Below are 41569 nucleotides of genomic sequence, written 5' to 3'. Positions count from 1 at the left end.
GAAGCCGAGCCGCAATTCACCTTGTACGCAGGGATGACTATTCGATAAATGGTCTGGCCTTCCCTCAGACCGATGCCCCCCGCCCACCCCAGAGCGCCCTCTCTTGCAGCCGAGCTGCAATTCACCTTGTACGCGGGGATGACAAAGCCGTGCTTGTGTCGTGGTCCTGGCCACAGGTGGATCCCCCCCCCTCCGTCCTTCCCGCGAAGGCGGGAATCTATTGGGCCTACAGGCCCCACACCGCCATTCATCATAGCTATGATGCCGGATCAACAACTGGCCGGTTCACACTCCCCTGCCACCGCGGCCTTGGCCTGCTCGTACCCACCCACATTGGTAACATTGGTGTAGCCCAACTTCTCCAGGGCCTCTTTCGCCACCCCGGCGCGACGGCCGCTGCGGCAGTAGAGGTAGATGGGGGCGTCCTTATCCGCGGTAATGTCGGCAATACGGTCACCAATCTCCGTGTGCGGCACATGCAGCGCCTGCTCCAGGTGGCCGGACTGCCACTCCCCTGCGGAGCGCACATCAATCCAGATGGGATCGGCGGCCAGCGCCAGAACCGGTAGTAACAACAGCCCCGCCAGCAGGCTGCGCCAGGTAGATTTCAGACGAACTTGCATCACTCACCTCTCGTTTTTGCTGTTCCCGCGCCGTCTCTACGGCACCCCAACAGGCGGATAAGATCTGCCATTTATAGCCCTGCAGGCCCTGCCCGGCCACCCGCCAGATCAAATACCGGCTTATTAATTGACACCAGCAGCAGTGCCTGTGTTCTCTGCAGGCAAAAAAAGAGGCGCCGAAGCGCCTCTTTTATAATCCCGACCGATTTACCGATCAGCGTGGCTGCATGCGGATGGCACCGTCCAGACGAATGGTCTCACCGTTCAGGTAGCCATTGCGCACCATCTCCAGCGCCATGCTGGCGTACTCGTCAGGCGAGCCCAGACGGGAGGGGTTAGGCACCATGGCACCCAGCGCATCGATCAGCTTCTGCGGCGCACCCAGCAGGGCCGGGGTGGCGAAGATACCGGGCTGGATGGTGTTGATACGGATGTTTTCACGGGCCAGGTCGCGGGCGATGGTGAGGGTCATACCGACGATGGCCGCCTTGGCGGCGGAGTACGCTGCCTGGCCCATCTGACCTTCGGTAGCGGCGGCGGAAGCAGTGTTGATACAAACGCCACGCTCACCATCGATGGGGTCCAGGGTCATCATGCCGGCCGCGGCGCGGGTGATGCAGCGGAAGGTGCCAACGGTATTGAGCTTCAGTACCCACTCGAACTTGTCGGACGGGAAGATGTTGATCTCGCCGGTCTCCTTGTCGCGACGGGCGGTAGGGATGGCGTTACCACCACCGGCGCAGCACACCAGTACACGCTCCTGGCCATTGGCCGCACGGGCCTTGGCGAAAGCAGCGTCAACACTCTCGTCAGACAGTACGTCTACCTGGCAGAAAATCGCTCCGGTCTCCTCAGCCGCCTTCTCCCCGGTCTCCGGGTTGAGGTCAAAAATGGCAACTTTGGCGCCCGCTGCACGCAGTGCTTTCACGGTCGCAAGGCCCAGTCCGGAGGCGCCTCCGGTAACCACAGCGGCGAGTGAGGAATCGATCTTCATGTGCTACTCTCCTGATCTTTTATTAACCACACGGTAGAGGACAAAAGGGGTTTTGACCCCTGACAGGTCCTATATAGGTAAGACGCGATTTAACCCTAATTGCCAGTTATATACAACAATACTGTTGAATAGTATAATCCGCCGCCTAACTAGAATACGGAGGAGCGCGCATGGCTCAAGTGATGAAAGGGGTTCGAGTCCTCGAAGTAGCCCAATTTACCTTTGTACCCGCCGCCGGAGCCATCCTGGCCGACTGGGGCGCTGACGTCATCAAGATCGAGCACCCTGTGCGCGGTGATACCCAGCGTGGTTTCGTCAAGCTGGGCGGTATTGAAACCGACCCCAACCGCTGCCCCTTCGTTGAGCACCCCAACCGCGGCAAGCGCAGCGTGGGTGTGGATATCTCCACCCCTGAAGGCATGGAAGTCATTTACGAGCTGGCCAAGACCGCCGACGTATTCCTGACCAACTACCTGCCCAACCAGCGCCAGAAAATGAAGTTCGACATCGAACACATCCGCGCGGTTAACCCCAACATTATTTACGCCCGTGGCTCCGCCTTTGGTGATAAAGGCCCGGATCGTGACGTGGGTGGCTTTGACGGTACCGCCTTCTGGAACCGCGGCGGCCTGGCCGATGCCTTCTCCCCGAAAGAGCTGGGCGGCCCTATCTCCCAGGGTGTACCTGCCTTTGGTGACTCCATCGGCGGCATGAACATCGCCGGCGGTATTGCCGCGGCCCTGTTCCACCGCGCCCAGACCGGCGAAGCCACCGAACTGGATGTCTCCCTGCTGAGCACCGCCTGGTGGGCGGCCGGTACCTCCATCGACATGGGTATCGAGACCAACCAGATCATGGGCAACCGTATGCCCCAGTCCGGTGGTAACCCAGGCAACCCGCTGATGGGTAACTACTACTGCTCCGACGGTGGTGTGATCAACATGTGTACCCTGACTCCAGGCCCACACATCAAGAGCTTCTTCACCCACATCGGCAAGCCCGAGCTGGCCGACGACGAGCGTTTCTCCGAAGTGAAAGCCCTGATGCAAAACTGGGAAGCCGCTTCCGAGATCATCGTAGCTGCGTTTGCCGAGAAAGATTTCAAATACTGGCGCGAGCACCTGAAGACCTACTCCGGTCAGTGGGCGCCGGTACAGAGCCTGCTGGACATCACCTCCGACGAGCAGGCACTGGCCAACGACATGCTGTTTGAAGTGGAATCCGCCAGTGGTGGCGACCCCATCAAACTGGTGCGCGGCCCTGTGCAGTTTAACCACGAGCCGGTAAAAACCGAGCGCGCTCCGCTGGCCTCCGAGCACACCGAACTGGTGCTGATGGAGATGGGCATGGAGTGGGACAAGATCGAAGAACTGAAAGAAAAAGGCGCAATTGCCTGATCAAGGCGCGCCTGATTTGTATAACGCCTGATTAAAGAACGAGAGCATTATGAAGCCAGGAACTAAACTGAAAAGCACTGTGTGCAACACCGAAGTCATGGTCATTAAAGGCACCGGTCTGGTGGTTGAGTGCGGTGGCGCACCCATGACTGCCGAAGGCGCGGCCGACAAGGGCGCCATCAACCCCGACTTCGCCGGCGGTACCCTGATGGGCAAGCGCTACGTAAACGAAGAAGGCACCGTTGAGCTGCTGTGCGTTAAAGCCGGCGAAGGCGCTCTGGCCATCGATGGCAAGGTTCTGCCTACCAAAGATGCCAAGCCACTGCCATCTTCTGACTAATCGCACGGTTGCTGCCTGAGTTATGAATATCGTACTGATTTTGCAAATGGCTGCCGAAGCTGGCGCGGACCGGGTTGGTCTGGTCTGTGACGGCCGCCGCTGGACCTACGGCCAGCTGCTGGAAGCGGCCAAGGGAGCGGCAGAGATTTTCGTCAGCAGCGGCTGCCAGCACGTTGCCCTGCTGGACGAAAGCTCCGAAGCTGCCCCGATTGCCCTGTTCGGCGCTGCCATGGCCGGCATCCCCTACGTGCCGCTCAACTACCGCTTGGCGGATGAGCAGCTGGGTGCCCTGCTGGATCGCATCAAGCCCGCCTATGTGATTGGTGACGTTGAGCGCACCAACCGCCTGAGCGCCGGCCACACCGTGGCCACCCGCGACGACTTCGTCAAAGCCGCCGAAGAAGCCGCTGCTTCCGCCAGCGGTGAAGAGCGCGAAGGCGAAGGCATTGCCGCCCAGATCTTTACCAGTGGTACTACCGCTGCGCCGAAAGCGGCGCTGCTGCGTCACACCAACCTGCTGGGTTACATCCTCGGTGCTTATGAGTTCATGACCGCCGAAGAGACCGACGCCCAGCTGGTGTGTGTACCGCCGTACCACATTGCCGGTATCTCGGCGATGCTGAGCTCTTTCTACTCCATGCGCCGCATGGTCATGCTGCCCGCCTTTGACCCGGACACCTGGCTCAAGCTGGCAGAAGACGAGCAAGTCACCAACGCCTTCCTGGTACCCACCATGCTGGCGCGCGTGATTTCCCGTATGGAAGAGAAAGGCGATACCACCCTGCCCTGTGTGCGCGCTATCGCCTACGGCGGTGGACGTATGCCGCCGGAGTTGATCGCCAAGGCACTGGACCTGTTCCCGAACTGTAACTTCACCAACGCCTACGGCCTGACTGAAACCAGTTCTACCATTGCGCTGCTGACGCCGGAAGATCACCGCACGGCCCATCAGTCCGATGACCCTGCCGTAAAAGCGCGCCTGGGTTCCGTGGGCAAACCACTGCCGACCATCGAACTGGAAATCCGTGACGATGAAGGCAAGGTGCTGGCGGCTGGCGAGCGTGGTGAAATCTACGTGCGCGGCGAGCAGGTCTCCGGTGAATACCGCGAGAAGAGCGCGCTGGATGCCGACGGCTGGTTCCCGACCCGCGACGCCGGCTACCTGGACGAGGAAGGCTACCTGTTCCTGGCCGGTCGTGCCGATGACGTTATCGTCCGCGGTGGCGAGAACATCTCCCCCGGCGAGATCGAAGATGTACTGGCGCTGCACCCGGCGATTGCCGACGCCGTTGCCATCGGTGCACCTTCGCTTGAGTGGGGTGAGGCTGTGGCCATCGCCGTGGTGGTGAAACCGGACCATGACACGCCCAGCGAAGACGAGCTGCGCGCGCTGATCAAACAGCACCTGCGCTCCTCACGGGTACCCGAACAGATCAAAGTTGTCGACGAACTGCCCTACAACGAAATGGGCAAACTGTTGCGGCGTGAAGTTCGCACCTGGTTCCAGTAATCAGGCACCCACACAAAAAGGCCGCACCGGAAGATGCGGCCTTTTTGTTGATACCCACCTGCTTGCGGGGAAAAGCGCACTCCTCCTGACTTAGTCACCCCCGCGCAGGCGGGGGTCCACTGAAGTCCGCAGGGAGTGGATTCCCGCCTGCGCGGGAATGACAGCAATCGGAGTTTCTTAAAACGTCACGGGAATACGTGAATCAGAGTTTCCCAAAACGTTGCAGGAAGCTACGATGTAAATGTCGCACTCTTCCACAACACCCTTCGCTGCTACAGCACACCTTCTCTCAGACGCCTGAAAGGATTTAGCGGCGAGCCAGATGTAACCAGATTGCCATTGGGGGATCAATTTCATGAAGAAGTTCAGTCAGTGGGTCAACTCTATCGCCGACGCCGGTAAAGAGCTGTTGTCCGGCAAGGCCCGCCAGGATAAATCGCAGTCCCTTGCCAGCCTCTGCAACGAGCTGTGCACCAGCAAAGGCGAAGCCATGGGCACCGCCATTGCACACGAAGTGGTCAAAGCCTACAGCGCCCTTGATGCTGAAAGACGACTGGCTTTTTTCCAGATGTTGCACAAGGACTTCGGAGCGGACCCCAAAGAGATCGTCAAGTGCGCCGAAGCATTCAAGCAGGCTCCGGGGCGCGACACCTACCGCGCCCTCTACCATGCTGTGGAAACCCGCCGCCAGATCCTCTTCAGCCGCATCAACATGGCCCCCGACGGTACCGAGACCCTGATCCAGTTGCGCAGCGACCTGCTGGACCTGCTGGGACAGTACCCCGAACTCGGCGGGGTGGATTACGACCTCCGCAACCTGATGATCTCCTGGTTTAACCGTGGCTTCCTGACACTGGAGCAGATCTCCTGGGAAACACCGGCCCACATCCTGGAAAAACTGATCGCTTACGAGGCGGTGCACGAGATGACCGGCTGGGGCGACTTGCGCCGACGTCTGGCAGATGACCGTCGCTGCTTTGCCTTCTTCCACCCGGCACTGGAAGACGAACCACTGATCTTTGTGCAGGTGGCGCTGGTGAAAGGCTACGCCGGCAATGTGCAGGAGCTGCTGGCCGACCCCACCGAAGGCAAAACCGACTCCCGCGGTCACAAGCCGGATATCGAACTGCAGGATGGTTTCGACACCGCCATCTTCTACAGCATCAGTAACTGCCAGGAGGGCCTGAAGAGCATCTCCTTTGGTAACTTCCTCATCAAGCAGGTGGTGCTTGAGCTGCGCCAGGAGTTCCCACAGCTGAAGCAGTTCGCCACCCTGTCACCCATTCCCGGCTTCCGCAGCTGGCTCAGTAAGGAACTGGCCAACCGCGACAGTACCGTACTTGATGTGAAAACCCGCGACCTGCTGAAGCTGCTGGACAGCAACGACTGGGTCAAAAACGCCGAGAGCAAGGAGAAGCTGCAACCGGTTCTCACCAAACTGTGCGCCCACTATCTCTACAACGCCAAACGCGGTATCCAGCCACTGGACCCGGTGGCCCGCTTCCACCTGGGCAACGGCGCCCAGATCGCACGCCTCAACTGGCTGGGCGACACCTCCGCCAACGGCATCAAGCAATCGGCTGGCCTGCTGGTGAACTACGCCTACGACCTGAAGTCGGTGGAGACCAACCACGAAGCCTTCGTCAACGAAGGTCGTGTCGCCATCAGCGCCGAGTTCCAGAAGCTGGTCAAGAACACCGCCGTACCGGTGGCCACCAAAAAGCCTGCATAACGCAGGCTTTGGCAAATCGCGGATCGCAACACCGCTAATCCAGGGGACTGACAACCCCCTGGCCACCCCGCTGCAGCACATGGGTATAGATTTCCGTAGTACGCACATCGCTATGCCCCAGCTGCACCTGCACCGTGCGAATATCGGAGCCCCGCTCCAACAGATGAGTCGCAAAGGAGTGGCGCAAGGTATGACTGGTAACCGGTTTGTTAATACCAGCATTGCGGGCCGCCGATTTCACCAACCGGTTCACAGTAGACTCATCATAGTGATGCCGCCGAATGGCACCGCAGCGCGGATCAACCCCCAACTTGCTCGCCGGAAACAGGTACTGCCACAGTACATGCTTGCAAGCCTGCGGATGCTTACGCCCCAGCGCGTTAGGCATATGAACCCCGGCAAAATGCGGGTTCAACAAGTCCTCTTGCAGCAACAACTCCACCCGGGTGATCTGTTGCTTTAATAATGGCAACAACGAACTCGCCAACGTCACCAATCGGTGCTTACCGCCCTTACCGTCAAACACACGGATCTGGCGGTAGTCGAAATCGACGTCCTTTACCCTCAGCCGAACCAACTCCAGACGGCGCAACCCCGAGCCGTACATCAACGCCGCCATCAGGTAATGCATCCCCTCCAACTGCTGCAGTAACAGCTTCACTTCATCATGGGTCAGAACCACTGGCAGCTTCGGTTGGCGGGATGATTTTCGAAAATTGGCAAGGCCCTCCAGCTTCTCCCCCAGATATTTGGTCTTGAGAAACACCACCGCATTCAATGCCACCTTCTGGGTACTGGCAGACACACCCCGATTAACTGCCAAATGGGTCAAAAAACGCTCAACCTCTGCTGAACCAAGTTTACTCGGATGTTGTTTGCCAGAAAAAAGTATGAAATATTTAATCCAATACAAATAGTTGTCTATCGTTCGAATGCTGTAATTCCGAACAAGCATATACTCGCGCACTGAAGCCAGGAACGGTGAATTCGCCATGGACGGGATCCCTCCCAAGTCAGAATGAATTTTACGACCAAATTTTTCGGGGCAAATAAGCGTAATAAAAGGGCAAAGCCCTTTTAACCCGGCGCAAAGGAATTTTCGTGAATTTTTTTTGTGGAATATCAGGATCTTAAAACTAAGGACTGACGAAGCCCTGGATTAAAGGGGCTCCCTTTTAATAATTATTATGAGGGCTATGCCCTCATTAACAGACTGTTATGCTCCTTTAATCCAACGATGAAAATGAATTCAGAAAATTACGATATTGAAGAAGGTAATACGATCGAAATCGTTGTAGATTTTGTCGTAGCGCTTTCTGTCGTCGTTTTGTGTTTTTTAGTCTCTGGCGGAATTCTTGGCATCATTAAAGTAGTGCTTATCGCAGGGGTAGCCTTCTATCTGCTTAATTTTATGATGTACGGCTTCAAACTCAGTAAAGTTACAAGAGCAATTTGTGCGTTAATATTTTGGCCTGCAATCTTGGGTAGTGTGTATGTTTTCATGTCATAAGCATAACAAGGCGGTGTTGTCGCCTTCGGCTGGGACTGCCATTCCGCTGGCGCTCCATGTCCGCCCCAAACCGCGGCGTTATGCGTTCGTTCGCGGTATTGAATAGGCTTCAGCCTTAAAATAATTCCTGCCGGTGCATGTTGCTCGTCGTCAGCACCGGTGTATAAGTCAGCAACCTGCCAAGCGAAGTATCCTTCGGAGGTTTGGTTGCCTCTTCCCAAATGTGCCGCCCATAGGTGTGCCATGGAGGGTAAATTTGGTTTTACCGAAACGTGCCGGCCAGGGTGTTCGGCCTGCGGTTTGGTAGCCATAAATTACAGGGTGCCGGTGCTGGCAATACAATCAGTATCGGCAGTAGTTATTAGTAAGGTGGCGGCAGTCCACAATGCGCATAACCAGTTGCTGTTGGTCGCCGTGCAAAAGACGCACGGCTGGGACGGCTACGCTGCGCTTCGCCGCCCCAAAGCAATGCGTTATACGTTTCTGAGAGTCAACTATGCAAAACTTTTTGGTTTCTAATATTGCCGACAGAAGGCATAAGGCTATCTACAAAGACTTAGGCGAAGGAGCTATTTTTGACCTTTCGCCGTCCCAGCATGGATGGAACGAATTTTCTTCAGTAGTAGTTAATGATTCAATCTACGTTATAAATAAAAACCTCAATGTAGTATTGCACTATAAAGTCACGAAGGTGATGGATGGCATTAAGCTAGATGAATCAACTGAATTAGCTGACAAGGTGCTTTCACCTAAAGGTGGTGATGTTCGAGTCGTTTTTGGTCTTCCGGTTAATCGCGTTGACATGAAATACCCTACATTCGTTCGTAAAAACGGAGTCAGAAGCACAAAAATAAATCCGGATACATCACAGATGCTTCAAGGCTTTAACTGTGCCAAATTTTAAAATACGTATAACAAGTCAAAGCACGCGGACTTGGTAAAGCTGTCACATTTTTTGTTTCAAAAAATCCGCCAGCTTCACCAAGCCGGTGTTTGAGTCGTTATGAGAAAGCTATGAATCGATTACTTGCCATACTTTTAATTCCTGTAGCAATGTCTTCATTTGCTTCTCCAGGTATTACTGAGCACGAAATTACGTATGAAAATGCAAGGGATTTAGGATTCTCCGTAACAATTGAGGTTACCTCTGAAGCAACATCAATTCAGTTGGTAGGCCCCAAAAGCATCAATGGTAACTGCGCCCCCGCTCGCAGTGGTAGTGCCCTTATCTCTGAAACAAGCGAAGAGCTAATGGTGTATCAAACCAACTTAGAGTCTGGGTCGTCAGCACCAGTGGCATACGGGTACTTTACCCAAAAAAACAACAGCATGAGTGTCTGGCTAGACTACTTCTGCCCACCTGGGCATGAGCTTGAGAGCCGTAGGTTCGTCATCCCATCAGTGGCAAAATATCTCATAACAAGTCAATCAACTTCGCGCCTATCGGCGCCGGACAGCCTACGCTACGCTTCGGCTGCCGGTTATTGAGGCGTTATGCGTAAAAGCGAATTGAGCTCCTGATGGCAAATAATTGGAATATACCAGCATGGCTGGAACAGGAAGTAAGAGAGCGAGACAGGTCTTGTGTGTATTGTGGCAATCATTTTCTTTCCCACAAAGAATCAACAAAGGCATCGGCCAGTTGGGAACACATCATTAATGATGCCTCCATAGTCACAAGAGAAAATATCTGCTTATGTTGCTGCGGTTGCAACGCAAGTAAGGGGCAAAAGCCATTATCTGTATGGCTAAAGTCAAAATACTGTATTGAGCGTGGTATTACGTCAGAATCAGTAGCCCCAATAATAAAACAGGCAATTGCAAATGGGTGGTAACGGCACGCATAACAAGGTGGTCTTGTTTGCCCCGCAAAATGCGCGGGGCGGGACGGCTACGCTGTCGCTTCGCCGCCCCAAACCACGGCGTTAGATTTCACAAGGGGAGATTGGTGGAGCACTTCAAGTACAAATACGACGACTTGTTCAACCCTGTTCTACAGGCGTTGCACAAGCTAGGTGGTTCTGGAACGAATACTGAAATTGAGGAACAGGTGATCCTACTCCTCAATTTGTCTGATCTTGAAGTCGAAGATATTCACCGAGGCAACACGACAAAACTTGCCTACCGGCTTGCTTGGGCACGTAACTACCTAAAGCGCCTTGGGCTTCTTGAGAATTCGGGGAGAGCAATCTGGGCTCTGACGGCCCAAGGGCAAAAAACGACCTCGATTGACCAGAAAGAGGCAAAGAAAATTGTAAAGGAACTATCTGGAGTTAAGAAGCCCAGCGAATCCCCAAAAGAAGTAGTAGAAGAATCAGAGGAGCTTGAGGATTTCTCTTGGGAGGAAGAACTTATCGACCTTCTTAAATCCATCGAGCCGGATGCATTTGAGCGCTTGAGTCAGAGGCTACTGCGAGAGCTTGGATTCATAAACGTCGAAGTTACTGGTAAATCAGGCGACGGAGGTATCGATGGTGTTGGGGTCATCAAAATTGGTGGCGTTCTTTCATTTCACGTCGTGTTTCAGTGCAAACGGTATACTGGGTCTGTTTCATCGGCAGCAATCCGAGACTTTCGCGGTGCGATGATTGGTCGGGCTGATAAAGGATTGTTCATTACAACCGGAACATTTACTCGGGATGCAAGACAAGAGGCTCAAAGGGATGGCGCTCCGCCTATTGATCTCATTGACGGCAACGCGTTTGCAGAGCACCTGAAGGACCTGCGACTAGGTGTAACGGTTAAGCTTCGAGAAGAGGTCGCGATTAAACGTGGGTGGTTTGATGAAATCTAACCATCCGTGGCAGTTCGCGCCTGACGGCGCCGGACTCGCTACGCTCGCCGCTGCACAGGGGCGTTAGGTGTCCGAGTTACCCACGAACAGTAGACACCCTTTATAGTTAGATAACCTACAGAGAGGTGACCGCCATGAAACGGACCAGACGATCAGCGTATACCGGGGATTTTTGAAACTTCCCCTCCTAACAATTAAACATGGGTGCCTCTGAAAATAATGAAATCAAAGGATTTAATTGTGTCTACACCAGACGAATTCAGTTACCACGAGGCCCTGGACCGGGCTCACATCGCACTGTCCAATCTGGAGAATGCATTGGGGGATCATCCAGTCATACTTGCCCATGCCGAAGCAAGGGCATTGTATGAACAAGCAACAGATACTTTGGGGTCTTTGTACCAGGCACTTGGAAATTTGGCTTTCAGCAGAGATCACTCCTGATAAAGGGTCCGTTCGCTACGCCCGTTAATTGGCACCACTCTTAAGGCATCCCCCCCGAGATAGCACATGCGTATTACAAGGACGACACTAAACCGGGCAGTCACTGAGCAGATCATCAGCTCCGCACAGGCGGACGCGCTGTTCGAGCTGTTCCAGGCTGAACACCAGAACACACCCAGCTTCAGTTTTACCCATGTTCTCTATTACTGCGGCGGCCTTATTGCCATTGGCGCCATGACGCTGTTTATGAACCTTGGCTGGGAAGCCTTTGGTGGAGCCGGTATTACACTGATCACCATGGTTTATGCCATCGCCGGCTTGATGCTTACCAACCGTTTCCGGGCGAAGGCGCTGGCCATCCCCGCCGGGATTTGTGCGACGTTTGTGGTTTGCTTAACGCCGCTTGGCATCTACGGCGCACAGCTGTGGCTTGGCATCTGGCCCGATGACAGCACCTATCGCGACTACCATCGTTATATCGAATGGCATTGGCTGTATATGGAGCTGGGAACCCTCGCCGTGGGCACCACCATTGCCTGGCGTTACAAGTACCCGTTTCTGGTGATGCCCATCGCGGTCACCCTTTGGTATATGACCATGGACATTACCGCCATGCTCAGTGAAGGGGATATCACCTGGGAGCTGAGAAAACTGGTTTCGCTCTACAGTGGACTGTTAATGACCGGACTTGCCTTCTGGATCGACGTCAGGTCCCGGCACAAAGCGGATTATGCCTTCTGGGTTTACCTGTTCGGCGTTATGGCATTCTGGGGCGGCTTGTCCTCCCAGTATTCCGACAGCGAGCTCTCCAAGTTTATTTACCTCTGCATCAATCTGTTGATGATAGGTGTGGGAGTTTTACTGACCCGTCGGGTGTTTGTGGTTTTCGGGGCTATTGGCAGCTGTGGTTACCTGGGCCACCTGGCCTCCAGCGTATTCCGGGACAGCTGGCTGTTCCCGATCTCGCTGACGGCCATCGGCATCGGCATCATCTGGCTTGGTGTTCTCTGGCAGATGCATGAGCAACGCCTCACCAGAAAATTTCGTGGGTATCTACCTTTGCCGCTGCGGGAACTGCTGGAATCCAAAGCCGGTTAACATCTGGTGCGGCAGGCTTGCGCCGCCAACCTGTCGTTTCAGCCCAGGAGAGACCATGTCCGGATTTGCCCGGCTCACCATGATCATGCTGTTGCTGTCGCTGGCAGCAAGCGTGATCCAGGCTCACGAATGCACCGCAGAGCGGGATGAGTTCAGTCTCCATTTTCAAAGCCTGCCGCTGGTGACCGCGTTCGAACTTATTGCCGAATACGCCGGCCGGGAGCTGGTCGTGAATAGCGACCGCAATCCTGCCGTGCCGCTGCATTACAACTGCCTGGTGTGGCAGTTTATCGGTCTTGATCTGTCGGAGAAGCATGGCGTCAGCATTAAGATCACCAGAGACAAGATAGTAGTTAGCGACCCATGACGACACGCAACTTGTCGCCAGGAAGCCGGGAAGCCTGTGTGGCAGCGATCCCGGGGGCAACATCTCCGCCCCACATTGACACACAGCAGCCAGCCATTGCTTGCCCCGCGCCCAGTGCGCAGGCTATAACACCCAACACCCGACCAGGCCCAGGATCGGGCCGCAGGGAGCCGCAGGGAAGCGATACGCGGGATGGAATCTAACAACAGGTGCGACAGCGCATCGCGGAACGCTTTAACAACAAAATGGAGCTTATATGAACGCTAAACTCATTGGACTGATACTGATCATTATTGGCGCAGCCCTGGCGATTTGGGGCTATAACCAGTACGACGCTGCCGGCGCCCAGCTCTCCCGCGCCATCGGTGGCGACTCCCCCATCGAAGCCTGGGCCGCAATGGTGGGCGGTGCAATCTGCATTGTGATTGGTGTTTTCCGGCTCAAATAGACTGGCACCGGCTCAGTGCCCCCCCGATCCCCGCCGCTACGGGGATCTGTGCTGCTTGCCGTTGCCGCCAGCGTTGTGACGGTAGCTGCTATAGCCCACGCCCCCGTGCCCGAACGCACTCCCGACCGCCGGCAGGAAAGACCCTGCAACCCGGTTATTCGATAGATACCCGAGCGTGGGCTATTCTTTCCCCATTGGCCGCAACGGCCTGCATACCACAGGAGGAACTGCACATGACCCCTTGGGAAATCAACGCTCTCGCCTTTACCAACTGCAACTGCGCCTACGGCTGCCCCTGCCAGTTCAATGCCCTGCCCACCCATGGGCACTGCGAAGCCATCCATTCAATGGAGATCAGCAGCGGTTTTTTCGCTGATACCGATCTCAGCGGCGCGCGGGTGGTGACGGTACTGAAATGGCCCGGGGCCATCCACGAAGGCGGCGGCAAGGCCTTTATCACCATCGACGACAGCACCTCGGAGGCCCAGCGCATGGCCCTGCTGACTATCCTCAGCGGCGCCGAAACCGAGCCCGGCGCCACCATCTGGAACGTGTTTGCCGCCACCCTGGACGAGGTGCTGGAGCCTGCCTTCCGCCCCATCGAATTCCACGTGGATATGGCCAGCCTCACCAGTGAAATACGGGTTGGCGACGACATTCATGTACAGGCGACACCAATCTACAATCCGGTGACCGGTGCCGAGCACCGGGTACAGATCCACCTGAACCAGGGCTTCGAATACGCCATCGCGGAGATGGGCAGTGGCACCAGCCGGGTGGGCGGCCCCATTCCCCTGTCGTTAAAGGACAGCTATGGCCAGTTCAATGAGATCCACCTCAACAACCAGGGTGTAATGACCCATTGACGCCGGAGGGTAACCGGTTACCGCCATCGCCGGTGTCCCTGCCGGAGGCGTGGGCCGGCCGCGAGCCGTGGATCACCAGCGCGCTGCTGTGCCTGACGGCTGTAGCCAGCTGGACCTGGCTGCTGCAAGGCGCCGGCACCGGCATGGATTCCTGGGCCATGAGCGTCTGGCGATTGCCCACCGGTAACGGGGAGCAGGCCGGCGGCGGAGGCTGGAGCCTCCACTACAGCCTGATCATGCTGGCCATGTGGTGGGTGATGATGATCGCCATGATGCTGCCCAGTGCGTCCCCCATGATCCTGCTGTACGCCAGGGTCTACCGCTTCAACTACCCAACCCATACCGACAGCACTGCCAGTGACCAATCGGCACCGGCCACGGCCATCTCACTGTTCACTCTCGGCTACCTGTTGATGTGGCTGCTGTTCAGTATCGCCGCCGCCAGTGCCCATGGCCTGCTGGAGTGGGCAGCCATCGTTCACCCCATGATGATGTGGATTAATGTGCCGCAATTGTCAGCATTGCTGCTGTTGATTGCCGGTGTCTACCAACTGACGCCACTCAAGGAGAGCTGCCTGCGCCACTGCCAGCAGCCGGCACAGTACCTGACCAGCCACTGGCGTCGGGGGCGTTGGGGCCCCTTGCGGATGGGCCTTGATCACGGTCTCTACTGCCTGGGCTGCTGTTGGGCACTGATGCTGCTGCTGTTTGTTGGCGGCGCCATGAACCTCATCTGGATTGTGGGTCTTAGCGTGTGGGTGCTGCTGGAGAAATTTTCGCCTCGCTGGCCCTGGGTGCAACGGCTGTCTGCGCTGGCGTTAATTATTGGCGGCATACTACTCTGGTATCAGGCCGCAGTGATCGGGTGAAGGATTTGTAACCGCAGAGGGTATTGCCATGAAGTCTATTAAATCCAGGCACTGCTGGCTCTCTATCTTCGGAGCATGCGCTATGCTCGGCGCGTACATGGCTGGTGCCGTCGCCGAATCCCCTGGCCCGTCACACAACATCAGTTACCCCACAGGATGGCAGAACTGGTCCACCATCGCGGTGTCGCACCGCACTGACAATCACACCATACGCACCATTCTCGGGAACGATATCGCGGTTAATGCCGCCCGCACCGGCAACACCAACCCCTGGCCCGATGGCGCCATCCTCGGCAAGGTGGTTTGGAAAGACACCCAGCTGCCGGACTGGAACAGCGCCACCGGACCCGGGGTTTTTGTGCACGCGGAGTTTATGTTCCGCGACTCTGGCAAATACCCAGACTCCCACGGCTGGGGCTGGGCGCGCTGGGTTGGTACTGACCAGCAACCGTTCAATGAGGGAATGCAGGTGTGTATTGCCTGCCACACCCCGGTGAAGGATCGTAACTGGGTATTTACCCACCCGGCCACATTTCCCGCCGATTTGAAATAGTGCTTTTGACACTTACCGGATCAGCCTGGTGCCGGAGCCACCCTGCCAAACCAGCCAAACAAAAGCCAACTCCCACGGCTTGATGAAGCCTTGAATATCCACCGGCATGCCCGCAGGCAAGAGATGGCCAGGACCGCGAAAAGATGAAACCATGCTGGCACCATAGTCCGTGTGCAAACAATCACCGACCCACTGTTCTGTCCGACTCACGAAGGCGTCGCTGCATGAAAAAGACGTTTCACTGGTATCCCCGTCATTGGACTGCGCCAACCGCAGCCGCTCCGTTTTACTCAGGAGTCCTGCTGCGTGCCGGCTCTCGTGGTTTTCGATTTTTACTGCCAGTCATTAGACGCAGCTGCGCTTGCCTGGTCGTCGCTGCATGGCTGGCGTTTGTGTGGGTAGCCACGGCCACTGCCGCGACATCAACAAGCCCCTACCGGATGCCATCGGACGCGGTAACCCAACTGCTGACAGCACCGGCACCGGCGCAACCGTTAATTCACGCCCGCTCCGGCAACGTTGCCCTGCTGGAGACGGACAAGGTCATCAGCATGGATCGCCTGCTGGCACCCCGCGTCGGCCTGGCCGGAGTGCGACTGGATCCGGTGACAGGCATTACGGATATTGAACCCATGGTGCGCCAGATCACCGTGGTTCACGCCAATGCCCACGCTGACGAACACACGACCGGCTCCTCACACGCCCAACCCGCCACCTGGACGGCAGAAGGCGACAGCCGCTTTACCTTCGTGCAGTTCTCCCCCGATGGCGACAAGCTTTCGGCGCTGCAGGTGAAAACGGGTAAACCTTCGGAGCTGTGGATCTACGACCTGGCGACCCGTCGTGCGCGGAAACTCAGCAGCCACGTGAGTCCGGTGTGGGGCAACCCCTGTGAATGGGCCGATGCCAGCTCACTGCTGTGCCGCATGCGACCCAAGCGGCTGCCAGCCTTACCGGCACCTGCCAGTGACGGCCCGGTGGCGGTCGCTCATCCCGGTGGCGCCTTACCGACACGCACCTACACCATGCTGCTGGAAAACGGTTACGACGATGCCCGGTTTGAACACTATTTCACGGTCGAACTGGCGCGCATCAGTACCAAAGGCAAAGTGGAGCGGTACGGCGTAGCACCGGGACTGATCAGGCAATTTGAAGTCGCGCCGGGAGGGCAGTATGTGCTGTTGCGCCGTCTGCAACCGCCCTACCCGCGGCTGGTGACTGCGCCGCGCTTTCCCGCAACGGTGGAGGTTTGGGAGCTGGCGGCTGGCAAGCGTATCTATCAGTCGGAGCCGGTCGGGTTTGGTCTTGACGATAGCGACGAGTACGGTGCCGAGCTGGACAGTATCCAATGGCAACCCGATCGGCCTGCCACCGCCGGCTACCTCTATCGTCAGCCGCTCAGGGACGGTGCGGTGGAATACCAGTGGCGTACGCTGGAGGCTTCTCTTGCCTCCCCAGCCGTCGTGCTGGCTCGCAGCCCGACGCGTATTCTCTCCTTCGGCTGGAGCAGTGCAGGCACGCCCTGGCATTTAAGTCGTGGCGCAGCGGGCGACACCGTGCTCACAGCCCTACTGCCGGAAGGTGATAAAACACTCTGGCGTGGTGATCGCACGGATCCCGACGCGAACCCCGGCCGGGTGCTGCGGGTGGACGGCCAGCAGGGTCCCGTGCTGGAGCACAACGGCCACATCTTTCTCGCCGGTGATGGCCTCAGCGATGACGGCCCGCGCCCGTTCCTCAACAGCGTCGATATCCACAGCGGCGAGACGCGGCAGCTGTGGCTGGCCGCCCGGGGGGTGTATGAACCGGTACTGGCCATACTGGACCCGGAGAAGGCGGTCTGGCTCACCCGTCGGGAAACCGAAACCCGTCCACCGCAACTGAATCGAGTGCAGCAGGGCACAGTCACCACCCTGCATTCCTCCGTGGATCCCTATCCCGCATTGCAGCGAGTGGAACGACGGTTGATCCAATACCCCCGCGCCGATGGCGTCACCCTGCGGGCCACACTCTATCTGCCCGAAAATAACGACACGCCCAAACCACTGCCCACCCTGATCTGGATCTATCCGCGGGAGTACGACGACCCCGAACAGGCGCAACAGCTGGACAGCAAAGCCTTTCGTTTTCATAACATCGTGGGGCCATCGGCCATCGCCGCGACGCTGGCCGGCTACGCCGTGGTAGTCAGCCCGACGGTACCCATCCTGAGTACCGAGGACGGCAACGGTTATCTGCCGCAGCTGGTGTCCAGCACCGATGCACTGGTGGATTTCCTGGTCGACAACAACATCAGTCACCCCGCCCGCATCGCCATTGGCGGCCGCAGCTACGGGGCCTTTTCCGCCGCCAACCTGTTGATCCATTCCGACAAGTTTGCCAGTGGCATTGCCATGAGTGGTGCCTACAACCGCACCCTGACGCCGTTTGGTTTCCAGCATGAAAAGCGTAACTTCTGGGAGGCCACCGATTACTACAGCAGCATCTCGCCCTTCTTCCACGCCAACAAGGTGAAGAAGCCGCTGTTACTGGTTCACGGTGGCGAAGACCCCAATCCCGGCACACCCAAAGCGCAGGCCCGGCGTTTCTTCCATGCGCTGGTGGGTGAAGGCGCCGTGTGCCGCTACGTGGAACTTCCCGGTGAGGCCCATCACTACCGCGGCCGGGAAACCGTGCTGTATGCCACCTGGGAGATGATCAACTGGCTCGACATTACCATCGGGCCAAAAGCCGGGTTAGCAGATTGAGATCTTGTCTGCCGGGCATCCGTGCTCTTCCAGCCGATGCCACCGCAGGGCAACAGTCCGCGTATGGGCAAAATCGCCCTGTAACCCGGCACACGGGTTCTGTCGCCAGCAGGGTTATACTCGTGACCAACACAATAATAATCACGGGCGGCAGATCCCTGAACGCCCCAAGGAGCGACGCTCTATGCAAGAACTCTCAGGACGCACCGCCGTAGTCACCGGCGCTGGCAGCGGCATCGGCCGTGCACTGGCGCTGGCACTGGCCGGGGAAGGTGTGGCGGTGGCCGTCGCCGATATTATCCCCGCCAATGCGCAACAGGTTACTGACGAGATCACCGCCGCCGGAGGCAAAGCCATAGCTGTGGAATGCGATGTCTGCTGCCGCGACAGTGTCGCCACCATGAAGTCCCGGGTACTGCGCGAGCTGGGGGCGGTTTCACTGCTGTTTGCCAATGCCGGGGCCACCTCGTTTGAATACCTGCCCGATATGGACCAGAGCGATGTGGACTGGATGATCCAGGTGAACCTGATGGGAGTCACCCACTGCCTGGAGGCCTTCTACCCGGATATGGCCCGCGCCGGTGATGGCCACGTCATGGCCACTGCCTCGGCCGCCGGTCTGCTGCCGGGCTGGGTGCCCTATCACGCCCCCTATGCGGCGGCGAAAATGGGCATTATCGGCATGATGCTGAACCTGCGCATTGAAGCGGCAGAAGCCGGTGTGGGCTGCACGGTACTCTGCCCCGGCGGCGTGGAGAGCGGCATGAAAGACAATAACGCCCGTTACCGGCCCGATCGCTTTGGGGGCCCGCAGGAGGGCGGGGTCAAAATCCCCGAGGGGTTTTTCCAGCAGGCCGACCTGCATTTCCGTCCCGCCAGCGAGGTGGCCAGCCTGTGCCTGGAGGCCGTGCGCCACAACCGGCCCATGGTGCTCACCGACAGCAGCCTGCGCCAAACTTACCTGGACAGCTATCATCAGACAGTGATGTCCGCCTTTGATGAGTTGGAAGCCTTTGACGGGCAGCCCGGCTAACGCAAACACCGGAGTCCTTTTTATAAGAATCAAACCAGAGCCTTTTCACAGGCCCATAATCAGAGAGCCCTTAGCGGCCCAAAACCAGAGAGCCCTTAGCGGCCAAAACCAGAGAGCCCTGCCATGAAACCCAGAATCAGCATGATCACCCTTGGCGTCGAGGACATGCAGCGTGCCATTGAGTTCTACGAAACCGGCCTCGGTTTTCCCCGTATGGAATCCCCTCCATCAGTGGCCTTCTTTACCCTCAACGGCACCTGGCTGGGGCTCTATGGCCGTGAAGCCCTGGCCCAGGACGCCCATGTTCCCGCCGCCGGTGAAGGATTCCCCGGCGTCGCCCTGGCCCATAACGTCAGCAGCGAACGGGAGGTGGATGAGGTGATCCGGCAGGCAGCGGAAGCTGGCGCCGAGGTGGTGAAACAACCGCAGCCGGTATTCTGGGGAGGCTACAGCGGCTATTTCAAAGACCCTGATGGTCACCTGTGGGAGGTGGCCCATAACCCCTTTATGTGGGTAGGGCCGGAGGACAACTGACGCCTGCAACACTGCCAGCGTGGTTACGGCTCCAGAAAGCCGTTACCCGCGCCGGAAAAAAAGCGTCCCAGCGCCTCGCCCATCTCCCCACAGTTGGTGCCCTCAACATCAGGAGACCAGCCAACCGGAATCAGGGGTATGATGACAAATCCCGTCTGCATCCAAAACGCGTGATCGGTCAGCTTCGCCGTCAACTCGGCGGCCAATAAACCACTCTTGGCCGAATAAATCCGAGCTTCAAGAAAAGCTGTCTTTTCCCAGGCTTGCCCCAATCCCCATACAAATACACCGTCTTCGCCTTCCGCAAAACCAGCCAATTCACTGTCGCCTATGTGGGTGGTAGCCCTGACACTGACCACATAATCCAGCGCTGTATCCGCGAGCCGGGCCTGAATGTCCTCCGTCCTGATTTCCCCATGCCGGGTGAACTCTTCAATTAACGGATTAAGAGTTGGGTAGTACACCTGATCATCATGCCTCACGAGAGCAACATGATTTGCAGTTCGTCGCATGCCTCGTGCGACACAATTTTCATATTTCTTCTGAAGATTCTGTTTCTGACTGTCAAAATTATGGCACTCTTGTTCAGTCCCTTTGCAGGAGATATAGCCAGACAATATCAACGTCACTGTTTTCGACGCAGCTGGTTCCGGAACCGCGATAAACTGTCTGCCATCAATCCTAGTCTTTTTTGACGTGCAAGCGACCAACAGCAAGATTATCAGGAGAAGCAACAGAGACCTCCCGCCACTCATCGGTAAACACACTCTTCCGCAAACGGATTCCTGGGGGAAAGAACCGTATAAAAATATCTGCCTGGCGCTGAATACATAGCCAAACCACTGCTCAACTTGCGACGAAAATACCAGGGCTTCTCCGGCATAGACGGGTACATGTGATAAGCACCAGCCCATTCAGTCTGGCGTGGTGACCCGTTCAGTTCAAACAGTGCCCGTACTGTCCACATCAGCTGTCGGCAAAGAGGTAGCTTTTCAGTCAACGTATAAACGGGCTCGGCAACCTCCGCCTCCACAGAAAAGTCTGCAAAGTCAAAAGAGAAGCCGGCGCTTAGTTGACGATCAAAGATATTGAAATTCGTAGCGAGCTCTCGTGCGGTAGCGAGGCGAAACTCATAGCGCACCTGCTGAAAGTCAGACGCATGCAATCCAGAAGACAGGTCCCAGTCGCGCGGAAATTGTTCCCAGGTAAAGGTCGGCAGCCACGACTCCAGCTGAAACCAGGCTTGATGGCCCATGTTCATGTTTGCATTATTCGTGGCCACGAGTTTGACAAATCCGTCCCTGCCCACCTCATAGAATTCGGGCTTCAACACATAGGCAGGCACATGGGACTCGCTTTTACGATGTGTCACCGGCGGGTGCCAAAGCAGCAACATCTCATCAATCATCAGCACAGCGTTCGACTCCCGAGCACCACGTATCACCAACTCATCAACAAGGCGGTTATGGCGATACAGGGTCGCACGCAAGGAGCTGTCTTCTGATACCGCTACTGAGATCAGGGAGTCCGGCTGTGACAGCTCTGCCGGCTTCTTGACATTGATACCTCGGGATTCTGCGTAGTCGCCAGCCCAACTCAGAAACTCGTCAACCCCCTCCTCGCGGGCTGCCGCGCCCTCAGCCTGTAGCCCCAGAGCCCCATAGTTTTCCGATGAACGATAGCGCTCCAGTACCGGCTTCTCAACCATGGCCGGTGCGCTGCTGCAGCCTTCCAACAGGACAGAGATCAATAACAGTACCGGCATACGGGACCGCAATAGTGGCTCCCTCATCAGTCAGACCCTTTGTGCGCTCGCCATCAAGTGCTGCCAAGCTGCGAGCTATCTGCCAACTTGACTATCAGAATAGATGAGCAATGAGCTCCACGCCAAAGCCCGACCGAACAGGTGGATTGCCGTGCGAGAGTACAAACCACTAGAATAGCCCCATATCACCTGGAAAATATTTGTTTTATATACTGAATGACGGTCCAAGCTATGAAGTTTCAAGGTACTGACTCCTACATCGCCACCCGCGAGCTGCAACTGGCGGTCAACGCCGCCGCCACCCTGGAACGCCCCCTGCTGATCAAGGGCGAGCCTGGCACCGGCAAAACCCTGCTGGCAGAGCAGGTAGCCAACTCCGCCGGTACCCGCCTGATCCAGTGGCACATCAAATCCACCACCAAGGCGCAGCAGGGCCTCTACGAATACGACGCGGTCTCGCGCCTGCGGGATTCGCAGCTGGGTAACGAGCGGGTGCATGACATCGCCAACTACATCAAGAAGGGCAAATTGTGGGAGGCCTTTGCCTCCGACGAGCAGGTGGTGCTGCTGATCGACGAGATCGACAAGGCCGACATCGAGTTCCCCAACGACTTGCTGGTGGAGCTCGATAAGATGGAGTTCTTCGTTTACGAAACCGGCGAGACCATCAAGGCCAAACACCGCCCCATCATTATCATCACCAGCAACAACGAGAAAGAGCTGCCCGACGCCTTCCTGCGCCGCTGCTTTTTCCACTTCATCAGCTTCCCTGACCGCGACACCCTGCAGCAGATTGTGGACGTACACTACCCGGACATTCGCCAACAGCTGGTGCAGGAAGCGCTGGATATTTTTCTCGACGTGCGCGGCGTACCCGCACTGAAGAAAAAGCCCTCCACTTCCGAGCTGATCGACTGGCTGAAACTGCTGATGGCTGACGATGTGGCCGAAGACGTACTCACCAACCACGACCGCAGCAACCCGATTCCGCCCTTTGCCGGTGCCCTGCTGAAAAACGAGCAGGATGTCACCACCCTGCAGACGTTGGCGTTTATGAATCGTCGCAATCCACAAAGCTGAAGCCCGCGCCCGCGATCAGGTTGTTATAGTGTTTATCCGTTTCTTTTTGTTATTGCGCGAGATCGGCATACCGGTCACGGTGCGTGAGCTGCTGGACCTGTTGCAGGCCCTGCAAAACCATCTCGCTTTTGCGGACATTGAAGACTTCTACCACGTCAGTCGCATGGTAATGGTGAAGGACGAAAAATATTTCGATCGTTTTGATCGCGCTTTCGGTGCCTACTTCGAAGGTCTGGAAGAGATCGACGATGTTATCAAGGCGATGATCCCGGAGGAGTGGCTGGAGAAGGGCGACCTGCGTGATCTCACCGATGAAGAAAAAGCCCGGGTAGAAGCCATCGGTGATTTCGACAAACTGATGGAGCTGTTCAAACAGCGCCTCAAGGAGCAGAAAGGGCGTCACGCTGGCGGCCCCAAATGGATTGGCACCGGTGGCATGTCGGCGTTTGGCAACAGCGGTTACAACCCCGAAGGTATTCGCGTTGGCGGAGAAGGCGGTGGCGGTGCCGCCGTCAAAGTGTGGGACAAGCGCGAGTTCAAAAACCTGGATGACAATAACGAACTCAGTTCAAGGGACATGCAGGTCGCACTGCGACGGCTGCGCAAGTTTGCCCGCACCGGCGCCGCCGATCAGCTGGACCTGGACGACACCATCCGCGCTACGGCGCGGGATGCGGGCCTGCTCAACATCCGTATGGTGCCGGAACGCCACAACGCGGTAAAAGTGCTGCTGTTTTTCGATATCGGCGGCTCCATGGATCGTCATATCAAAGCCTGCGAGGAGATGTTCTCCGCCGCCCGCGCCGAGTTCAAACACCTGGAGTATTTCTACTTTCACAACTGCATCTACGAAACCGTATGGAAAGACAACAGTCGTCGCTTTAACGATCGCATTCCGCTGTACGACATTTTTCACAAGTACAACCGCGACTATAAGGTGATCTTTATTGGCGACGCCGCCATGTCCGAGTACGAGATCATGAAACGGGGCGGCAGTGTGGAGCACCAGAACAAGGAGCCTGGTGCAGTGTGGATGAAGCGGGTGGCCGACAATTACAACAAGGTGGCGTGGATCAACCCTCTGGCGGAATCACGCTGGGACAACACCAAAACCGTCGGCATCATGCGCGAGTTTGTGCAGGGGCACATGTACCCGCTGACGGTACACGGCCTTGAAGAGGCGATGAGCTACCTCTCAAAATAAGCGTGGGCAACCAGTGGTCGTAATGTCAGATCTGTTTCTCCACCGGCAGCAGCGACAGCACCCACACTTTGAAACGCTGCCAGGCGCTGGTCTCCGGATCCTTGTGTTCGACTATGGGGTTGCCTTCATCATCGGTGGCCTGCCACCGCAGGTTACTGTCGTCATCCAGCGTCACCCGCCAGGCGGATTCCGGTGAGGTCCAGCGCGCGAACGTCTCTGCCAGCTGCCGGTTGATCTCCGGGTTCTCCACATATACGCCTATCTCCGTGTTCTGCAGCACCGAACGACCATCCAGGTTAACGGAACCGATTACCGCACGATCATCATCAATCACAAATGACTTGGCGTGCAGGCTGGCGCGGGAGCTGCCCTTGAACCATTTCAGGCGGGTATTTCTGCCGGCCTGGCTGCGCAGCTCCCAAAGCTCTATACCGTTTTGCAAAAGGTCGTCGCGGTATTTGCTGTAACCGCTGTGCACCACGCCAACATCGGTGGTGCTGAGGGCGTTGGTCAACACCGACACCTCCACGCCCCGGCGCTCCAGTGCGGTGAGGAACTCCACGCCCATGTCACCGGGAATAAAGTAGGCCGAGCTCATTTGCAGGCGTTGCTCAGAGCGGGCCAGCACCGGCAACAGGTGTTCGATCAGGTACTCACTGCGATCCACCTCGTCGTGACGGGCGGCCTTGTCCGGCGGGTCGGCGTAGAGTTGTGCCCGCCCCCAGGCAAAGCTCAGTTCGCCACTCTGGATACGGTGCAGTAGCGGTGTTTCCCGCAGGGCTTCGGCAAAGACACTGTGCCGGGTCTGCTCAATAAATTCCGCTGACTTTTGCCGCAGGCGCTGCAAGCCTTCAGCGCCCTCTTTCGGGGGCAACAGGATATCCAGCGGTACCGCTACCGGATGATTCCAGTAGGCATCAAAACTGGCCGTAGCCTGCTGCACCACGGGACCCGCGCAGATGATATCCACATCGTGAAACAGGGTTTCGTCGTTGGAGAAGTAGGCGTCGGCGATATTGCGTCCACCGGTGATAATGACCTGCCCGTCAGCCACCAGCAGTTTGTTGTGCATGCGGTGATTGACCCGCTCAAACTCGCTGAGCCCCTGCATCACACGGCTCATGCCGGCCCGCGCCGCTACCGGATTAAACACCCGGATCTCGATATTGGGGTGATACTGCAACAGCGACACCCAACTGTCGGTGATCAATGTGCCCACATCGTCCACTAGCAGGCGCACCCGCACACCGCGGTCCGCTGCCTGCAGGGCCTTGGCAAGAATGATCAGGCCGGAGGTATCATCGGCGAAGATGTAGTACTGCAGGTCCAGCGAGACATCCGCCTCGTCCATCAGCGTCACCCGCGCCACAAACGCTTCCAGGCCATCCTGCAACAGGTAGAGCGCGCTCTGGTCACTCTCATGCCCTGCCATCTTCGGTTCAATAAAATCCCGCAGGCGGGTACCCGCTCCCCCACTCAGGGTATAGCTCTGTTGGCGCTCCTCCGGGTGGTATTCCGGCGTGGACTGGCACGCTGACAACAGCAGCCCGAGAGACAATGACAGCAGCCAGCGGCTGGTGCGCAAGGCGCGAGGGAGAACTGGAACCATGCTTGACCCGATCCGGTGTTAGTGGGTTCAACCCGAACATCAATCCCTTCAGCGGTTCGGGCGGCAGCAAAAAGTGTAAACCACTATAGCCCTAACAGCCCAATCAGGCGCCACTTTGTTTCCCATTGCACCTCGCTGCCAGTTTGGTAATCATCGTGTTCGACCCGGGCCACGACTATAGTTGTGAGGATTTGTGACGCTTACCGGCGATCACACCCCGGGCCACAATAACGGTTCACTCAGAGGAGCAGCTTATGACCTACCCAATCAATGGTTCATGTCAGTGCGGCGGCGTACGTTACACACTCAAGGCGGCACCACTGGCGGTGATCGCCTGTCACTGCAAGGCCTGCCAGAAGCTATCCACCAGTGCCTTCAGCATTACCGCCGTGGTCAACAGTGAGGATGTGGAGTTTGAAGGCGAGATGGCGGAGTGGAGCCGGCTGGCGGACAGCGGCAATACCAACGCCGCCCGCTTCTGCCCCACCTGTGGCAATCGTATTTACCACTACAACCCCGCAGAACCGGGCAAGATCAAGCTCAAGCCCGCCAGTCTCGACGACACCTCCATCCTGCGGCCCACCGCCCACATCTGGCTGAGCCAGAAGCAGGCCTGGTTTGAGGTCCCGGAAGGGGTCGCCACACACGACGGCCAACCCTGACACGCAACTCGCATGAACACGACATCCGCGGCTGCAGGCCCGCTCTGCCTGGTTCTGGACCAGGGTGGCAGCAGCAGTCGCGCCATGGTGTTCGACAGCGCCGGACGGGTCGTCAGCAGCGCCCAACAGCCAGTCGCTACCCTACGACCACAACCCGGGCATGTGGAACAGGATCCTGCTGAGGTAGTCCTCTCTCTGCAGGCCACGGTAAGTAACGCCGTAAGCGCCTTAACCGACCACCAGCGCCGACAGCTGCGCGTGGCGGGCCTGGTTTGCCAGCGTTCCAGCCTTGTGGCCTGGGAGCCCGACACCGGTACCACACTCACCCCCATTATCAGCTGGCAGGATACTCGTGCTGCCCGCTGGCTGGCGGCGCAGGCGCTGGACAACGATCAGGTCCAGCGCCTCACCGGCCTCTGGCCCAACGCCCACTTCGGCGCCAGCAAGATGCGCTGGTGCCTGGATTACCTGCCGGCACTGCAACAGAGCCACAGCGCGGTGCTGGCACCGCTGGCCAGCTACCTGGCCTACGCCCTGTTACGCGAACAACCCGTCCGGGTCGATCCCGCCAACGCCTCCCGCACACTGCTGATGGAACTGGCCAGCCATCAATGGTCGCCACAACTGTTGTCACTGTTCGGTATTGAGCGGCAGCGACTGCCGGACATAGTGCCATCGGATTCTGAATTCGGGACGCTGGTGGTGGACGGACTCACACTGCCGCTGCGACTGCTGAACGGCGATCAGTCAGCGGCGGCCTTTGCCGACGGCAACCCGCAACCGGATTGCGTCTACATCAACCTGGGCACCGGCGCTTTTATCTACCGGCCATTGCCCCGACCGCCGGCACCGGAGCGGCAACTCTGCAGTGTGATTTATGCGTCCGGCGAACAGGCGCTTTACGCCGCCGAGGGTACCGTCAATGGTGCCGGCTCCGCCCTGCAATGGCTGACGGACAACAGTCAGGGCGCAGAGCAGCAGGATATTGACTGGGCGCTGCGGCTCAGCCCCGGCGACTTCAGCCTGCAACAATCCGGGCTGCCCCTGTTTCTCAACGGCGTCGGCGGGCTCGGCTCCCCGGATTGGCGGGCTGATTTCCGCAGCCGTTTCAGTGGCACTGGCAGCGGCCGGCAGCAGGCACTGGCGGTGCTGGAGAGCATCGCGTTTTTGCTGCGGCGCAACTTCGACAGGCTCTGCCAGTACCGGTCGCCACCGCACCGAATCATCGTCAGCGGCGGCCTCTCCGGCTGCAACCTGCTGTGTCAGCTGCTGGCGGATCTCACTGGCATTGAGGTGGCGAGGGTGGAGGAGCGGGAGGCCTCCGCTCGGGGGGCCGCGTGGCTGTTACTGTGGGGTGCGTCGCGGAAGGCTGAAGCCGCTGACGGGGAGCAATGGCAAATGGCGGAGACAGAATCCTTTCAGCCCGCCAATGCCACCCTGCCGGAGCAGCGCTACCGGCAGTGGAGCGGCTTACTGCAAGCCGAACTGGATCGACACCCGCAGAGCGGCGATTAAACCTGCAGTGGCAGCTTGTCGGTGGCTGCCCGCACCGCACGCGGGCCCAGTTGCTGGCGAATGTGCTGAAGTACTTTATCGGCGGTTTTGCGATAGGTGGTGAGCTTGCCCCCATAGAGACTCAACAGGGCTGGATGCTGCGGGTCGAGGTGCAATACACAGTCCCGCGGCCGCTCAAAGGCACGATTGTCCCCCGACGGCAGTACCCGCAGGCCGGCAAACTCGTCGATCACGGTAAAGTTGCTGGTGGGAAAATAGTGATGCGCGGTCTCCAGCAGGTAGGTACGCTCCTGCGGCGACACCGCCACAGCCTGCGGGTCGTCGCCACGGAAGGGTTGCTCGGTGGTACCCAGCAGGCTGTGCTCACCCCACGGCAACAGGAAGATGGCGCGGCCGTCGGCAGGGGCCTCCAGGTAGAAAGCCTCGCTGGAGATCTTCTCCCGGATCACCAGGTGACTGCCCTTCACCAGCTCGCAGTTACGCTGTTGCGGCAGTGGCTCAACCAGGCCCAGCACCTGGTTGATCCAGGGGCCGCTGCAATTCACCAGGTAGTCGGTCTGTAACTGACGGATCGGAAGGGATTCCTGGGTACCCTCTTCCCCCCGGCCCTCCTCCACCGTCAGCTGATAACCATCCGGCTGCTGGCTGGCCTGCAGCAGTCTTGCCGGGCATAGCAGCTCGGCACCGTTCTCCTGCGCCGAGCGGATCACCGCCCGGGTCAGCTGCACATCGTCGGTCTGCCCATCCCAGTAGCGGAATACCTTCTGTAATCCCTGGGTGCGCAGGGCAGCGTGGGCACTGCGGGAAATACTGAAGCGCGACAGGGAGGAGAGCCCGGAGAGCAAGGCATAAAGGCTGAGCCCCACCACCAGCTGCCAGGGGCGGCGGCGCATATCGCGGTAGACCGGGATATTGAAACGCAAGGGGTGCGCCAGGTCAGGTGCCAGCTGCAGCAGCAGGTTGCGCTCCCGCAGGCTTTCACGCACCAGCCCGAACTGTGCTGTCTCCAGATAGCGCAGGCCACCGTGCAGGAGTTTGCTGGAACGGCTGGAGGTCTCCGCGGCCCAGTCCCGCTGCTCGATAATCAGTGTACGGTAGCCGGCTGCCGCAGCCGCCTGGGCAACACCCGCGCCGTGAATACCGCCGCCGATCACGGTGACTTCATAGTGCTCATCAGCCATCGTCACCTGCCCGCAGATCGTTGATCAGCTGACCTACCTTGAAGGTCTCCACCAGTGCCACTCCCTGTTTAAACCAGTATTGTGCCGACTCTGCCGAATCCACCTCGTAGACCGCCACCGGCCAGCCCAGGCCCTGCACCGCGCCAGCAGCGGAGAGCAGGTCGGTATCGCAGAACAGCATGTCCGGCTGCAGTCGCTGAAACTCCTCCGACCGTGCCTGTTCCAGTGTAGTCAGTACCGGCGCAATGTTTTTCCAGCCCCGCAGACGGGCGCTGGCCAGCACCGGCACATCAAAACTGATCAGGAAACTGCGATCCCTGAGAGTCTGTAACAGCGGCAGTACGGCCTCCAGCATCTTCCTGGCACCGAAGTGATAGAGGGATTTGCGCTTGATCTCCACATAGAGGCTAACGCCGCTGTAGCGTTGCAACAGTGTCACACACTGCTGCAGGGTGGTGAAGGGGTTGCCGCGATAACGGCCGCCGAGGCGGTCAGGTTCATAGGCGCTGTAGTCCTGCAGTTGTTGCAGTGTCAGTTCAGTGATGGTGCCACTGCTGCCGCTAAGCCGCTCCAGGGTGAGGTCGTGACACAGCACCGGTACGTGATCAGCCGTCAGGTGCACATCGATCTCGATATGGCAGGCGCCGGCGTTAAGGGCCGCCTGTATGCCAATGAGGGTGTTTTCCGGATAGCGCTGCTGCCAGCCGCGATGGGCCACCAGGCGTTGATCCAGTGAGGGGGTAAAAGCCATAGTGCTACTCGTGCCGGGGAGTTAGCAGTTAGATTACAACGCCCACTGTCGTCATCGCGAGCGCAGCGTGGCGATCCACGTTTACCGCGGGCCAGCCGATACGGTGCCAAACATAGGTTGCTTCGTCGCTGCAAAACACGCCTCGCAACGACCACTACCGTCATCGCGAGCGCAGCGTGGCGATCCATGTTTACCGCGGGCCAGCCGATACGGTGCCAAACATGGGTTGCTTCGGCGCTGCAAAACACGCCTCGCAACGACCACTACCGTCATCGCGAGCGCAGCGCGGCGATCCACGTCTACCGTGGACCAGTCGATACGGTGCCACACATGGATTGCTTCGGCGCTGCAAAACACGCCTCGCAAAGACGGGGCAGGATTTGCCATCAAATATGAGAGCGATCTTTTCATTCTGTCTGCAGATTGAAAAGCCTTTTTGCGCGCTATGCTTTCAACGCGGCCAATTTGTCCCGGCCGCGCGGCGTTCAACCCTTAATAAGGAGACGGCCTCTCTTCCGTCGTCATCCCCGCGCAGGCGGGGATCCATAGAATCCGATACCACCCTGGATTCCCGCCTGCGCGGGAATGACGGCATGATATTAACCACCATCTCGCTGGAGAAATGGATTCCCGCCTACGCGGGAATGACATTGATCTGCGAGAATGACATTGATCTGCGGGAATGACGGCTCTGCCAAACCGAATGCATTGGTATTCAGCGGGATTGCCGACGCCCCATGGCCCACCAGTTGCCGGCCAGTACCAGCGCCAGCCCGGCAAACGCCGACAGGCTCCACTGGTAGCCCTCAAAGAAGGACGAGAGTGTAAGGGCAATAATGGGCACCAGCATGCTCATGTAGGCGGCCTTGTCCGGGCCCAGCACGGTGATCAGCCGCAGGTAACCGGCAAAGGTAAGAATCGAGCCAAACACCACCAGGTAGCCCAGTGACAGCAGGTAGGAAGGCCGGGTATCGAAGGTGAAAGGCACCCCCAACAACAGCGCAATGATCAGCACGGTCACCGTTCCGTAGAGCATGCCCCAGGCATTGATGGCCATTACCGAGCGACCACCGGAGGTGTTATAGGCGGCGGTGATATTGCCCAGTGAAGCCATCAGGGTCGACAGCAGCGCCCACCCCAGCCCCACCGCCACCGGTCCGGTGAGGCTCAGGCCCTGCAGCTCGTGACTGAACAGCAGCGCCACCCCGGCAATACCCGCCACCCCACCCTGCAGCACTTCCGGCTTGATGGGCATCTGCAGCCACAGGCGGGCGTTAAAGGCGTTGAGGAAAACGATGGTGGCAAAGGTGGCAGCAATCAGGCCGCTGGTAACGTGCTGTGCCGCCAGGTAGAGAATCCAGTAGTTGAGGCCGAACAGGAAACTGCCCTGCAACAGCATAAAAGCGTGTTGCCGCAAGGTCAGCCGCAACGGGATACGTCGCAGCAGGCACCAGAGAAACAGCAGTGCCGCAGCCAGCCCAAAGCGGTAGATCACCGACACCAGCGGGTCTACCACCCCCAGCTGGAAAGTAATCGCCAGCCAGGTGGAGCCCCATACCAGGGAGACGCCGAGATAGAGCAACAGAACCGGCATGGGGTGTTTACTCCGCTCCGCTGTCAGACGGGGTCATTAAGTTGCAGGTAGCGCTGCCGCAGCAGTTGGTAACTGCCACTGTCCGACAGCGCATGGCTGTCCGGCGGCAGCGAACGCTGTTCATCCGCTGGCGGGGGTGTGTTCCCGGCCAGAGGCCCTGACGCCCAGCCTCGCGGGACGACAAGTGCAATTCCAATGGTCAGCAAAAACGATCGCCGGCTGCAGGCAGTGGGCATGTTCATGGATCCGGGCTTATGGGGTCAGAGTTCTGTTGCGGTAGCGCTGCAGTGTAGCCGAGGCCCGCGCTGCTAATCCAATCGGGCCCACCCCGGGGCGGGCCCGATTCACTCACATCAGGTGCCGGTCGATATAACCGGCGCGGCGTCATCGCTGGCCGGCGTCGACTTGCCGGTTTTGAGTGCCTGTAATTCCGCAGGCGCCTGCATGGCGCGCAGGCGCAGGTAATGGCGGATATCTTCCAGCGCCGCGTCATCGATCCACGGCGTTGGTGGCATGCCCCGCGGCTTCAGCACACCATCTTTCACCACAGTCTTAAAGGCAGCCGCGTCGAGAATCATGGGGGAAAAACGCAGGTCCGGGGCCGCGCCACCGCCGATGGCATTCATACCGTGACACACCAGGCAGGCGTTACCGGCAAATGCCATGGCTCCGCTCATCACCCGATCCTTCTGCGGCACAAAGTCCGGGTCCTGCAGCGGAACCTGCGCAGGCATCACAAACTCCGGCCGCCTGGCGGTGCCATCGAGGGCAAAGGTCAGCAGTCGTCGCGGCAGCGCATAGTCGGTGCGGAACGCCGCGTTGCCGGTGGCCATAATGCCGCCACCCTGGGAGCCGCTGCCGGTGAGCACACTGATGTACTGCTTGCCAGCCACGCTGTAGGCGATGGGCGCCGCCACCACCGGAGCCACAGTTTTATAGGACCAAACCTCTGCCCCGGTCCGGGCGTTGTAGGCCACCAGGTAACCGTCCATGCGCCCCTGGAACACCAGGTCGCCGCCCGTGGCCAGCACCCCGCCCGGCCAATCACCGGGCAGCTCCAGTGACCAGGCTTCGGTCTGGGTGGCCGGGTTCCAGGCGCGCAGGAAACTGCGACGGCTGTCGGGCAGTTCGGCGTCGGGGATCATGGTCACCCCCATGCCGGCGCTGATGGCTGGCATATTGGGATTGGGTGGGCCGATCAGGGCACCCATCTCAATAATCGGGACATAGACCAGACCGGTACTCTGGCTGAAGGCCTGCGGCAGCCAGCTGTGGGCCCCCTGCGGGCCGGGCCAGAGCTCAAACAGTTCAGTGTTGTTCTGGTAGCGGATTCCTGGGTTCTCCACCGGGCGTCCGCTGTCGGGATCGATCTTTTCGGCCCAGGTGACTTTGGCGATCTTCTCGGCCGAAATAAATTCGCCACTGGCGGCATCCAGCACGTAAAAGAAACCGTTCTTCGGCGCGTGCATGATCACCTTGCGCGGCTGGCCGTCGAGGGTGATGTTGCCAATGGTCATATCCTGCACCGCCGTGCAGTCCCACTGCTCCGCCGGACACACCTGGTAGTGCCAGACGTACTCGCCGGTATCGGCCTTCACCGCCACGATGGAGGCGAGAAACAGGTTGTCACCACCACCGGGACTGCGCATCTGGTGGTTGTAGGGAAAACCGTTGCCAACCCCCAGGTAGATCAGGTCCAGCTCCTGGTCGTAACTGAAGGCGTTCCAGGCGGTGCCGCCACCACCCTTGCCGTACCAGTCACCCTTCCAGGTAGGCTGCATCACCTCCTCGGCCTTGTTAGCCGGAGGCTCGGCGGGGTTGCCTGGAGTGGTATAGAAGCGCCACAGCTGCTCGCCGGTCATGGCGTCGTAGGCAGTGACGTAGCCGCGGATCGGGCTGATATCGGCACCGCCGTGGCCGATAATCACCTTGCCATCGAATACCCGTGGTGCGCCGTTGCTGTTACGGAGTTCGTTCAGTTCAAACTGACGCTGCTCCCACAGCGGCTGGCCGCTGCTGTCGTCCAGCGCGATCACGCGGCCGTCGGTGGTGGCGAGAAACACGCGGTTGTTCCACCAGGCGATACCCTTGTTGCCCCAGCTCATGTGCAGTGGGCTCTGGGCAATGTCGCGGGTTTTGGCGTCGAACTCCCACAACAGCTCACCGCTGGCGGCATCGAACGCACGAATAAAACTGTTGCCGGTAGTGGTAAAGAGTTTGTTGCCGCCCGTCACCGGGCTGGAGACGGAGAAGCCCGGTTCCAGGTCGTAGTACCAGGCCAGGTCCAGTTGACCGATATTGGCCAGCGACACCTGATCCAGTTCGCTGTAGTGCTGCTCGCGACCGTCGCCGCCATAGTTCGGCCAATCAGTATCAGGCACGACAATCTGACTCTCTGGCGCAGCGGGTGTCGGCTTATCAGCCGATACCGCTGTATCCGGGGCCTCCTGCTGGCATCCGGTCAGGGTGAGCAGCGCCGACAGCGCCAGTAAGGGCAGTTTCTTCATCACAGGGAGTCCCCCGGCAGATTGTTATTGTTGTTGTGTCTGTTGTGGTTCTTGCGCCACTTCTTGCGTCACCTGCCGCTGGCCGGTGACATCGGAGGTGCCGAACCAGCCCATCTTGCAGCGACCATTTATCTGATCACCATCGACCTGCAAATGGTATTTGAGCGTTATGCGGATCGGCTTGCGCACCGGTACGGAGAAGATCAACTGATTGCCCTGCACCTCGCCGGTAAAATCGGTGCGCCCCTCGTCACTCTCGAGATAGCCGCTGAGCATTGCGCCCTGCACCTCGAAATGCCCGAGCATCTCCCGCGGGTCGCCAGGGGCGTGCAGCACCAGCTGCCAGTCGCCGGCCGCTGTGTCTGTCGCCTCCGCTTTCGCCAGCGAGTAAACCCCAACCGCCAGCGCCACGCTGATGATCACCGGCACAATCCGGCGACACAGCCGCGCTGATCGGCTGGGCAGACCGGTGCCCACGCTCAGAGCCTCTCGCCCGTGAGCTTGGCGCTACCGAAGATTCCCATCTTGCACTTGCCGCTGATCTTGTCGCCGTCGATCAGCAGGTTGTACTTGAGGGTGATCTTCATGGGCTTGGTGACCTTGAGGTCGAACACCAGGTTATTGCCATTGACCACGCTGCCGGTGAACTCCATCTGCCCTTCCGGGCTGCTGAGGTAACCGCTCAGGTTGTCGCCGCTGGTCTCGAAGTGACCCTGCATCTCCTGCGGCCCCATAGGCGTGGAGAGAATCATCTTCCAGTCGCCGTCGATCACTACCGGTCCGGCAGGCGTGGCGTCAGCCGCAGGCACAGGTTCGGCCACGGGGGCCGGCGCCACAGGTTCAACGGCAACCGGTGCGACGACTTTCGGCGGCGTCAGGTCGCGGCCTTCCATCACGCTCAGCAGCTTGGCCGGTGTCAGCGGCAGATTCACCTCCACCTCGCCGAAGGGCGCCAGGGCGTCGGCAATGGCGTTCACCAGCGTCGGCGCACCGATGATGGCGCCGCCCTCACCCACACCGCGCATGCCACCCACCGACTGCGACGGGGTGTTGGCGTGTACGAATTCGAAGGTGGGGATGTCGGAGATAGCCGGCATCATGTAGTCCTTGTAGGTGGCCGCCGTGGGGTTGCCACGCTCGTCAAAGCCCACCTCTTCCAGCAGCACCATGCCGATGGCCTGCGCCAGGCCGCCGGAGACCTGCCCTTCCACCACCGCCGGATTGAGCGGCGTGCCGCAATCCTCGGAGGAGATCCAACGCTGAATCTTCACAAAGCCGGTATCGCGATCCACCTCCACCACACAGGCATTGGCGGCACTGGCGAAGGTCATGGGCGGCGGCTGGTAGCGGTGCTGGGCTTCCAGCCCCGACTCCATGCCCGGCGGCAGGCGGTCCGGCTCGCCGTAAGCGATGTTGGCCAGTTCACCCAGCGAGATGGATTTGTCGGGATTGCCGGCGACACTGATCTGGCCGGCATCGATGGCAATGGCGGCGGCTTCCACCTGCAGCAGATGGGCCGCCAGGGTGCGCACTTTTTCCGCCAGCTTGTCGGCGGCGAGGATAGCCGCACCACCGGCGATCACACCCTGACGGCTGCCGGCAGCGCCGGGGGAGAAGCCACCGCGGGAGCTGTCGCCCTCAAACACCGATACATCTTCGTAGGACACACCCAGCCGATCGGCAAAAATTTGCGCCATGGTGGTCTGGGTACCGTGGCCCTGGGAGTGGGTGCTCATGGTGGCCGTCACCTTGCCGGTGGGCTCTATGCGCACCTGCGCCAACTCACCGGTCATGGTGGCAATGGCACCGGCGGAACCGGTGGGTTCGATGTAGGCAGCGATACCCAAACCCAGGTAGCGGCCCTGCTCGCGGGCCTCGGCCTGCTCGCGGCGGAAGGCGTCCACATCGAAGTAGCCCAGCAGCTTCTCCAGGCACTCCGCCGGGGTCACATCCTCCAGCGGGATCTGCATGCAGGACTCCGTGGGTTGCTCGCTGAGTGTCACCAGATTCTTGCGACGGATCTCAATGGGGTCGATACCGAGGCGACGGGCCGCCACATCCAGAGCTGTCTCGCGCACCAGCGACTCCATGGCCCAGGGGCCGCGGTAGGCGGCATAACCCACAGTGTTGGTATACCAGCCGCGGGTGAGGAAACCGTAAGCCGGCATCTTGTAGGCGCCCCAGACAAACATGTGCACGGCGATATTGCACTCGGACAGCTGCGGGAAGGCGCCGTTGTTGCAGCTGTAGTCACCGTGGGAGGCCAGCAGTTTGCCGTCGTTATCCAGGGCCACCTGCAGGGTCATCTCCTGCTCGCGGGCCTGGTTGGCACCGATCAGGTTTTCGTAGCGGTCCTCGATCCACTTCAGCGGCCGGCGGAACTTCAGCGCCGCCAGGATCACCGCCACTTCTTCTTTCCAGGGGTGGTTCTTGAGGCCGAAGCCGCCACCCACATCCTTGGCAATAACACGGATGGCCATGTCCGGCTTGCCCAGTGCCAGCGAGGTCCAACGCTCCACCATGTGCGGGCTCTGGCAGGTGATGTAGAGAGTCAGTTCTTTCGGTCCTTCCGGATCCGCCAGCACACCGCGGGTCTCCATGGGGGATTGGGAGATGCGCTGGTGCACCACCTTGTGGGTGACCAGGTGCGGCGCCGCCTGCAGCAGGGCTTCCAGATCCTCATCGATCTCCTCTTCACCCATCTGCGCGGCGATATTGTCTTCGCGGCCGGGATGCACCGGCGCACCGTGGCGGGCATCGTCGATGGTGATCAACGGGGTCTCTTCAGCGTATTCCACTTCCACCAGTGAGGCGGCGTCCTCGGCGATGGCGCGACTGTCGGCGATCACCATCACCACCGGCTCGCCCACATAGGCGACGCGGCCATCCGCCAGTGGCGTGGTCTTCACGTCCGGCGAGGCGAGGAAGAAGGAGATCATGTCGACGTTGAAGTCAGCCAGATCCTGCTGGGTGTAGATGGCATGCACACCCGGCACTTCGCGGGCGTAATCGCTGCTGATGGAGACAATACTGGCGCGGGCTACCGGGCTGCGGGTAAAGGCCACGTGCAGCTGGCCGGGCACGGAGACGTCATCCACGAACTGGCCGTGGCCGGTGAGCAGGCGCGGGTCCTCCTTGCGGTGGACGCGCTGGCCGATGTATTTGCCGGTGAGGATGCCGGCGCTTTTCTCTTCGGGGGCGTTCATATTGGTCATGCGTCACCCCCTTGCTGGGCACTATCACCCATGGCGTCATACGCCAGCCGCGCTGCACTGCGGCGAATGCCCTGGTAGCCGGTACAACGGCAGATATGGCCGGACATGGCGCCCTCAATCTGCGCCTGGCTGCACTGTTTGCCCTCGCCGGTGAGCGAGGCCAGGGTCATCACCACACCGGGGGTGCAGAAACCGCACTGCAGGGCGTGCTCTTCCATCATCACCTGCTGCACCGGGTGCAGGGTGCCGTCCTCGGCCGCCAGCCCTTCGGCGGTGACCACGGTGGCACCATTGGCCTGCACCGCCAGCATCAGGCAGCTGCGCACGGCACGACCGTCCACAGTGATAGTGCAGGCGCCGCAGACGCCGTGCTCGCAACCCAGATGCACGCCGGTAAAGCCGGCATCGTCGCGCAGGAAATCCGCCAGCGAGGTGCGCGCTTCCACGTCGCCGCTGTACTGGCGACCGTTAATGGTCAGTTCGATCTTGTGGTTGCTCATGCGGCTTCCCCTTGTGCGGTCAGTTCGCGCAGCGCGCGGGCCAGCAGTCGGGCACCCACGGTGCGGCGGTACTCCGCGCTGGTGCGTTTGTCGTCAAAGGGTGCAGTTTCGGCCACGGCGGCTTCGGCCACCGCCTGCGGATCGATCTCCGCAAGGCTCTTGCCCAACAGCAGCTGTTCGGCGGCGGTTGCTTTCAACGGGGTCGGCCCCATGGCCATCCAGGCGATGCCGGCACGGCTGATCTTGCCGGCCTCCAGCGCCAGTGCACCCACCACACCCACAAGGGCAAAGTCGCCGGGGCGCTGGGCCAGCTCACTGAACAGAGGCAGATGGCCGGCAGGCCAGGCAGGAAAGGTAATGCCAGTGACCAGTTCATCCGGCTCCAGCACGGTCATGAATGGGCCCAGGTAAAATTCGGATGCAGGCACCTGACGAGTGCCGCGCACAGAAGCGATATCAATGGTCGCCCCCAGCGCCACGGCGCAGGCAGGCAGTTCGGCGGCAGGCTCACCGAGGGCGATGGAGCCACCCACAGTGCCGCGGTTGCGGGTCTGATGGTGGCCCACATGGCGCACCGCCTCCACCAGCAGTGGCAGCCGCTCAACCAGCAACTCACTCTCCAGCACCTCGTACTGACGGGTGGCCGGGCCGATGCGGATCCCACCATCCACAGCGCTGATACCTTTCATCTCAGCGGTGTTATTGATATCCACCAGGATAAAGGGCTGGCTCATGCGCAGGTTAAGCAGCGGCATCAGGGTCTGGCCGCCGGCAATCACCGTGGCACCACCGCTTGCTTCACTCAGCAGCTGGCAGGCCTCGCTGATGGTGGCCGGGGCGTAGTAGTCAAACGGGGCCGGCTTCATCAGTCGTCCTCCTCGTCTTCGGGGTGGTGCTGTTGATGCATCTGGTGCAGCAACTGCTGCAGTTGCGCCTTGTCGAGCACAATCACCTGGCTGCTGGCGCTGCTACGGCCATATTCAAAGGCGACAAAGGCCACCAGTACCAGCAACAGGCCAATGGCCAGCCCCATCCAGAATCCACCTTTTGCAGGCGCGGCATACGCTGGCGCAGGCACACCGCTGGCAGCAGCCGCTGCCACGGCTGGCGCGGCGGCGGTCCGGACACCGGTAACGACTTCGCCGAAGCGGGCAAAGAATTTACCGGCCAGCTGTTTGGCAGTGGCATCGATAATGGGCCCGCCCAGCTGAGCCATGCGACCGCCCACCTCGGCGTCCACCTCGTAGATCACCATGGTGCCGCCGTTTTTCTCCTCAAGGCGGACTTTAGCCGCACCTTTCATGGAACCGGCAATACCACCGTTGCCTTCCAGGTTGAGGGTATAGCCATGGGGCGCATTGATGTCAGAGAGGGTCACGACCCCTTTAAAGCGGGCACCTATGGGGCCCACCTTCACCTCCACCGTGGCGGTGAAACGATCGTCTGCCTCCTTGGCCAGAGTCTGGCAACCGGGAATGCTGGCACGCAGGATTTCCGGATCATTCAGCGCTTCCCATACGCGCTGACAGGGGGCAGCTACAAACTGCTCACCGACCATTTGCATTGTGTGTTTTCCTCCCACCCGGAACCGGGCGTGTCAGTGGTTCAGAGCGCCGCAAGCTCCCGCTACCGTTGTTGTTATAGTCGGGGCTGGCGCCTATGGCTATTTGCCTGATGTTATAGCAGTTTTTCATTTTCGTGTCATGACTCTGCCTCGAATTTGCATATTGGCCAAAAACACATACATAATTCAGCCATAAGACGAACAAACCCACTTGAGTGATCCGTTATGCAACTCTCCCGCACTGTCCGCACCAGCCTGTTGCTGGCGCTGTGTACCGCCGCCTGCGCCTCCGTGAGCCAGGCCAACACCAGCCTGCCTACGGTCGACCAGCACCAGACCGGCACCCAGTACTCCCCTCTCTCGCAGATTAATGCCGGTAATGTCGCCCAGCTGGAGAAGGTCTGGGAATACCGCGCCGGCGACCTGCCTGCCGAGGTCAACATGCAGGAGCTGATCTCGCTGCAGGACCAGCCCACCCTGATTGGTGACAACCTGATTGTCTGCTCCGCCACCCGCCAACTGACCGCGCTCAATCCGGCCACCGGCGACGTACGCTGGACCTTCAATCCCGAAATCTCCGACGCCATCGCCACCAAAAAATGTCGCGGCATCGGCAACTGGACCGACATCCAGGCGGAAACTGGCAGCGAATGTAAAACCCGCCTCTTTCTCGGTACCACGGATTACCGCCTGATCGCCATTGACGCCAACACCGGCAAGCGCTGCAGCGGCTTTGGCGACAACGGCGAAGTGCAGATGCCACCCAGTAAAGAGGAGCTGTGGCCCGGTGAAGTGGCGGCCGGCTCCAACCCCACCGTCATTAATGACGTGGTAGTGGTGGGATCGTCCGTGGCCGACATGCAACGCGCTGACCCACCCAGCGGCCGGGTGATGGCCTATGATGCCCGTAGCGGCGAGTTCCGCTGGTCTTTCGACCCTGTACCCCGCGACGCCAGCGATCCCGCCATGGCCACCTGGGGCAAGGGCACCGACAGCTTTGGCCAGGGTAACGTGTGGAGCTCCATGGCCACCGACCAGGCGCTGGACCTGATCTACCTGCCCACCACCAGTGCCTCCGACGACTACTACGGCGGCAACCGTCCCGGCGACAACCTCTACTCCACCTCGGTGGTGGCCCTGCGCGGCAGCACCGGCGAAGTGGTGTGGCACCAGCAGCTGGTACACCACAACGTCTGGGACTACGACATCCCCGCCCGCCCGATGCTGATCGACTATCCCCACAACGGTGAAATGGTGCCGGCGCTGGTGCAGAACACCAAGATGGGCATGATCTTCGTCTTCGATCGCGCCACCGGCGAGCCCCTGGTTCCCATCGAAGAGCGTCCGGTCCCACAGGAGGGCATCGTCCCCGGAGAAGTGCTCTCCCCCACCCAACCCTTCCCGGTGGGCATGCCCAATGTGATGCCACACAGCTTCTCGCCCGAGGACACCTGGGGCTTTACTCCCATCGACGCCTACCTCTGCAAGAGCGCCGCGGAAGAGTATGACTACGGCCCCATCTACACTCCCATCAGCGAGAAGGGCACCATCATGATGCCGGCAGCCGGTGGCGGTCCCAACTGGGGCAGCGGCGGCTACGATCCCGACAGCAACATCATGGTCATTCCATCCAACCGCGTGCCGATGGTGGCCAAGCTGGTGCCCCGCGCGAAAGCCAAGGAGACCTACGAGATGAACGTGGAAGGTCTCTCCATGGGCTTCAGCAACCCCGGCTCGGACTACGCGCTGGAGATGAAGCCGTTGATGTCGCCGCTGGGCGCTCCCTGCTCCGCCCCGCCCTGGGCTGCTCTGACCGCCGTCGACATTGTGAAGAAAGAGATCGTCTGGGAAGTACCTCTGGGCAGCCTGAAAAAGATGATGCCGTTTGGTCTGGACCTGCTCTACGGCACCCCGGGTGCCGGTGGCCCACTGGTCACCGCCGGCGGCCTGGTGTTTATCGGCTACACGCTGGATAACAGCCTGCGCGCTTTCGACATCAAAACCGGTGAAGTGCTGTGGGAAGATGAACTGCCCTTTGCCGGCAACTCGGTACCGGTTACCTATGAAGTGAATGGTGAGCAGTACATTGTGATGCCGGCGGGTGGTCACTCCATGTATACCGCCAAGCCGGGTGATGCGTTTGTGGCTTATAAGCTGAAGAAGTAAAACTTGGCTGAATGACAGAGTGGGTTTTGCTTTGGGTAGTGAATTTGGGCTGCCCTTTTCGCCCTGCTGGGCGAGTCACTTTTCTTTGTCGCCCAAAGAAAAGTAACCAATGGCCGCTCCTGCGCATCCATGCGCCCGCGGCATTTGGACATCCATGTCCTTCAAAGGGCGCCCCGGGTTCGCTGGTCAGCTGGTAAAAAACACCAGCTGACTTCCCTCTCTCCGGGCTGTCTGTGGGGGCCGGCCTGATGGGCCCTCCTGGCCCAACAGACCTGAAGCGCACGTCCATGTGCGCTTCTCCCCCACAGCCAGCCCTCCGTTCGGCAGCTCGCACGGGGTTCTGAGTCCGTGCCATAGGAACTGAAAACAAAGCTTGGAAAGCGCGTTTGAATTGCGG

38 protein-coding genes are annotated in these 41569 nt (G+C 59.3%); 22 read left to right on the top strand and 16 right to left on the bottom strand.

The features are described 5' to 3' along the window. Nucleotides 1-269: 269 nt before the first annotated feature. Both GSF27_RS12000 and GSF27_RS11995 read right to left on the bottom strand, forming a co-directional pair. The gene (locus GSF27_RS12000) at nucleotides 270-623 is read right to left on the bottom strand and encodes a rhodanese-like domain-containing protein (RefSeq protein WP_160969348.1); all 354 of its coding nucleotides are present in this window, start codon (nucleotides 621-623) and stop codon (nucleotides 270-272) included. A gap of 214 nt (nucleotides 624-837) precedes the next feature. Beyond that, nucleotides 838-1617, bottom strand: coding sequence for an SDR family NAD(P)-dependent oxidoreductase (locus GSF27_RS11995; protein WP_160969346.1), 780 nt, complete (start codon nucleotides 1615-1617; stop codon nucleotides 838-840). 170 nt (nucleotides 1618-1787) lie between these two features. On the opposite strand from GSF27_RS11995, the gene GSF27_RS11990 reads away from it, so the two are divergent. From GSF27_RS11990 to GSF27_RS11975, 4 genes are all read left to right on the top strand, one after another. Beyond that, nucleotides 1788-3014: a CaiB/BaiF CoA-transferase family protein gene (locus GSF27_RS11990; RefSeq protein WP_202410423.1), complete on the top strand. Its 1227-nt coding sequence runs from the start codon at nucleotides 1788-1790 to the stop codon at nucleotides 3012-3014. Nucleotides 3015-3063: 49 nt separating this feature from the next. After that, nucleotides 3064-3354, top strand: coding sequence for a hypothetical protein (locus GSF27_RS11985; protein ID WP_160969344.1), 291 nt, complete (start codon nucleotides 3064-3066; stop codon nucleotides 3352-3354). A 22-nt stretch (nucleotides 3355-3376) separates the two neighbouring features. Continuing rightward, nucleotides 3377-4864 (top strand): class I adenylate-forming enzyme family protein, encoded by a 1488-nt coding sequence (locus GSF27_RS11980; protein ID WP_160969342.1) that lies wholly within the window; start codon nucleotides 3377-3379, stop codon nucleotides 4862-4864. Between the two features lie 355 nt (nucleotides 4865-5219). Continuing rightward, nucleotides 5220-6596 (top strand): malonyl-CoA decarboxylase, encoded by a 1377-nt coding sequence (locus GSF27_RS11975; RefSeq protein WP_160969340.1) that lies wholly within the window; start codon nucleotides 5220-5222, stop codon nucleotides 6594-6596. A gap of 34 nt (nucleotides 6597-6630) precedes the next feature. Here GSF27_RS11975 and GSF27_RS11970 read toward each other — a convergent pair whose 3' ends face one another. Next, the gene (locus GSF27_RS11970; RefSeq protein WP_160969338.1) at nucleotides 6631-7590 is read right to left on the bottom strand and encodes an integron integrase; all 960 of its coding nucleotides are present in this window, start codon (nucleotides 7588-7590) and stop codon (nucleotides 6631-6633) included. A gap of 249 nt (nucleotides 7591-7839) precedes the next feature. Between GSF27_RS11970 and GSF27_RS11965 the strand changes: the two genes are divergently transcribed. From GSF27_RS11965 to GSF27_RS11920, 10 genes are all read left to right on the top strand, one after another. Beyond that, nucleotides 7840-8106: a hypothetical protein gene (locus GSF27_RS11965; protein WP_160969336.1), complete on the top strand. Its 267-nt coding sequence runs from the start codon at nucleotides 7840-7842 to the stop codon at nucleotides 8104-8106. 496 nt (nucleotides 8107-8602) lie between these two features. After that, on the top strand, nucleotides 8603-9010 hold the full coding sequence (locus tag GSF27_RS11960; RefSeq protein WP_160969334.1) for a hypothetical protein: 408 nt from the start codon (nucleotides 8603-8605) through the stop codon (nucleotides 9008-9010). A gap of 110 nt (nucleotides 9011-9120) precedes the next feature. Further along, the gene (locus GSF27_RS11955; protein WP_160969332.1) at nucleotides 9121-9594 is read left to right on the top strand and encodes a hypothetical protein; all 474 of its coding nucleotides are present in this window, start codon (nucleotides 9121-9123) and stop codon (nucleotides 9592-9594) included. 460 nt (nucleotides 9595-10054) lie between these two features. After that, on the top strand, nucleotides 10055-10900 hold the full coding sequence (locus GSF27_RS11950) for a restriction endonuclease (RefSeq protein WP_160969330.1): 846 nt from the start codon (nucleotides 10055-10057) through the stop codon (nucleotides 10898-10900). 510 nt (nucleotides 10901-11410) lie between these two features. Then, nucleotides 11411-12442 carry a DUF2157 domain-containing protein gene (locus tag GSF27_RS11945; RefSeq protein WP_160969328.1) on the top strand — a complete coding sequence of 344 codons (1032 nt, stop codon included), beginning with the start codon at nucleotides 11411-11413 and terminating at the stop codon, nucleotides 12440-12442. Between the two features lie 55 nt (nucleotides 12443-12497). Then, nucleotides 12498-12809, top strand: a complete 312-nt coding sequence (locus tag GSF27_RS11940) for a hypothetical protein (RefSeq protein ID WP_160969326.1) — start codon at nucleotides 12498-12500, stop codon at nucleotides 12807-12809. Nucleotides 12810-13065: 256 nt separating this feature from the next. Next, entirely contained in the window at nucleotides 13066-13257 is a 192-nt protein-coding gene (locus GSF27_RS11935) for a DUF3185 family protein (protein WP_160969324.1), read from the top strand. Nucleotides 13258-13490: 233 nt separating this feature from the next. Then, complete coding sequence (locus GSF27_RS11930; protein ID WP_160969322.1) at nucleotides 13491-14123, top strand: DUF1326 domain-containing protein; 633 nt, start codon at nucleotides 13491-13493, stop codon at nucleotides 14121-14123. Further along, complete coding sequence (locus GSF27_RS11925; protein ID WP_160969320.1) at nucleotides 14120-14992, top strand: DUF2182 domain-containing protein; 873 nt, start codon at nucleotides 14120-14122, stop codon at nucleotides 14990-14992. The genes GSF27_RS11930 and GSF27_RS11925 overlap by 4 nt, the downstream gene beginning before the upstream one ends. An 82-nt stretch (nucleotides 14993-15074) precedes the next feature. Continuing rightward, complete coding sequence (locus GSF27_RS11920) at nucleotides 15075-15545, top strand: cytochrome P460 family protein (protein WP_160969318.1); 471 nt, start codon at nucleotides 15075-15077, stop codon at nucleotides 15543-15545. A 12-nt stretch (nucleotides 15546-15557) separates the two neighbouring features. Here GSF27_RS11920 and GSF27_RS11915 read toward each other — a convergent pair whose 3' ends face one another. Next, the gene (locus GSF27_RS11915; RefSeq protein WP_160969316.1) at nucleotides 15558-15815 is read right to left on the bottom strand and encodes a hypothetical protein; all 258 of its coding nucleotides are present in this window, start codon (nucleotides 15813-15815) and stop codon (nucleotides 15558-15560) included. A gap of 170 nt (nucleotides 15816-15985) precedes the next feature. On the opposite strand from GSF27_RS11915, the gene GSF27_RS11910 reads away from it, so the two are divergent. The 3 genes from GSF27_RS11910 (at nucleotide 15986) to GSF27_RS11900 (ending at nucleotide 19859) form a co-directional block, all read left to right on the top strand. Then, a complete protein-coding gene (locus GSF27_RS11910; protein WP_160969314.1) occupies nucleotides 15986-18292 on the top strand; it encodes a S9 family peptidase in 2307 nt (768 codons plus the stop codon). A 184-nt stretch (nucleotides 18293-18476) separates the two neighbouring features. Beyond that, a complete protein-coding gene (locus tag GSF27_RS11905) occupies nucleotides 18477-19325 on the top strand; it encodes an SDR family oxidoreductase (RefSeq protein ID WP_160969313.1) in 849 nt (282 codons plus the stop codon). 123 nt (nucleotides 19326-19448) lie between these two features. Then, the gene (locus GSF27_RS11900) at nucleotides 19449-19859 is read left to right on the top strand and encodes a VOC family protein (RefSeq protein WP_160969312.1); all 411 of its coding nucleotides are present in this window, start codon (nucleotides 19449-19451) and stop codon (nucleotides 19857-19859) included. 23 nt (nucleotides 19860-19882) lie between these two features. Here GSF27_RS11900 and GSF27_RS11895 read toward each other — a convergent pair whose 3' ends face one another. Both GSF27_RS11895 and GSF27_RS11890 read right to left on the bottom strand, forming a co-directional pair. Continuing rightward, on the bottom strand, nucleotides 19883-20593 hold the full coding sequence (locus GSF27_RS11895) for a hypothetical protein (protein WP_160969311.1): 711 nt from the start codon (nucleotides 20591-20593) through the stop codon (nucleotides 19883-19885). Between the two features lie 17 nt (nucleotides 20594-20610). Then, the gene (locus GSF27_RS11890; protein WP_160969310.1) at nucleotides 20611-21624 is read right to left on the bottom strand and encodes a hypothetical protein; all 1014 of its coding nucleotides are present in this window, start codon (nucleotides 21622-21624) and stop codon (nucleotides 20611-20613) included. A 231-nt stretch (nucleotides 21625-21855) separates the two neighbouring features. Here GSF27_RS11890 and GSF27_RS11885 point away from each other — a divergent pair, with 231 nt between their 5' ends. Beyond that, the gene (locus tag GSF27_RS11885; protein WP_160969309.1) at nucleotides 21856-22704 is read left to right on the top strand and encodes a MoxR family ATPase; all 849 of its coding nucleotides are present in this window, start codon (nucleotides 21856-21858) and stop codon (nucleotides 22702-22704) included. Between the two features lie 28 nt (nucleotides 22705-22732). Beyond that, complete coding sequence (locus GSF27_RS11880) at nucleotides 22733-23908, top strand: VWA domain-containing protein (protein ID WP_160969308.1); 1176 nt, start codon at nucleotides 22733-22735, stop codon at nucleotides 23906-23908. A 25-nt stretch (nucleotides 23909-23933) separates the two neighbouring features. On the opposite strand, the gene GSF27_RS11875 is transcribed toward GSF27_RS11880, so the two are convergent. Next, nucleotides 23934-25517 (bottom strand): phospholipase D family protein, encoded by a 1584-nt coding sequence (locus GSF27_RS11875; RefSeq protein ID WP_202410422.1) that lies wholly within the window; start codon nucleotides 25515-25517, stop codon nucleotides 23934-23936. Nucleotides 25518-25771: 254 nt separating this feature from the next. On the opposite strand from GSF27_RS11875, the gene GSF27_RS11870 reads away from it, so the two are divergent. Together GSF27_RS11870 and GSF27_RS11865 are read left to right on the top strand one after the other, a co-directional pair. After that, nucleotides 25772-26179, top strand: coding sequence for a GFA family protein (locus tag GSF27_RS11870; RefSeq protein WP_160969307.1), 408 nt, complete (start codon nucleotides 25772-25774; stop codon nucleotides 26177-26179). Nucleotides 26180-26191: 12 nt separating this feature from the next. Continuing rightward, a complete protein-coding gene (locus GSF27_RS11865) occupies nucleotides 26192-27694 on the top strand; it encodes an FGGY family carbohydrate kinase (RefSeq protein WP_160969306.1) in 1503 nt (500 codons plus the stop codon). Here GSF27_RS11865 and GSF27_RS11860 read toward each other — a convergent pair. From GSF27_RS11860 to GSF27_RS11820, 9 genes are all read right to left on the bottom strand, one after another. After that, complete coding sequence (locus tag GSF27_RS11860; RefSeq protein WP_160969305.1) at nucleotides 27691-28875, bottom strand: glycerol-3-phosphate dehydrogenase/oxidase; 1185 nt, start codon at nucleotides 28873-28875, stop codon at nucleotides 27691-27693. The two genes, GSF27_RS11865 and GSF27_RS11860, sit on opposite strands and share 4 nt — an antisense overlap. Continuing rightward, entirely contained in the window at nucleotides 28868-29626 is a 759-nt protein-coding gene (locus tag GSF27_RS11855) for a glycerophosphodiester phosphodiesterase family protein (RefSeq protein WP_160969304.1), read from the bottom strand. The genes GSF27_RS11860 and GSF27_RS11855 overlap by 8 nt, the downstream gene beginning before the upstream one ends. Before the next feature lie 715 nt (nucleotides 29627-30341). Continuing rightward, nucleotides 30342-31220 (bottom strand): DMT family transporter, encoded by an 879-nt coding sequence (locus GSF27_RS11850; protein ID WP_160969303.1) that lies wholly within the window; start codon nucleotides 31218-31220, stop codon nucleotides 30342-30344. A gap of 353 nt (nucleotides 31221-31573) precedes the next feature. Next, a complete protein-coding gene (locus GSF27_RS11845) occupies nucleotides 31574-33727 on the bottom strand; it encodes a PQQ-binding-like beta-propeller repeat protein (RefSeq protein WP_160969302.1) in 2154 nt (717 codons plus the stop codon). A gap of 24 nt (nucleotides 33728-33751) precedes the next feature. Continuing rightward, nucleotides 33752-34204: a hypothetical protein gene (locus GSF27_RS11840; protein WP_160969301.1), complete on the bottom strand. Its 453-nt coding sequence runs from the start codon at nucleotides 34202-34204 to the stop codon at nucleotides 33752-33754. A gap of 2 nt (nucleotides 34205-34206) precedes the next feature. Then, nucleotides 34207-36942 (bottom strand): xanthine dehydrogenase family protein molybdopterin-binding subunit, encoded by a 2736-nt coding sequence (locus GSF27_RS11835; RefSeq protein ID WP_202410421.1) that lies wholly within the window; start codon nucleotides 36940-36942, stop codon nucleotides 34207-34209. Then, complete coding sequence (locus tag GSF27_RS11830) at nucleotides 36939-37442, bottom strand: (2Fe-2S)-binding protein (protein ID WP_160969300.1); 504 nt, start codon at nucleotides 37440-37442, stop codon at nucleotides 36939-36941. Before GSF27_RS11830 ends, GSF27_RS11835 begins: the two co-directional genes overlap by 4 nt. Beyond that, complete coding sequence (locus GSF27_RS11825) at nucleotides 37439-38308, bottom strand: xanthine dehydrogenase family protein subunit M (protein WP_160969298.1); 870 nt, start codon at nucleotides 38306-38308, stop codon at nucleotides 37439-37441. The genes GSF27_RS11830 and GSF27_RS11825 overlap by 4 nt, the downstream gene beginning before the upstream one ends. Next, nucleotides 38308-39006, bottom strand: coding sequence for a CoxG family protein (locus GSF27_RS11820; RefSeq protein ID WP_160969296.1), 699 nt, complete (start codon nucleotides 39004-39006; stop codon nucleotides 38308-38310). Before GSF27_RS11820 ends, GSF27_RS11825 begins: the two co-directional genes overlap by 1 nt. A 225-nt stretch (nucleotides 39007-39231) precedes the next feature. Here GSF27_RS11820 and GSF27_RS11815 point away from each other — a divergent pair, with 225 nt between their 5' ends. Next, entirely contained in the window at nucleotides 39232-41172 is a 1941-nt protein-coding gene (locus GSF27_RS11815) for a pyrroloquinoline quinone-dependent dehydrogenase (protein WP_160969294.1), read from the top strand. Nucleotides 41173-41569: the final 397 nt, after the last annotated feature.

The sequence above is a fragment of the Pseudomaricurvus sp. HS19 genome (genome assembly GCF_009857815.1).
Lineage (GTDB): Bacteria > Pseudomonadota > Gammaproteobacteria > Pseudomonadales > Cellvibrionaceae > Pseudomaricurvus.
This window is presented reverse-complemented; position numbering and strand designations above follow the sequence as displayed.

Bases quoted from the DNA above. Each gene is read 5' to 3' on its own strand.
- GSF27_RS12000 (WP_160969348.1), bottom strand. From the start codon at position 623: ATGCAAGTTCGTCTGAAATCTACCTGGCGCAGCCTGCTGGCGGGGCTG.
- GSF27_RS11995 (WP_160969346.1), bottom strand. From the start codon at position 1,617: ATGAAGATCGATTCCTCACTCGCCGCTGTGGTTACCGGAGGCGCCTCC.
- GSF27_RS11990 (WP_202410423.1), top strand. From the start codon at position 1,788: ATGGCTCAAGTGATGAAAGGGGTTCGAGTCCTCGAAGTAGCCCAATTT.
- GSF27_RS11985 (WP_160969344.1), top strand. From the start codon at position 3,064: ATGAAGCCAGGAACTAAACTGAAAAGCACTGTGTGCAACACCGAAGTC.
- GSF27_RS11980 (WP_160969342.1), top strand. From the start codon at position 3,377: ATGAATATCGTACTGATTTTGCAAATGGCTGCCGAAGCTGGCGCGGAC.
- GSF27_RS11975 (WP_160969340.1), top strand. From the start codon at position 5,220: ATGAAGAAGTTCAGTCAGTGGGTCAACTCTATCGCCGACGCCGGTAAA.
- GSF27_RS11970 (WP_160969338.1), bottom strand. From the start codon at position 7,590: ATGGCGAATTCACCGTTCCTGGCTTCAGTGCGCGAGTATATGCTTGTT.
- GSF27_RS11965 (WP_160969336.1), top strand. From the start codon at position 7,840: ATGAATTCAGAAAATTACGATATTGAAGAAGGTAATACGATCGAAATC.
- GSF27_RS11960 (WP_160969334.1), top strand. From the start codon at position 8,603: ATGCAAAACTTTTTGGTTTCTAATATTGCCGACAGAAGGCATAAGGCT.
- GSF27_RS11955 (WP_160969332.1), top strand. From the start codon at position 9,121: ATGAATCGATTACTTGCCATACTTTTAATTCCTGTAGCAATGTCTTCA.
- GSF27_RS11945 (WP_160969328.1), top strand. From the start codon at position 11,411: ATGCGTATTACAAGGACGACACTAAACCGGGCAGTCACTGAGCAGATC.
- GSF27_RS11940 (WP_160969326.1), top strand. From the start codon at position 12,498: ATGTCCGGATTTGCCCGGCTCACCATGATCATGCTGTTGCTGTCGCTG.
- GSF27_RS11935 (WP_160969324.1), top strand. From the start codon at position 13,066: ATGAACGCTAAACTCATTGGACTGATACTGATCATTATTGGCGCAGCC.
- GSF27_RS11930 (WP_160969322.1), top strand. From the start codon at position 13,491: ATGACCCCTTGGGAAATCAACGCTCTCGCCTTTACCAACTGCAACTGC.
- GSF27_RS11920 (WP_160969318.1), top strand. From the start codon at position 15,075: ATGCTCGGCGCGTACATGGCTGGTGCCGTCGCCGAATCCCCTGGCCCG.
- GSF27_RS11910 (WP_160969314.1), top strand. From the start codon at position 15,986: ATGCCATCGGACGCGGTAACCCAACTGCTGACAGCACCGGCACCGGCG.
- GSF27_RS11905 (WP_160969313.1), top strand. From the start codon at position 18,477: ATGCAAGAACTCTCAGGACGCACCGCCGTAGTCACCGGCGCTGGCAGC.
- GSF27_RS11900 (WP_160969312.1), top strand. From the start codon at position 19,449: ATGAAACCCAGAATCAGCATGATCACCCTTGGCGTCGAGGACATGCAG.
- GSF27_RS11890 (WP_160969310.1), bottom strand. From the start codon at position 21,624: ATGCCGGTACTGTTATTGATCTCTGTCCTGTTGGAAGGCTGCAGCAGC.
- GSF27_RS11885 (WP_160969309.1), top strand. From the start codon at position 21,856: ATGAAGTTTCAAGGTACTGACTCCTACATCGCCACCCGCGAGCTGCAA.
- GSF27_RS11875 (WP_202410422.1), bottom strand. From the start codon at position 25,517: ATGGTTCCAGTTCTCCCTCGCGCCTTGCGCACCAGCCGCTGGCTGCTG.
- GSF27_RS11870 (WP_160969307.1), top strand. From the start codon at position 25,772: ATGACCTACCCAATCAATGGTTCATGTCAGTGCGGCGGCGTACGTTAC.
- GSF27_RS11865 (WP_160969306.1), top strand. From the start codon at position 26,192: ATGAACACGACATCCGCGGCTGCAGGCCCGCTCTGCCTGGTTCTGGAC.
- GSF27_RS11860 (WP_160969305.1), bottom strand. From the start codon at position 28,875: ATGGCTGATGAGCACTATGAAGTCACCGTGATCGGCGGCGGTATTCAC.
- GSF27_RS11855 (WP_160969304.1), bottom strand. From the start codon at position 29,626: ATGGCTTTTACCCCCTCACTGGATCAACGCCTGGTGGCCCATCGCGGC.
- GSF27_RS11850 (WP_160969303.1), bottom strand. From the start codon at position 31,220: ATGCCGGTTCTGTTGCTCTATCTCGGCGTCTCCCTGGTATGGGGCTCC.
- GSF27_RS11845 (WP_160969302.1), bottom strand. From the start codon at position 33,727: ATGAAGAAACTGCCCTTACTGGCGCTGTCGGCGCTGCTCACCCTGACC.
- GSF27_RS11835 (WP_202410421.1), bottom strand. From the start codon at position 36,942: ATGACCAATATGAACGCCCCCGAAGAGAAAAGCGCCGGCATCCTCACC.
- GSF27_RS11830 (WP_160969300.1), bottom strand. From the start codon at position 37,442: ATGAGCAACCACAAGATCGAACTGACCATTAACGGTCGCCAGTACAGC.
- GSF27_RS11825 (WP_160969298.1), bottom strand. From the start codon at position 38,308: ATGAAGCCGGCCCCGTTTGACTACTACGCCCCGGCCACCATCAGCGAG.
- GSF27_RS11820 (WP_160969296.1), bottom strand. From the start codon at position 39,006: ATGCAAATGGTCGGTGAGCAGTTTGTAGCTGCCCCCTGTCAGCGCGTA.
- GSF27_RS11815 (WP_160969294.1), top strand. From the start codon at position 39,232: ATGCAACTCTCCCGCACTGTCCGCACCAGCCTGTTGCTGGCGCTGTGT.